This window comes from Winogradskyella immobilis, assembly GCF_021887715.1.
Lineage (GTDB): Bacteria > Bacteroidota > Bacteroidia > Flavobacteriales > Flavobacteriaceae > Winogradskyella > Winogradskyella immobilis.
This window is the reverse complement of record NZ_JAIQXX010000022.1, coordinates 1-43,170: the sequence shown is the minus strand read 5'-3', so window position 1 is coordinate 43,170 and position 43,170 is coordinate 1. Positions and strand designations below refer to the sequence as shown.

General features: G+C 31.3%; 40 protein-coding genes. 12 read left to right on the top strand and 28 right to left on the bottom strand.

The window, feature by feature from the left end; all coding sequences use genetic code 11:
• Together K8Z87_RS12590 and K8Z87_RS12585 are read left to right on the top strand one after the other, a co-directional pair.
• Positions 1-282 (top strand): hypothetical protein (locus K8Z87_RS12590; protein WP_227477930.1); only part of this gene is annotated, 282 nt, incomplete at its 5' end.
• Positions 283-551: 269 nt separating this feature from the next.
• On the top strand, positions 552-2,129 hold the full coding sequence (locus K8Z87_RS12585; protein WP_227477929.1) for a hypothetical protein: 1,578 nt from the start codon (positions 552-554) through the stop codon (positions 2,127-2,129).
• A gap of 58 nt (positions 2,130-2,187) precedes the next feature.
• Here K8Z87_RS12585 and K8Z87_RS12580 read toward each other — a convergent pair whose 3' ends face one another.
• Positions 2,188-2,880, bottom strand: coding sequence for a peptidoglycan DD-metalloendopeptidase family protein (locus tag K8Z87_RS12580; RefSeq protein ID WP_227477928.1), 693 nt, complete (start codon positions 2,878-2,880; stop codon positions 2,188-2,190).
• A gap of 272 nt (positions 2,881-3,152) precedes the next feature.
• On the opposite strand from K8Z87_RS12580, the gene K8Z87_RS12575 reads away from it, so the two are divergent.
• Positions 3,153-4,133: a helix-turn-helix domain-containing protein gene (locus tag K8Z87_RS12575; protein ID WP_227477927.1), complete on the top strand. Its 981-nt coding sequence runs from the start codon at positions 3,153-3,155 to the stop codon at positions 4,131-4,133.
• A gap of 79 nt (positions 4,134-4,212) precedes the next feature.
• Positions 4,213-5,640, top strand: a complete 1,428-nt coding sequence (locus K8Z87_RS12570) for an amidohydrolase family protein (RefSeq protein ID WP_227477926.1) — start codon at positions 4,213-4,215, stop codon at positions 5,638-5,640.
• A 10-nt stretch (positions 5,641-5,650) separates the two neighbouring features.
• Here the strand turns inward: K8Z87_RS12570 and K8Z87_RS12565 are convergent, their stop codons facing one another.
• The 3 genes from K8Z87_RS12565 to K8Z87_RS12555 form a co-directional block, all read right to left on the bottom strand.
• The gene (locus K8Z87_RS12565; RefSeq protein WP_227477925.1) at positions 5,651-7,192 is read right to left on the bottom strand and encodes a hypothetical protein; all 1,542 of its coding nucleotides are present in this window, start codon (positions 7,190-7,192) and stop codon (positions 5,651-5,653) included.
• Between the two features lie 88 nt (positions 7,193-7,280).
• Complete coding sequence (locus K8Z87_RS12560) at positions 7,281-7,832, bottom strand: hypothetical protein (RefSeq protein WP_227477924.1); 552 nt, start codon at positions 7,830-7,832, stop codon at positions 7,281-7,283.
• Entirely contained in the window at positions 7,816-8,367 is a 552-nt protein-coding gene (locus tag K8Z87_RS12555) for an RNA polymerase sigma factor (protein WP_227477923.1), read from the bottom strand. The genes K8Z87_RS12560 and K8Z87_RS12555 overlap by 17 nt, the downstream gene beginning before the upstream one ends.
• Before the next feature lie 180 nt (positions 8,368-8,547).
• On the opposite strand from K8Z87_RS12555, the gene K8Z87_RS12550 reads away from it, so the two are divergent.
• Positions 8,548-9,117, top strand: a complete 570-nt coding sequence (locus tag K8Z87_RS12550) for a DUF2911 domain-containing protein (RefSeq protein ID WP_227477922.1) — start codon at positions 8,548-8,550, stop codon at positions 9,115-9,117.
• 14 nt (positions 9,118-9,131) lie between these two features.
• A complete protein-coding gene (meaB, locus tag K8Z87_RS12545) occupies positions 9,132-10,211 on the top strand; it encodes a methylmalonyl Co-A mutase-associated GTPase MeaB (protein WP_227477921.1) in 1,080 nt (359 codons plus the stop codon).
• A gap of 66 nt (positions 10,212-10,277) precedes the next feature.
• On the opposite strand, the gene K8Z87_RS12540 is transcribed toward meaB, so the two are convergent.
• Positions 10,278-11,222, bottom strand: a complete 945-nt coding sequence (locus K8Z87_RS12540) for an NAD-dependent epimerase/dehydratase family protein (RefSeq protein WP_227477920.1) — start codon at positions 11,220-11,222, stop codon at positions 10,278-10,280.
• A 111-nt stretch (positions 11,223-11,333) separates the two neighbouring features.
• Between K8Z87_RS12540 and K8Z87_RS12535 the strand changes: the two genes are divergently transcribed.
• A complete protein-coding gene (locus K8Z87_RS12535) occupies positions 11,334-12,047 on the top strand; it encodes a glycosyltransferase family 2 protein (RefSeq protein WP_227477919.1) in 714 nt (237 codons plus the stop codon).
• Positions 12,048-12,070: 23 nt separating this feature from the next.
• On the opposite strand, the gene K8Z87_RS12530 is transcribed toward K8Z87_RS12535, so the two are convergent.
• The 19 genes from K8Z87_RS12530 to K8Z87_RS12440 all read right to left on the bottom strand — a co-directional run bounded on the left by K8Z87_RS12530 (position 12,071) and on the right by K8Z87_RS12440 (position 30,197).
• Positions 12,071-12,643, bottom strand: coding sequence for a phosphatase PAP2 family protein (locus K8Z87_RS12530; RefSeq protein WP_227477918.1), 573 nt, complete (start codon positions 12,641-12,643; stop codon positions 12,071-12,073).
• The gene (locus K8Z87_RS12525; protein WP_227477917.1) at positions 12,643-12,870 is read right to left on the bottom strand and encodes a hypothetical protein; all 228 of its coding nucleotides are present in this window, start codon (positions 12,868-12,870) and stop codon (positions 12,643-12,645) included. Before K8Z87_RS12525 ends, K8Z87_RS12530 begins: the two co-directional genes overlap by 1 nt.
• 76 nt (positions 12,871-12,946) lie before the next feature.
• Entirely contained in the window at positions 12,947-14,332 is a 1,386-nt protein-coding gene (locus tag K8Z87_RS12520; protein WP_227477916.1) for an MATE family efflux transporter, read from the bottom strand.
• 132 nt (positions 14,333-14,464) lie between these two features.
• On the bottom strand, positions 14,465-14,821 hold the full coding sequence (locus tag K8Z87_RS12515; protein ID WP_227477915.1) for a hypothetical protein: 357 nt from the start codon (positions 14,819-14,821) through the stop codon (positions 14,465-14,467).
• Between the two features lie 74 nt (positions 14,822-14,895).
• Positions 14,896-16,173 carry an NAD(P)/FAD-dependent oxidoreductase gene (locus K8Z87_RS12510; protein WP_227477914.1) on the bottom strand — a complete coding sequence of 426 codons (1,278 nt, stop codon included), beginning with the start codon at positions 16,171-16,173 and terminating at the stop codon, positions 14,896-14,898.
• A gap of 172 nt (positions 16,174-16,345) precedes the next feature.
• Positions 16,346-16,819: a YHS domain-containing (seleno)protein gene (locus tag K8Z87_RS12505; RefSeq protein ID WP_227477913.1), complete on the bottom strand. Its 474-nt coding sequence runs from the start codon at positions 16,817-16,819 to the stop codon at positions 16,346-16,348.
• A gap of 42 nt (positions 16,820-16,861) precedes the next feature.
• Positions 16,862-17,218, bottom strand: a complete 357-nt coding sequence (locus K8Z87_RS12500; RefSeq protein ID WP_227477912.1) for a nuclear transport factor 2-like protein — start codon at positions 17,216-17,218, stop codon at positions 16,862-16,864.
• A 78-nt stretch (positions 17,219-17,296) separates the two neighbouring features.
• Positions 17,297-18,346: a helix-turn-helix transcriptional regulator gene (locus K8Z87_RS12495; protein WP_227477911.1), complete on the bottom strand. Its 1,050-nt coding sequence runs from the start codon at positions 18,344-18,346 to the stop codon at positions 17,297-17,299.
• Between the two features lie 62 nt (positions 18,347-18,408).
• On the bottom strand, positions 18,409-19,506 hold the full coding sequence (locus K8Z87_RS12490; protein WP_227477910.1) for a DUF2652 domain-containing protein: 1,098 nt from the start codon (positions 19,504-19,506) through the stop codon (positions 18,409-18,411).
• A 113-nt stretch (positions 19,507-19,619) separates the two neighbouring features.
• Complete coding sequence (locus tag K8Z87_RS12485) at positions 19,620-20,189, bottom strand: uracil-DNA glycosylase family protein (RefSeq protein ID WP_227477909.1); 570 nt, start codon at positions 20,187-20,189, stop codon at positions 19,620-19,622.
• A gap of 14 nt (positions 20,190-20,203) precedes the next feature.
• Entirely contained in the window at positions 20,204-21,334 is a 1,131-nt protein-coding gene (locus K8Z87_RS12480) for an FAD-dependent monooxygenase (RefSeq protein ID WP_227477908.1), read from the bottom strand.
• Between the two features lie 40 nt (positions 21,335-21,374).
• On the bottom strand, positions 21,375-21,860 hold the full coding sequence (locus tag K8Z87_RS12475) for a nucleoside deaminase (protein WP_227477907.1): 486 nt from the start codon (positions 21,858-21,860) through the stop codon (positions 21,375-21,377).
• A gap of 17 nt (positions 21,861-21,877) precedes the next feature.
• Positions 21,878-22,234: a hypothetical protein gene (locus K8Z87_RS12470; protein ID WP_227477906.1), complete on the bottom strand. Its 357-nt coding sequence runs from the start codon at positions 22,232-22,234 to the stop codon at positions 21,878-21,880.
• A gap of 214 nt (positions 22,235-22,448) precedes the next feature.
• Entirely contained in the window at positions 22,449-22,928 is a 480-nt protein-coding gene (locus tag K8Z87_RS12465) for a YHS domain-containing (seleno)protein (RefSeq protein ID WP_227477905.1), read from the bottom strand.
• A gap of 312 nt (positions 22,929-23,240) precedes the next feature.
• Positions 23,241-24,182, bottom strand: a complete 942-nt coding sequence (locus tag K8Z87_RS12460) for an NAD(P)H-dependent flavin oxidoreductase (RefSeq protein WP_227477904.1) — start codon at positions 24,180-24,182, stop codon at positions 23,241-23,243.
• Between the two features lie 131 nt (positions 24,183-24,313).
• On the bottom strand, positions 24,314-25,507 hold the full coding sequence (mnmA, locus tag K8Z87_RS12455) for a tRNA 2-thiouridine(34) synthase MnmA (RefSeq protein WP_227477903.1): 1,194 nt from the start codon (positions 25,505-25,507) through the stop codon (positions 24,314-24,316).
• Between the two features lie 181 nt (positions 25,508-25,688).
• Positions 25,689-26,399, bottom strand: coding sequence for a toxin-antitoxin system YwqK family antitoxin (locus tag K8Z87_RS12450; protein WP_227477902.1), 711 nt, complete (start codon positions 26,397-26,399; stop codon positions 25,689-25,691).
• A gap of 115 nt (positions 26,400-26,514) precedes the next feature.
• On the bottom strand, positions 26,515-28,434 hold the full coding sequence (gene yidC, locus K8Z87_RS12445) for a membrane protein insertase YidC (protein ID WP_227477901.1): 1,920 nt from the start codon (positions 28,432-28,434) through the stop codon (positions 26,515-26,517).
• 149 nt (positions 28,435-28,583) lie between these two features.
• Positions 28,584-30,197 carry a CTP synthase gene (locus K8Z87_RS12440; RefSeq protein ID WP_227477900.1) on the bottom strand — a complete coding sequence of 538 codons (1,614 nt, stop codon included), beginning with the start codon at positions 30,195-30,197 and terminating at the stop codon, positions 28,584-28,586.
• A 452-nt stretch (positions 30,198-30,649) separates the two neighbouring features.
• Between K8Z87_RS12440 and K8Z87_RS12435 the strand changes: the two genes are divergently transcribed.
• Complete coding sequence (locus K8Z87_RS12435; protein WP_227477899.1) at positions 30,650-32,578, top strand: outer membrane protein assembly factor BamB family protein; 1,929 nt, start codon at positions 30,650-30,652, stop codon at positions 32,576-32,578.
• Between the two features lie 148 nt (positions 32,579-32,726).
• Positions 32,727-34,574, top strand: coding sequence for a PLP-dependent aminotransferase family protein (locus K8Z87_RS12430; RefSeq protein WP_227477898.1), 1,848 nt, complete (start codon positions 32,727-32,729; stop codon positions 34,572-34,574).
• Between the two features lie 55 nt (positions 34,575-34,629).
• On the opposite strand, the gene K8Z87_RS12425 is transcribed toward K8Z87_RS12430, so the two are convergent.
• The 4 genes from K8Z87_RS12425 to guaA are packed head-to-tail and all read right to left on the bottom strand — an operon-like array spanning position 34,630 to position 38,988.
• Positions 34,630-34,860 (bottom strand): DUF3820 family protein, encoded by a 231-nt coding sequence (locus K8Z87_RS12425; RefSeq protein ID WP_227477897.1) that lies wholly within the window; start codon positions 34,858-34,860, stop codon positions 34,630-34,632.
• Positions 34,861-35,406: a DUF922 domain-containing protein gene (locus K8Z87_RS12420; RefSeq protein WP_227477896.1), complete on the bottom strand. Its 546-nt coding sequence runs from the start codon at positions 35,404-35,406 to the stop codon at positions 34,861-34,863. It abuts the gene before it with no gap.
• Between the two features lie 58 nt (positions 35,407-35,464).
• A complete protein-coding gene (locus tag K8Z87_RS12415) occupies positions 35,465-37,396 on the bottom strand; it encodes a LysM peptidoglycan-binding domain-containing protein (RefSeq protein ID WP_227477895.1) in 1,932 nt (643 codons plus the stop codon).
• 56 nt (positions 37,397-37,452) lie between these two features.
• Positions 37,453-38,988 carry a glutamine-hydrolyzing GMP synthase gene (gene guaA / locus K8Z87_RS12410; RefSeq protein WP_227477894.1) on the bottom strand — a complete coding sequence of 512 codons (1,536 nt, stop codon included), beginning with the start codon at positions 38,986-38,988 and terminating at the stop codon, positions 37,453-37,455.
• 276 nt (positions 38,989-39,264) lie between these two features.
• Here guaA and K8Z87_RS12405 point away from each other — a divergent pair, with 276 nt between their 5' ends.
• The 3 genes from K8Z87_RS12405 to K8Z87_RS12395 all read left to right on the top strand — a co-directional run bounded on the left by K8Z87_RS12405 (position 39,265) and on the right by K8Z87_RS12395 (position 43,001).
• Positions 39,265-40,569, top strand: a complete 1,305-nt coding sequence (locus K8Z87_RS12405; protein WP_227477893.1) for a tetratricopeptide repeat protein — start codon at positions 39,265-39,267, stop codon at positions 40,567-40,569.
• A 207-nt stretch (positions 40,570-40,776) separates the two neighbouring features.
• Positions 40,777-41,130, top strand: a complete 354-nt coding sequence (locus tag K8Z87_RS12400) for a helix-turn-helix transcriptional regulator (RefSeq protein WP_227477892.1) — start codon at positions 40,777-40,779, stop codon at positions 41,128-41,130.
• A 233-nt stretch (positions 41,131-41,363) separates the two neighbouring features.
• Positions 41,364-43,001, top strand: a complete 1,638-nt coding sequence (locus K8Z87_RS12395; protein ID WP_227477891.1) for a hypothetical protein — start codon at positions 41,364-41,366, stop codon at positions 42,999-43,001.
• The last annotated feature ends 169 nt before the right edge of the window (positions 43,002-43,170 follow it).

Sequence of the window (43,170 nt, the reverse complement as noted above, 5' to 3'; positions counted from 1 at the left end):
AACCCACAATCAACAACAATGCTTTTACATACAGTTGGAAGCTTTGGGAGCTATACTTTCTTTTTGATTGGTGCTTTTACTTATCCAAAACTGATGAAAAAATCTACCTATTGGAAAACTGCTAAAACACCGACTTTACTGTTTACTTACGTAACAATTTTATTTGGTGCGTGGGTTTTTGCTTTCCCAAATATTCCAGCTCTTGGACAAAGAATAGTATTTTTATTTTACTTCTTATGGATAGTTTACACAGCCATAAAATTATATTTTAGTAAAAACTAATAAAACAATGAACTTACTATAATGACGAAATGATTTCATCATTTAATTGCTGTGTTTATCCTATTAATGAATTTATGCATTGAATATATTATAGATTTATTTTACATTTAAAAATTATGAAAAATAAAATTGGACTTTTATGTCTCTTACTTGTATTAACATTGATTTTAAATGCTTGTAATACTAAGAAAGAACAGACAAATGATAGTGATATACCTTCTATAAAAACCCCATATCTAGGACAAAAACCACCAGGGTCAACTCCTGAATTGTTTGCTCCTGGCATTGTTTCAACAAAAAATTTCGAAAGAATCCCTCTATTCGATCCTGTAACACAAGAATTCTATTTTTTGAGACAACAAAAAGGCGAAGCATCTAAAACATATGTTATTCGATTTAGAAATGGAGTATGGCAGAAACCCGTTTTAAAAGATGACATGAAGGACTATGGAATGAAAAACTTTATATCTCCGGATGGCAATACTCTTTATCTTGGCAATGAATTTCAAGAGCGCACTGCTTCTGGCTGGTCCGAGAAGATAAGTTTAGGTCCTCCATACGATCAAATTCCTATTATGAGTCTGACCACTTCTGATTTGGAAACCTATGTTTTTGATGAAAGAGATCCAGATGGCATTGGTACTATTCGATATTCTAGAGTGAAAGATGGCATACGTGAAAGGCCTAAAGCATTTGGCCAAGAAATAAATACAGGAAAATGGACTGCACATCCTTTTATTGCACCAGATGAATCGTATTTGATTTGGGATAGTGAGCGAGAAGGCGGTTATGGTGACTCGGATTTATATATAAGTTTCCGTCAGGAAGATGAATCTTGGGGTCCTGCCATTAATATGGGACCAGAAATAAATACGGAATATGAAGATAATCGTGGTATGGTTTCCCATGACGGAAAGTATTTCTTTTTTAACAGAATCATCCATGGTGAAACTTTTGAGGAATCTGAAATAAATATATTTTGGGTTGATGCTCAGATCATTGAAGATCTTAAAAAAGAAGGCGATTCTTTAGTCAAAGAAAGTTCCTACTTTGGACAAAAACCACCTGGCTTAACTCCTGAAGTCTTTGCACCTGGTATTGTTTCTGTAGAAGGGCGATATGAAGGCGGTATATCATTTTCGCCTCAGTTAGACGAACTATATTTCGGAGCAACTAATGAAAACGACAAAACGCATATCTACTCCTCAAAGCTTATAGGCTCCACATGGACACCTATTGAGGAAGTGAATTTTGCCAACGACCAAAAAGAAGAAGAAAGGCATCCATTCGTTAGTCCTGATGGCAAAAGAATTTATTTTGTAGCTCACGAATCGGACTCCCCAAATCCTCGCATTTGGTACGTCCATCGTACAGAGGATTCTTGGAGCAAAGCTGTACAACTTGATTCTCCGATTAATAGAGGCTCAGTATTTTACCCTAATCAATCTGATAATGGAGATCTCTATTATTTCAACCTATCGACCTTTAAAACGTATTTTGCACCTAACCAAGACGGTGAATTTCCTAAAGTACAGCAAATTGATCTTGAATTTGGTGATCACGTATTCATTTCCCCTTCTCAAGATTATATAGTGCTTACAGCTAAAAACAATGAAAATGAAAGTAGAGATTTATATGTCTGTTTTAAAGATCAAGATCGGGCATGGACCAATCCCATCAACCTCGGACCTACTATCAATTCTGATTTTAATGAAAAAACGCCTAGCATAACTCCAGATGGTAAGTATCTATTTTTTGGAAGAGATGAAAGAGATATACAGCCTGGACTAGCAAATATTTATTGGGTTAGCACGGATGTTATAGAAAAGCTAAGACCACAACAATAAAATCACAGCTATTTTACATTTACACAAAACAGAAAACGAAGCTTAACTAAAAATAAGTCTAATACAATTTCAACAATAAATTAGGATCAGGGCAATTGATTTTATAAAAATCTAAATCTAAACGATTGGTAACACCAGGATAATCACCTTTAAAATCTTGCATATCTTTTACCAATTGAAAATGTAAATGTGGCGCATAATCACCATTAACTTCAGCAGTCCCCAAAGTAGCAATTTGTTCACCTTGCTTTACTTCTGTTCCAACTTGTTTGCCCAACAAAGAAATTTCGCTTAAATGCCCATAAAGTGTATGGAATACAATGCCATTAATATTATGCTTTAATATAATGGTTGGTCCATAATCACCATAATTGGTATTATTATTAAAACTGTGTATAGTTCCGTCTAAAGGCGCATATATTGGTGTATTAGCTTTTATCCATAAATCAATCCCTAGATGAATATTACGCTCGGTTTCTGGATTTTCTTGATTAAAATAAGCACTGCGATTATAAATACCACGTTGCTCTAAATAGCCACCATAAGCGACTTTTGCATTACTTTCATTTATATGGTTCCAAATATGCTTTTCTAAAGCATCAGAAGAAGATACATCTACATTTTGTAATTGTTTATTAGAAACAGAAAGGTCTAAAGCACAAAAATCCTTCAACGGTATTGAAGGGTCTAAAACAGAAAGTGGTTTATCACTTATTGATTTAAGAAAATTTGAGAATGATTCTATTGTCATTTATAATAGTTATATCTATATTTTCAAAAATAACAAACTATAGCCTCTTAAAATATTATCTTATAGTCTTGCAATAATAAATTTAATTTGTGATTGAATATATATCAACTAATTTTATCATAATTATGTATGATATCTTTTATATCTCATCAAACTAAACAATGGATATTAGTTTTATAGCGCTTTTTAACCTCATTGGAATTATACACGGTTTCGTTCTAAGTTTTATTGTTTTATATTCTAAATTTTTTCGGAATACTACAAACTTTTATTTGGGAATAACATTATTGTTTATATCAATAGCTGGTATGAATAATTGGTTTTGGGATTTAGGTGAGAATCCATTTTTAGTTGCTGTTTTAGATATATTTCTATGGCAATTTTTATATCCTGTAACACTATTTATCTATTTATTAAAAGCTACAAAAAATGAAGCTCTTGTAAAAAAAGCACATTACTTTTTTATTCCTTTCATAATTTTAAGTCTCTTAAATCTTAGTATTGTTTTACAAAATATATATGGTATTTATAAGTTTTCCTTTTTAACTAAAGATATAATTGCAAGCTTTTATAAGTTAATTTATCTTCTCTCTGCTGTCTTCCCTATTCTAATACTAGGTCTTTCAATCAAATATGTTTTCTATAAAAACAAAGCCAACGATACGCTATGGATAAAGTCAATTTGGGTAGTTATGCTTGTGTTAACTTTATTCGGTTCTATTATAGAACTTATAAGATGGTTAACTGATACCCGAATGCCATTAACCTATTTATGGGTTCTAGTAACATTTTTCACGTATTGGTTAGTTTTTAAAGGATTTTACAAGTTTAAATTAACTAATGAATTGTATGAAATTAAAATACAAACGATAGCTTCTAAAAAATCGAAGAAAAAATATACGCACACAAAACATTCTAATAATTATATAGACAACCTATATGAGTTAATATCTGAGCACAAAATACATCAAGACCCAAACATTAACAGAGATATCGTAGCCGAAAAATTAGGAATAAGCAGTGGCTATTTATCTAACCTTATTCGTCAAACGCCTTATTTAAATTTTTCTGATTTTATAAATCATTATCGAATAGAAGATGCAAAGCATATGATTTTAAATCCTGATTTTGAAAAATACAGCTTGTTAGCTATTGGATTAGAGGCTGGTTTTAAATCTAAAACCACGTATTACAATGCATTTAAAAAGGAATTAAAAATGACACCTAACCAATTTAAAGAAGCACATCAATAAGTTTCAATATGTCATAATTATACAAAACGAAACTACTGTAACATTATCTTAATCTAGGTTTGCATAAAATTTAAACACTATGCAATTCCTTAAAAAAGCATTTATCACTCTTTTATCCTTAATAATTCTATTAATTATAACTTCTGCTATTGTATTAAAAGTTGAAGGTAAAAACACAGCATATCTTAAAATAAAAAATCAACCCAGTTTATCGTCTAATTCATATATTATAACAAATGTAAGCATCGTTCCTATGACAAGCGATACGGTTTTGATGAACAAATCTGTACGTATTGAAAATGGGATAATTAAAACTATAAATGATACTATTTTAACTACTAATGAAACTATAATAGACGGAAAAGGAAAATACCTTTCGCCTGGTTTAATAGATATGCATATCCATTTATGGGATAAATATGATTTAGGACTTTATTTAGCAAATGGTGTAACTACAATTCGGAATTTATTAGGAATGCCATTTCATTTAAATGTAAAAAAAGAAATTAATAGCGATAAACTCATCGGACCACTATTATATACTGCAAGTCCCCAATTTACTGGAATTGAACAAAAAGGTAGTCATAGAAAAAAAATTGCCACCCCAGAAAAAGCAAAACAATTGGTTAAAACATATAAAGCAAAAGGATACGATTACATTAAAACATATAATCAATTACCAAAAGACATCTTTGATGCCACTATTGAGCAGTCTATAATTTCTAAAATTCCTATTGCGGCGCATCCAAGTTTTAAAGTAGATTACGATTATCATTTCAATTCTAATATTTCAACCATAGAACATACAGAGGATATTTTTCAGCAACCACTTAATTACAAAATAGATTATGAGAAGTTGACTACTGTTGTTGAAGGCTATGCAAAATCAAATCAAACTCTTTGTCCCACTCTCACTGTGTTCTATAATCTTACAGAAATTTACAACAATGGTGAAGACTTTTTAACTTCTGAACACTCAAAATATATGAATCCGTTTATTCAAAGCATTGAAAAGAATGATTATAATTTTCATACAAGTGTAAAAGAAAGTAACTCAAATGCAACAAAAAAAATAAACGATCAGCATAATTTTCATATTGATATTATCAGAAAACTTCATAAAGCTGGTGTTAATATTGTTTGTGCCACAGATGCTGGTGTATTTAATACAGCTGCTGGGTTTTCAATTCACCAAGAACTGAGTTTTTATGTGGAAGCAGGAATGTCTAATTACGAAGCTTTAAAAACAGCGACTGTAAACCCAACAAAAGTTTATAACAACTACAAAATGTTTGGTACCATTGAAGAAGGAAAAATGGCAAACATAATTTTATCTAATGAAAATCCTTTACAAGATTTAAATACATTAAAAAACCCAGAATGGGTAATGATAAAAGGAAGGATGATAAATAAATCTTTGATGAAAGAATTTAAAGAGAACGCATATAAACGAAGTAATTATTTACCAAGTATGATTAGATCAGTTAAATATGCAATTTGGAAATGACGTATTTATATTATTGCATCACTACATTACTGTATTTTGCATTAACAACAATTGTTTTGTTGTTATCAGCATTTTTAGAAAATGAAGAATTACTTGTACCAGACTTCTTTTCAGGATGAGAGAATCTTGAACGATTACCTTGATACTCTAGATTGTAATTAGTTTTTGGCAATTTTACAATGGCATCTGTATTTTCTAGTACTAAGTTTAAGTTATTAAATGTATTGGCTATATTCTCAATTTCTAAATCCCCAAAACTCCCACTAATAATAGCATTCCCTGATAACTTCCCAACTATAATATCTGATGAGTTAGCGTTTAATCGTAACCGGTTTACGTTTTTTAATTGTGTGTACTCACCATATTTTAATTTTAACTCACCTTGATTCCAATCATCTATATTAATAATAGAATAAGCAGCATCGATGGAAGTCTCACTTCCATCGATGCGTGTTGCTAATAATTTTGAATGAGCTAAGTCTGCCTTTAAGTTATATACTGTAGATGCGAACTTAAGTTCGCCATGACGTACATTCATTTTAAGTTTAGTATCCTTTGGCATTTTAATTTTTATGGTTTTAATAACCTTGCTTTTATTTTTGCTGTTTTCTTCAAAATCATCTGCTTTTTTCTCAATCTCTCTTATCCGTTTTTGAAAATCTCCATTTTCATCATCGAACTGCTCTGCAAAATCTTCTGCCCAAGCTTCCATGTCTTTCCCAAAACTCTCACCAAATTTGTCAGCCCATTTTTCAATATCTTTTATCCAATCACTATTTTCAAGTTCTTCACCAAAGTTCTCTCCCCATTTTTCCATATCCTTAGCCCACTTACCTTCAAACTTTTTACCATATTCCTCTCCCCATTTCTCCATTTTTTTTGCCCATTCTTTATAATCGCTTTCAGAGAATTTTTTAGCCCAAGCTTCTACCTCATCACTGTATTTAGTACCATGTTTTTTCTCATACTCCTTTTTCCATTTTTTTAGGTAAGCATCACCATCTTTTTCATAAGCATCATAATCAAAACTAAAACTATGTATTCCTTCTGGTAGGTTTGGAAGTTCAGGAAATTCTGGGAACTCTGGAAGCTCAGGAAATTCTGGCATATTGACATTAAATTTAGAAAGATCAATATTTGGAATATTTATGTTTAAATCTGAAAGTCTAATTTTTAAATCTTTCATAGCTTCTTGTATTTCTGGATCAAAATCGAAATCGAAATCAAAATCTTCTCCGTAAAGAACGTGTACATCACCACCGGTAGAAATCGTAACATTATCTCCAGAACCTTCTACATTTAATTTCCAACGATCAAGTATTTTTTGAAGATCTTTTTTACTCAATTCATTACTCTCAATATAAGCTTCGATTTGTATTTCATTTTTATCCCAAGACTCAACTTCTATATTGGTATGATTCGTATTTAGCTTTAAAGTCACGTCATTATTTGCTTTGACAGACTTAGAAACTTTCTGTAATTTCTGTTGTGCGTTTACATTACATACCGCTATAAGACTGATAAATAATGCTATTAATTTTAACTGTTTCATTTTTTTATTGATTTTGTGTATTGTCATTCTATTAGGCTTTCGTTTTAATCATTATAATTAGAATAAGCTATAAATGACTTTTTAATGTTTATAATATACTTTCAGTGTTTCGCAATTCGCTTAACTTCTCTTTTAGACGATACATTAAATCTAATCGTAATTTTAAATTATTAATTATGGCATCTGCAGTTTGCTCATTTGGTGCATCTATAAATTCGTCCGAAAGCAATTTATATTCTTGGGTTAATTCCTTAATTCTAGATAAATAACCATCAAAAAGTTCTTTGTTTTCTGGTGCTATTTGCAACTTAGACAACTCTAAATTGATGCTCGCCAAATAATAATCTTCTACTTTTTTTAATTCTGGCGACACATCTCCAATAGATCTAGTAACCTCTTCTTCAGGAATAGTATTTCCACCAGTATTAGGGCTTGAAATAAACTGATATGCTCCATAACTTAATCCTAATAACACCACAACACTTGCTGCTATGTTTAAAAACCCAAAACGATTGGTTTTCTTTTGTTTTGGTAAAGCTTTATCTAGCTTTTGAAGAAATCGTGCTTCATGGCCTGTAGACATTTCTGCCGTTTGCTCTTTTGACTGGTCTTCAAATAAGTTTTTAAGATCTTGTGCCATTTTTCTCTATTTTTAATAGTGCTTGTAATTTTTGTTTACCTCTAGATAATTGTGTTCTTGAAGCCACTTCAGAAATATTCAAAATCTCAGATATTTCTTGATGATCATACCCTTCAATTAAATATAGTATTACCACATATTTATATTTTTCTGGTAATTGCTGTATCGCTTGTTTTACATTATCTACTGTAATACTATCGTCTACTAACCATTCGTTTTCATAATCAGCATCAACCACATTGAGGTGCACCTCTTCTAAATCTATAAGACGTTGCTTTTTAGATTTAAGTAAATCAATACTTTTATTAATAACGATACGTTTTAACCATGCTCCAAAAGTGACTTCCGCTTTATACTGTTCTAACTTTGTAAACGCCTTTATAAACGCTTCTTGTACAATATCTTCAGCTTCCATCGTATCTCTAACAAAACGTTGCGCTACGACTAGCATACCTTTGCAATACTGATTGTATAACTTCAGCTGTGCTTGTCGATCGTTTTGTTTGCATTTTTCAATAATGTCAGTCTGAAACATGCTTGGTTGTACTTTTGGTTTTTGATTAGTTCAATTTAAAGACGATACAAAAAAGTATGTGTTGCAAAAAAAGCGCTATTTATTCCTTTTTTTTGAAAATCATTAAAATTAAAGGCCTGTAGTCTATAAATTTAAGGAATTCAATTATCTTTATTTTTTAAAATAAAAATTGCTTTTTATATGTTTTTAAAACGATTACTTATTGTTTTAGCTATTGCTGCCTTAGGTTTATTAATTTACTCTGTTTTTATAGAAAATATTTTTGCTCCAAGGCTTAGTCCAAAAGATACTGCTGCAATTGAATTAAATGATTTAGAACTCGAAGTAAGATACAATAGGCCTTCTAAACGTGATCGTGAAATTTTTGGTGCTTTAGTTCCATTTAATAAAGTATGGAGAACTGGAGCAAATGAAGCAACTACATTTTCTAGCAATAAAAATTTAATAGTAAATGGTATGCTTTTGCCCAAAGGAGACTATACCTTGTGGACAGTACCTATGGATATTTCTTGGAAAGTAATGTTTAATAGTAGACAATACGAATGGGGAGTTAATGAAAAATTAGAACCACTTTGGGATCCAAATTATGATGTTATTGAGCTAGAAGTCCCTGTAGAAAAAATAAACACGTCTGTAGAGCAATTTACTATTGCTTTTGATAATACAACTGGCGAATTAAAATTAACTATGGCATGGGATCAAACTAAAATTTCGGTACCAATGGCATTATCAAAACCAAGAAACCCTTAATTTTAATTATTATTTTGGCGAAGTCTTCTAAATCATATCAATCTGCATTACACGAAAAAGATGGTATTAATCCGCCAGAAAGTTTTAGTTCTTCTTCTGCAAATTCAATTAAATCACATAGACGTAAACAACCATCTGCTGAGGATTTAGTTAAAGGTATTATATCTGGTAACGTTACGGCATTAAGTAGAGCTATTACTTTAGTAGAAAGCACAAATCCTAAACATTTAAAAAAAGCAAATGCAATTATAACTGCGTGCTTAGCGTATGCAAATAAATCTATACGTATAGGAATAACGGGAGTTCCTGGAGTTGGAAAAAGCACGTTTATTGAAGCTTTTGGACTACATCTTACCCATCTAAAAAAGAAAGTAGCGGTTTTAGCTGTTGATCCTAGTAGTACCTTAAGTCAAGGTAGTATTTTAGGTGATAAAACCCGTATGGAAGATTTGGTGAAAGACACTAATGCGTTTATTAGGCCTTCACCTTCTGGTGACTCACTTGGTGGTGTTGCTCGTAAAACTCGCGAGACGATTATATTATGTGAAGCTGCTGGTTATGATACCATATTAATAGAAACTGTTGGTGTTGGACAAAGTGAAACTGCTGTGCATAGTATGGTTGATTTCTTTCTCCTTTTAAAGTTAGCTGGTGCTGGTGATGAATTGCAAGGCATAAAACGAGGTATTATTGAGATGGCAGATGCTATAATTATAAACAAAGCCGATGGCGATAATATAAAAGCGGCTAAATCTGCAAAGCTAGAATTTAATCGTGCGTTACATCTTTATCCTGAGAAAGCTTCTGGATGGACTCCAAAAACGGCCTTATGCAGTGCTCTAAAGCAAGAAGGTATTTCTGAAATATGGGATATGATTACAGAGTATGTAAACCATACAAAAGCCAATCTGTATTTTGAAACCCATAGAACAGAACAAAATAAATTTTGGTTATTACAGACTATAGAAGATCGTTTAAAATCTAATTTTTATAATAGAGAAATAATAAAAACAGAGTTGCAATCTCAAATCGATTTAATAGAAGCCGGAAAAACAACTCCATTTGCTGCTGCTGAATATTTACTTTCGTTGTAGTTGTTAGTAAAACTAAATTTTTAACTTATCTCTACTTCCTTATCCCTTTTTTCTTACAACTCATCTCTATTCCAAAAAATTTGTCTTAAACCACTCGACTTGATATTTTACACTTTCAAATAACTTAGTTTTTGGATCGTAATTCAATAATCGTCTAGCCTTATCAATATTTGCTTTAGTTCGTAATTGATCACCTGCACGTTTGGGTATAATTTTTACTTCTATAGATTTTCCTATGACATTAGAAACAGCATCAATACCTTGTTGCGTCGTATATTCTACTTCAGTTCCTAAATTTATAATTTCTCCGTTGACTTGTTCTTCTTTACCAATAACACTAATAACACCATCAATAATATCTCCAACATAAGTAAAACTTCTTAAGTGTGTATCACTTCCTTCAAATAATGGAAATGCTTCCCCTTTTAATCCTAAATCTATAAGCTTGGTATACATTTTTTCTGGACGCTCTCTAGGGCCAATTACAGAATACAAACGCAAACTACAAGTGTTCATTTGAAAAGTTTTACTTTTCTCTAATACCAATTGCTCAGCAGCTAATTTTGTTATTCCGTAATCTGAAACAGGATTTGGTTCTGCATCTTCTGAAAATGTTGCCTGTAAACCATAAATTGAAGATGTTGCTATATTGACAAACAATTTTAAGTTTTGGCATTTTAAGGCAAAATCAATCAAGTTTTTTGTTCCCAGCACATTATTAGAAAAGTAATCATCATAAGTTGCTGTTTTTGATAAACCTGGTTGCGCTGCAAAATGAAAAATATAATCAAAGTTAAAATCTAAAACCTGGTGGATATCTTCCGATCTTAAATCGAGTGTTATCATTTTACCTCCATTAGCTTCAATGATTGAAGCATTCCTTTTCTTTAAATCTTCACTATAGTAATCTGAAAAATTATCAACACCAGTTACCGAATGCCCTAAACTTAAAAGTCGTTCTGCACAATGTGATCCTATAAAACCTGCAGCACCAGTAACTAATATTTTCATTTATTCTGTATAATAAGAAAAACAAAGAAACATCTTTTTTAACTTTAAATCAATGCAATTCATCCGTAACATAAAATAGCAATACTTTTACGGTATTAAATATAACTATCTATGGAGTATATTTTAACGATTGTTGTCCCTGTATATAACGAAGAAGGTAATTTAAAACGCGTAGAAAAAGAACTTTTAAACTATATAAAGATTGCCTCTGTAACAACATCTGTTTTATTTGTTAATGATGGATCTAAAGACCAAAGTCAAGATTTAATTGAAGTCATTTGCTCTAGAAACGACGCGTTTCATTTTATTACTTTTAAAGAAAACAAAGGGTTAAGTGCTGCTATAAAAGCTGGTTTTGATACTGTACAAAGTGAGTTAGTTGGTTATATTGACTCTGATTTACAAACCACACCAGAAGATTTTAATCTGTTATTAGAATATATAGATACTAACGATTTAGTAACTGGCGTAAGAATCAACAGAAAAGATTCCTTTATTAAAAGGATGTCCTCTAAACTAGCTAATGGCATCCGTAGAGCATTTACAAAAGATGGTATGGATGATACAGGTTGTCCGTTAAAAATTATACGAACAAGTTATGCAAAACAGATTCCTATGTTTAGGGGTTTGCATCGTTTTTTACCTGCAATGGTTATGCTTCAAAATGGTAAAGTCATTCAAATCCCAGTTCGGCATTTTCCTAGAATAGCTGGCACAGCAAAATTTGGACTTCGGAATCGCTTAATCAATCCTTTAATGGATTGTTTTGCTTATTTATGGATGAAGAAAAGATACATTAATTACAAAATAGATAAACAAGATTAATTTTATAAATCTATAGCATACGTCTAATCCGTAATAAATCGTTTTAACACTACTCTACTTAACTTATAAAATCCAAAGCCAGAAAGTGCGCCAAAAGCCATACCACAAATAATATCTATTGGAAAATGCACACCTACATAAATACGACTATAAGCAACTATAAAACTCCAAAGTACAAGAATAAAAATAAGATTTTTAAAATAGGGTCTAAGTACTAATCCGCCAAAAACCGCAGCTGCCATAGAGTTAGATGCATGGCCAGAGAAAAAACTACGATTAGAACTACATCTTTCAGCAATATATCTAATACTATCCATAATCTCTTCGCAAGCGCATGGTCGAAATCTAAGTACTGATCGCTTAACAATATTTGTAAATTGGTCTGTAAATGTTATCATAGCTGCAACAACGACAACCATCAGTAATAAAGATTTAAGTCCTAATTTTTTGTAAATTAGAAACAGTAGTAAAGCGTATAATGGTACAAACGTTTTTTTAGCAGTAATTAATAGCCATAACCAATCCCAAGTTTCTGTCCCTAGACTATTAAGGTATAGAAAAAGTTCTGTATCGTATTCTAAGAGTTGTTCTAACATTAATCGTCGTATCGTGCTACTTCTCTATCGTAAAATTCTGTAGCTAACTTAATATAGTTTTCGGTCTCTGTTTTTAGTTCTTTTTCATCATGCTCATCAAATTCTTCAAACCATTCTACCTCATCGTTTTCAAGGTTAATAATAAATCTAGGGAATTCTGTATGTATTATAAATATAGCATTGGGATAATCTGTATTATCTCCCAATATAAATTTTGGTAATTCCATTCGTTACATTATAATTAGCTAATACCTAAAAACAAATCTACAACTTATTTCTCATTACATATTTTAAATATTTTATTTAAGCTTGTTGATGCTTTTGAGCAATTAACTTACGTGTTAAATAATTAAATCTAAAATACAATAAAATGGCTGCCGAACTTAATCCAGCCAAGAGTCCTAACCAAATACCTAAACTACCGTATGCGTCTGCTTTACCTAAAAAATAACTCACAGGAAAACCAATTAACCAATAGGCGATAAATGTAATTAACGTTGGTATGTATACATCTTGTAAACCACGAAGCGCTCCTAATGTAATGACTTGAAGACTATCTGTAATTTGAAATATAGCTGCTGCTAATAACAAAGTTGCCGCTATTTTAACAACTTCAATTGTATCTACTGCATTTACGGGATCATCTAAATCTACATATAAATGCGGTAAGGTTTCATGGAATATAACAAATACTAAAGCAAATACTACAGCAAAAATAAAGCCCACTAGAAAAATAGATTCTGCAATACGTTTTAAGGCTTTGAAATCTTTTAATCCCTTTTGGTTACCAACTCTAATCATGGCTGCAACACTTAAACCCATAGCGACCATAAACGTCATTGAAGATAGATTTAATGCAATCTGGTTTGCCGCTTGTGCATTTTTACCTAAAGTACCACTTAACCATATTGCTGCGGTAAATATGGCAACCTCAAAAAACATTTGCATTGCGCTTGGCAAACCTAAATTAGTGAGTTTTTTTAGAGCTTGTGTTTTAAGTTTGAAAAACTTGATATGAGTTACAAATTTTCTAGATTTCTCACGTTTGGCTAATAACCACCACAAGTAAAATAACATTACAAAACGTGATACTAATGTACCAACGGCTGCACCAACAATTCCCATTTCTGGAAACCCAAACTTCCCAAAAATTAGCACATAATTAATCGCTACATTTAAAACATTAGCTACAATAGTAGCATACATAGGATATTTGGTTAGGGATAAGCCATCACTAAATTGCTTAAACGCTTGAAACACGATTAACGGCACTAAAGAAAACGCTACTAAATCTAAATACGGAATTGCCAATTCTACAACTTCTTCTGGTTGATTCATTACATACATTAGTGGTTTTGCCGCAACGGTCATTAAAAACAATAGAACACCTAAAACAGTACATAAAAAGAGCCCATGTTTAAACACCGATTTTCCTTTAGAAAAATCACCTTCTGCATCCGCTTCTGCAACTAAAGGTGTAATTGCTGTAGAAAAACCAATACCTAAAGACATTGCTATAAAAATAAAACTGTTCCCTAAAGACACAGCTGCAAGTTCTGCCGCACCCAATTGTCCTACCATTACATTATCTACAAAACTGACAAACGTATGCCCTAACATGCCTAAAATGACTGGAGAGGCAAGCTTAAGATTGTATTTAAATTCTTTAGTGTAGTTGGTTAAAACCATGGCACAAAAATAGTGCTTAGGTTTTTGTTGTACGAATTAATTTTAATCATGCATCCCCAATTTCTAAAAAGCAAAAACGATTTAAGTAAAAACTCAAACCGTTTTAATAAATATTTACTTATTTTTTTAGCGTTAAGAAACTACTTGTTCTGGTTTATGTAAACTAACTACAATAAATACCGCTGCTCCATTAACCCAATAGTAATAAGCATCAATACCTTCAAATGAAAAAATAAAAGGAGCTAAAATAAAAACTACTGCAACTAAAAAGTCAACAATTAAGTGAATCTTATAAGAGATTACACGAAGTACACCTAAATGATGATCTGTTAGTAATGTTAGTGCAAATGCAGCTATACCTATAGCTACCGAAAGGTTTAGGGCTAAAGAAGATGAATCTCCTAAGCCTAATACATATGGTAATACGATTAAAGCAATTGCTACAGGATAATCTAAAAATGCGTGAATTCTTTTAGTTACGAATTTCATAATTTAATGTTTTAATTATTATGACAACAAAATTCATAAATTATAAAACGATGAATACTATAAAAAAATCGTCTTTAATTATACTTTTCATACGCTTTAGCCTCACGTATTATCAATCTTAACCCTTTATCATATTTAAAATAGCTCCAGATCCAATTAACAAAGACAATAAGCCTATTCCTAAAATCGACCAATAACATTAAGTGAAGAAACATCCAAACCAACCAAGCAAAGATTCCTGAAAATTTAATAAAAGGTAGGTCAACTACTGCTTTATTTTTACCTATGGTCGCCATTGTTCCTCTATCTTTGTATACAAAAGGATAGGTTTTTTTCTTTTTGATGATAGCATTTAAATTCTTTCCTAAATGATGACCTTGTTGCCCAGCTACTGAAGCCAACATTGGATGTTCTTTTTCAATAGTATCTTTCTTAATACAACAAACATCTCCAATAGCAAATATATTATCGAAACCAAAAACCTTATTAAACTCATCAGTTATAATTCGATTACTTTTATTTAATTTAAAATCGATACTATTAATAGGTTCAGCTAACACACCCGCTGACCATATTAATGTTTTTGCATGAATATCTTTTTCATTGGTTTTAATTATATTACCATCATAATCTTTAACTATTGTATTTAAAAAAACATTTACTCCTAAATTTTCTAAAGCTTCTTTTGATTTATTAGATGAGTTTTGACTCATATTAGATAAAACCCTATCTGATGCTTCTATCAAATTAACTTGCATTTTGCTTATATCTAAATCCGGATAATCTTTGGGGAAAATATTTCTTTTTAATTCTGCTAATGCACCTGCTAATTCTACACCTGTGGCTCCACCTCCTACAATGACAAAATTCATATACGATTTTCTATCATCTGATTCATATGTATTGACTGCCTTCTCAAAATTTTGCAAAATTATACTTCTTAAATCTAGAGATTCTCTAAGACTCTTCATTGTATAACTATACCTTTTAATATTTTTCATACCAAAAAAATTAGTTATAGCTCCTGTGGCTACAACTAAATAATCGTATTTTAATATCCCTATGTTTGTCTCTACTTGATTTGACGTTGTATTTATAGAATTAACTTTGGCCATTCTAAAATGAAAGTTTTTTTTGCCTTTAAATGTTTTTCTGATTGGATAGACAATAGAGTCTGGTTCTAAACCAGAACTAGCTACTTGATATAACAGAGGTTGAAATGTATGGTAGTTATTTTTATCTAAAAGAACAATCTGAGCATTTTGGCTGTTGACTTTACGAACAAATTTAAGCCCTGCAAAACCAGAACCTACAACAACTATTCGTGGTAAATCTATATTTGGGATATTCATGTTTTTCAGTTTGTCAAAATTTTGTATGCTTCATTTAAATATAATATGTTTCTGGTTAAGTTTTATATAGTAACTATTAAATAAAAAAGTGCAAATCTTAAGGACTTGCACTTCCTAATTACTTAGTAAGTATCATTAACTAAATAAAACTAATTATATTAACTAAACCATACTAATTATGAGTCTTACTAAGTTTTTTCCAATTTTTATCAGCTACACCTTTTAATTTACTATGGTTGTTTTCAGCTAGCCATAATTGTTTAGCATCTAATTCAACATTGTTTAAATACAGGTAATACTTCCCATCTTCAACAATAAATTTAGTAGGGTCTACTCTAAACTTTGCACCTGCATAAGTTCCAAATGCACAGAAACCACCATATTGAGGCATATACTTCGTTGGGTTCTTATCAAATGTAGATTTCTGATCTGCTGATGTAAAATAGTATACCACTTTGTTATATTCAGATTTATAAGCTTTGTTTCCACGTTGTGCTAAGCCTAAGTCTAAATATGATACAGGACTATAACCTAATAAAGCTATATTACTATTATCAATATTATTTGCTTTATTATCTTGTGCAAATACTGTTGAACTTACTACTAATGCAAGTCCTAAAATTGTTGTTTTTATTAAATTTTTCATTTTGTTGTTATTAAATTATTTGATAGTTATTTTTCTAAATTATTATTCTGCGTTGAAGTATTCTTCCTGTATCACCTGACCTTGATCATTCCAAACTCTCCTAATGATTTCATGCCAGTACACTTTTCCGCCACCTTGCATGTCAAAATCAAAAGTGAATTCTGAAGCGGATACATTACCATCTACTATAGTATGATGATGTGTAATACCATTTACAGCTTCTATTGCACCAGTAAAGCCTTCCATCTTTGTAATCATTTCAGCTTTATTTGATGTTGTTCCTCCTTCGCCATGATCAGATGTTGTTGCATCATCTGCAAAGAATTGTTTTACTGCATCTACAACTGCTCCAGTTGAAACTACAGCGTCCATTTTTGTTGCTTGTTCTCTAATATTCATTTTTTTATCTTTTAAGTAAATTATTATACTGCAAAGATCAGTGAGAAATAAAAGAATGGCGCTACAAAAAAAAGACTACTAATTGTGTTTTTTAGTTTTGAATTCGGTAGGAGTTATACCAGAATAGTGTTTAAAAAAACTTGAAAAATGATTAGGCTCTTCAAAGCCAAGATTACGAGATATTTGTGTAATACTTTCACCTTCTATAAGCATTAATTTAGCTGTATTTATAAGTTCTAATCGAATAAGTTGACCTAGTGAAGTATTCATCTTAGCTTGGACCTTTTTTCCTAATGTTTTTATTGAAAGATTCATTTTATCAGCGTAAAACTCTAAAGACCTTTCTTGAGTATGATGCTCTTTAAGAAGTGCCACAATATCTTGTGTAAATAAGTCTCTATTTTTAAAATCAAAATTGTCACGAAATTGTTTTGGGGTTTGACCTGTTGTATTTTTAAATACGCGATTAAAATAAGCATCGTCTTTATAACCTAATTCATAAGAGATTTCTTGTACTGTTTTATCTGTAAAAGCAATTTCTCTTTTACTTTCTATAAGTCTTTTTGAGCTCATCAGATTTTTAACCGACAGACCTATTTTATCCTTAATTAGAGATTGTGCATTATAGCCTCTTTGATTAATGAGATCTACCAAATCTTTAGTAGTCAATGAATTTGAAAATTCTCTATCTATAATTTCTTTGGTGTCGAAAATGATTTGGTATTCTTCTTTATTTGCTTTAAACGGATTTTGCCAATACCATTGTTTTGAAGATACATCAATTATACTTTTAGGTTCTTCCGAAGTTTGCTCATATAAAAATGACTTACACTCATTACATTCTTCAAGATTGATATACCCTAATGAAATTAGATGTTTAAATAATACTCTTACTTCATTGTTATAAAATTGATCTTCATCATGAAATTCATACTTTCTTATTACAAAGTCATCTGATAAAAATTTAATATACTGTCCATACTCTAAGAAAATCCCTTTTTCTTGCCAATCAAAGTAATTTTTAAAATCGACCTGAATTCCTCCAGTACCTGACAATATATGAATAAGTGTATGTTTTTTAATTTGATACACTTTATTGATCTCTGGTTTAGTTTTTTTGACGTGCAATGTTAATAATGTATTGGTTGATTGTTGGCTTCTAAATATACAAATATCTTAAACTCTATTTTTTAATTTATCTTGAATTCATTTTCTATGGCTTCAATACGCATATGACTTATAAGTTTTGAAAGTCTTTCAAAGCTATCTTGCCAGGCATTCTTTATCATATTTTGAACTTGATTTTGTATTCTTATTTCTTCAGTTGAAAAATCAAAAAACACCTCTGCTTGCAAGTGTATTTCATTTGGGCTAATTGAATTTAACGACATATAATATGAATACGTTTTAAGATATTCAATATCTTCAGTTTTCTCTCCATATACTAGTTGCCCATTATCTTCTTTTGAACCTAAAGTATCAACTTTATATATACTTGAACCCGAAATACAATTATGTCTCATACCTATTCTATTAATCCTTAGTTCATCATATAATAGTTTATCTACTAGTTTATACCATAACGCCCGCATACTAAAATCTGTTATAATATTAAAAGCATTTACAATTTTGGCATTTAAGATTGTACTATACTCTAAATTTGGGGGAGTTTTTGGTTTTTGAGTAAGTTGATTAGCTAGTTTGGGTGTTTCAATTTTAGGTTTAATAAAATTTTTATAAAAATATTTGGCTAATCCTAAATCGTATTCCTCTTTTGATTCTTCAAATGCTAACTCTTCATCGAAATTAATTTTATAGAATTCAGCAAGTTCTGAAGAAATTAGTAAATATTGATTTGAAGGTATGCTATTTTTTAACAAGCGATGTGTTTTTATAACATCTGTACCATAAGGTTTTACTATATGTTTTACTCGCATAAATGCAATTTCTCCATAATGTACCACAAATTTTAATTTGAGATTTGATGCACTCATGCAAGCTCCGCATTGACAAATTCTTTGAGTTTCATACTTCTCTATTTCATAGGTAAATGCTTCTAGCATTTTTTGACTTTGCGCTATTATTGTACTGAAAGAAGGAATATTTAGAGTGTACATAAAAAGAGCATCACCTTCTATTTCTGCAATTTGTAAACCAATTATATCAGAATCTATTAGCTTTTCTAACAATTCCGACACTATATGTTTACTGTGTTCAATATCTGTAGATTGCACAAAATTGGTAAATCCACTAATATCAGGCATAAAATATAATGCACTCTTTTTCATTTTTGATGAATAATTAAAATATTCATTATAAAATTCAACTATACAAGATGAAACTATACTATAAAAAAATCACTATTTATTATGTGTACAATAGTTATTAATTAAAACTTCATCTAAAACGCTTGTTGTATTTTTTGTTTTAATGATGGTAATACATCTTTTGCAAACCACTCATTTTTAGCTTGCCAAATATTATTCCTTGGAGAAGGATGCGGTAACACGAAATATTTAGGAAGATAATCTTGATAATTTTTAACGTTCTCTGTTAATGTTTTCTTGGATTTATTATTTAAATAATAGTCTTGAGCATATTTACCAATCAGTAAAATAAGTTTAGGGCTTTCTATTTGATCAATTATTGGGTTGTGCCACTTTGGTGCACACTTTTTTGTTGGTGGATTATCTCCTGTTTTTCCTCTTCCTGGATAACAAAATCCCATTGGAATTAATGCTATTTTCTCAGCATCATAAAAAACAGAATCATCAATACCCATCCATTTTCTTAAATTATCACCACTCTTATCATCCCAAGGTATTCCCGTTTTATGTACAACTGATCCTGGTGCTTGTCCAATAATTAATATTTTACTCTTCGAGTGTGCAGCAACTATGGGTCTAGGTCCCAATGGTAAAACTTTTTCACATATGTTACATCGACTTATTTCTGATAGTAATTCATTCATATATGCATCATTATTTAGCCTAATTTATATACAGTTCTCCACCTCAGTTTAAATAATGATGAAGGAATTGCTTTTATAATAAAGCTTCTGAGTGATTCAAAATATTTTAGATGTCCTATTTTTCCCATCATTAAAGATTGTTTCACTATCTGGTTAACTTTATTAATTCTCTTTTTTTGAAAAACATTAAAAACATTATCAGGTTGCTCTCTTTTAATTGCATTTGCCAGAAAATACGCATCTTCAATAGTTTGAGCACCACCTTGTCCCATATTAGGAGTTGTGGCATGAGCAGCATCACCTATTAAACATATATTTCCTCTGTACCAATTAGGCATTGGATTTACATCATATAAATCGCTTCTTATAATATTTGTTATCGATGTTTTATCTATTAAATGATTAACTATTGGATGAAAATCATTAAAGGTATCGGATAATTCACTTTTAATAGTTAATAGATTATCTTTCAGGTTTGATTTACTTTTAATAACAGCAAACCAGTAAAATTTATCTTTCTCAATCTTAGTAATGCCAAACCTTAGTTCTTTTCCCCACATTTCTATACCTCTGTATTGATATTCATTAGAAATGTTCTTATAATCACATATGCCTCTCCAACACGTTTGTCCTGAATATCTAATTTTACTTTTAGGAAAAAGTTGTTTTCTAATTCTAGAATGAATACCATCTGCTCCAATTATATAATCGGTTTCTACCTTACTTCCATCATGAAAGAATAGCTCTACTTTTTTTTCAGATGTTTTATAACTTGCAAAAGATTTATTTAGATGTATTTTATGCTTTGGAATTTTTTGAAGTAATATGTTTTGTAGCTCCCAACGATGTATAGAAACAGAATAAAATCCGTATTTTTCTTTAATATCATCTTGAATATAATCGAACAAAGGTGACATATCCGACTTCGTCAAAGTAATACGTCTCATCTCACTCCCTTTTTGCTTTATATCCTCTAATATCTCCAACCAATCATATACTTGCAACGCGTTAGGCGGAAGTAAAATTCCTGCGCCAACAGGAATTAATTCTTCAGCTTTTTCATAAAGCTTATACTCAATTCCTAATTTTTCAAAAGCTAATGCTGTAGTTAAACCGCATATTCCACCTCCAATTATACTATACATAATTGTTTAATTATTTAAAGAGCTTATTTATTATTTAAATCTATACTGATACTTTTTTAGCCAACTTCCATTGTTTAAAAACTTCAACACCCTCAATACTCTTAAGTTGAATCATTTTTATTGTTTTTAAATTAACCGTTTTATCCAAGTTTTTTCTTTTTTCTATTAATTCAAACCTATCTGGAAACCCTAATTTAAATACATCTTCCCTAGAACATGCATAATAAACAGCATCAATATTAGACCAAAATAATGCCGATAAACACATTGAACATGGTTCACAACTTGTATAAACTATGCACCCTTTTAAGTTTGATGTATTAAGATTTTTACATGCATCTCTTATCGCTTCAATTTCTGAATGTGCAGTTGGATCATTCTTGACACGTGTAGCTTCTTTTCCTATACCAACTATTTTGTTGTCTTTGACAACTATAGTACCAAAAGGGTATCTTCCATCATCATTAATACAATCATATGCGATTGATAGAGCTATATCTATATACTCAATATTCGATATGGGCATCACATTAGTTATTTTAATCAAGTAGTAATAACTTCTGGTTTATGTAGACTTACTACTGTCAATACTGCCCCTCCATTAATCCAATAGTAATAGGCATCAATACCTTCAAATGAAAAAATAAAAGGTGCAAGTATAAATACTACTGCTACTAAAAAATCAACGATCAAATGCATTTTATATGAGACTACTCTAAAAATCCCTAAATGATGATCCGTTAATACAGTTAATAAAAATGCTGCTACACCTGTTCCTACAGATAATTGTAGTGCTAAAGGGTTTGAGCTACCTAAACCTAATACAAATGGTAGTACCATTAATGCCACTGCCACTGGATAATCCAAAAACGCATGTATTCTTTTTGTTACAAACTTCATAATTTTTTAAGTTTTAATTATTACGTAACAAAATTCTCAAATTACTATATCATACATGCTACAAAAAAATAATCTTTAATTGTACTTTTTACAATTGGTTTTATTCTATATTATTCTCTCTATATGAATCTTTTAAAATAAAAAGAGCAAACTATAAAGTTTACTCTTTTCTAACCCACTAGAAACAGGTTCTTTCACTACTACTAACCAACTATTAATTATAAGTCTTACTAAGCTTTTGCCAGTTCTTGTCAGCAACACCTTTTAATTTGTTATGGTTGTTTTCTGCTAACCATAATTGTTTAGCATCTAACTCTACATTGTTTAAAAACAGGTAATACTTCCCATCTTCTACAATAAATTTAGAAGGATCTACTCTAAACTTTGCACCTGCGTAAGTTCCAAATGCACAGAAACCGCCATATTGAGGCATATACTTCGTTGGGTTCTTATCAAATGTAGATTTCTGATCTGCTGATGTAAAATAGTATATCACTTTGTTATATTCAGATTTATAAGCTTTGTTTCCACGTTGTGCTAAGCCTAAGTCTAAATATGACACAGGACTATAACCTAATAAAGCTATATTACTATTATCAATGTTATTTGCTTTATTATCTTGTGCAAATACTGTTGAACTTACTACTAATGCAAGTCCTAAAATTGTTGTTTTTATTAAATTATTATGATGCAAAGATCTGTGAGAAATAAAAGAATAACGCTACAAAAAAAGACTACTAATTGTGTTTTAGTTTTAAATTCGGTTAATGTGAGGCTGGAGTAATATTTAAATAAGCTTAAGAAATGATTAGATTTTTCAAAGCCAAGGTTGCGAGAAATACATGTAATACTTTCAACATAAATCAGCCTTAATTTGGCAGTATTTATAAATTATAGTTGAATAAGTTGGCCAAGTGAAAGGTTCACTTTATCGGTATAAAAACCTAAAGACCTTTCTTATCCGTAATTAAAGATTGTGAATTATAATCTCTTTGATTGTTAAGGCCTACAAATCTATGATATTAGATTTAGCGTCTTCAAACTCAGAAATCATGTCTTCAACAATTTCTGAAACTGGTTTTATATCGTGAATCAATCCTGAAATTTGCCCAATCTCTAGTTCTCCATCTTCTAAATCTCCTTCAAACATACCACGTTTTGCTCTAGCTCTACCAAGTAACTCTTTTAGTTGCTCTGGTGTTGGTGAGGTTTTATAAAGCTTTTGTAAATCGTTGTAGAATTTGTTTTTAATGAGTCGTACTGGTGCCAATTCTTTTAATGTTAATTGTGTATCTCCTTCTTTGGCATCGACAACAATTTGTTTAAATGCTTGATGTGCCGAGGATTCTTCACTGGCTACAAAACGGCTACCAACTTGCACAGCATCTGCACCTAAAACCATACAAGCTAACATGGCCTTTCCTGTAGCTATACCTCCGGCAGCTATTAGCGGAATTTGCAACTGCTCTTTAACCATTGGTATTAATGTTAATGTTGTTGTTTCATCTCTACCATTATGTCCACCAGCTTCAAAGCCTTCAGCAACTACAGCATCAACTCCTGCCGCTTGTGCTTTTAATGCAAATTTCACACTACTTACAACATGAGCCACAGTAATACCTCGTTCTTGTAACCAAGAGGTCCATGTTTTAGGATTTCCTGCAGAAGTAAAAACAATCTTCACACCTTCTTCTACAATGATATCCATAATCTCTTCAATGTTTGGATATAACATCGGTACATTGACTCCAAACGGTTTATCCGTTGCTGCTTTGCATTTTTGAATATGTTCTCGCAACACATCTGGATACATAGAACCGGCACCTATAAGTCCTAAAATTCCTGAATTACTCGCTGCTGAAGCTAAACGCCATCCACTATTCCAAATCATTCCGGCTTGAATAATTGGATGTTTTATATTGAATAATTTGGTAATTCTATTCTCCATGCGCTATCTGCTTTTTTGAAAGGTATAAATGTAATGAATCCCTGATATAAAATAAACTTAATATCGATTTCTGACTTTACTTAAACAATCGCGATGGCTATCGAGACAGTATCACACACAATAATATTTTTTTATGAAATAACTCCCGAACCTAATAACTCATCATTAGAATACCAAGCCACAAATTGACCTTCAGTAATTGCAGATTGTGCAGTTGCAAATTCTACATATAATCCTGAAGATACTTTATGCAAAGTTGCATTTTCTAATGGTTGACGGTAACGAATTCGGGCTTTGACCGCTAATGTTTCTCCTTCATTTAATTCTAAGTCTTCACGAATCCAATGCAAATCTTCATTAGTTACAAATAAAACCGAACGGTACAATCCTGGATGACTTTTACCTTGTCCTGTATAAATAACATTTTCATTAACGTCTGTGTCAATAACAAAAAGAGGTTCTTTGGTTCCACCTACATTTAAGCCTTTACGTTGTCCTTTTGTAAAATAATGCGCACCTTGATGTTTACCAACAACTTTACCTTCAGAAATTGAATACTCTTGTTTTTTAGATTTAAATTCTAATTCGTTTTCTTTTGAATGAAATTTTGGTAGCGGATTAGAATAATACGCTTTATCTTCTGGCACCTCAACTATAACTCCTTCTTTTGGTTTTAATTTTTGTTGTAGAAATTCTGGTAATCTCACTTTGCCTATAAAACACAAGCCTTGAGAATCCTTCTTTTCTGCTGTTATTAAATTTTGTGCTTTAGCAATAGCTCTAACCTCAGGTTTTGTTAACTCACCAATAGGGAATAATGCTTTTGCGAGTTGTTTTTGAGATAACTGACACAAAAAATACGATTGATCTTTATTATTATCTACACCTGCCAAGAGTTGATGTACTTGTTCGCCATTTGTTTCTAATGTTCCCTTACGACAATAATGACCAGTAGCTACATAGTCTGCTCCTAACTCTAAAGCAATGTCCATAAAAACATCAAACTTAATCTCTCTATTACAAAGCACATCTGGGTTTGGTGTTCTACCGCTTTCGTATTCCTTAAACATATAGTCTACAATACGCTCTTTGTATTGCTCACTTAAATCTACAGTTTGAAAAGGAATACCTAATTTATCTGCCACTAACATAGCGTCATTACTGTCATCTAGCCAAGGACATTCATCAGAAATAGTTACTGAATCGTCATGCCAATTTTTCATAAAAAGGCCAATAACCTCATAGCCTTGCTTCTTTAATAAATAGGCTGCAACACTAGAGTCTACTCCTCCTGAAAGTCCTACAATGACCCGTTTTTTATTCATTTTCTTCTCATCTCAATAATTAGCGAGATGATTTTTTAGATTAAATTCATTTTAAAGCATTTCGACTGAACTCGATTTGACAGGCTGATTTGGTCGAAAAACTCCGGCAAATTTACAAAATAAAAAAGGCAATCTATATACGATTACCATTTCTAAACCCTATAGATTATATAGATAAAAGCTATTGTTTTTTGTAAATCACTTTATCTTCATCATGGTCTACTTTTCTTATTAAAACCCCATTTTCAAAATACTCCCAAATCCCAGATTTTAAATTTAGAGTGTATAATCCTTTTGCTCTCACCTTTTCATCTGCATCGTAATATATCGTAGCACCATCTAGTTTATCGTCTTTATAGATGGACTCTTGTAGTAACTTATTATTCTCTGAGAATGATTTATATAACCCGTTGCGTTTGCCATTATTATAGACTGTTTGTTCAGCCACTATACCGTTTTCATAATACACAGTACGAGTCCCATTAAGTTGACCTGAATCATCGTAATTTTCAACAATCATTTTAGCTGATGATCGTCTATGATAATACACCCATTTACCAATAAAGTTTTTCCCATCCATTTTGCCTTCACTTACCACTTTTTTATTTGATGCCATAAATGTAACCTCAGCAGTATTATCGGAATTATTAAATACTTTAATTGCACTTAAAACACTTTTACCATTGCTTAATTTGTAGTATTTAAAGGTGTCTATTTCTTTACCATGCAGAAATTGACCTTCGTACCTAAGCGCTTTTTTTCCTTCATAATATTTTGCCCATCTTCCATGGCGCTTTCCTTCATCGTCAACCTGATTAATATTGCTTTGCGTAAAACCAAGTGCAGTTGCAAATATTGAAATTATTATTAGTATGTTTTTTTGTTTAAACATTTTGATTGCCTTTTAACTTTTTAAAACTCAAAAGAATGAAATTTATTTCAGAAAAGTTAAAAAACCGTTTAGATATCTTCTAAACGGTTTTTATATGTTGGGCTTTTGAGAAAATTTATTTTTTATTTTTCTTTTGTTGAGCCTGTTTTTGTTGTTCAGCCTGTTCCATCATTTCTTTCATTTTACGTTGAAAACGATTTTCTTTCTTTGGCTTAGCTTTGCTTACTTGTATTTTTGCTAACACTTTTTCTTCATCAATAATATAGTTTTTAATCACTAACATAATACCAATACTAATAAGGTTAGAAATGAAGTAATACAAACTCAATCCTGAAGCATATTGGTTAAAGAAAAATAACATTAGTAATGGAGAGAAGTATATCATGTACTTCATCATTTTACCCATATCAGGCATACCTTCTTGTGTTGGTTGCGATGCCATTTGTTGACCTGTTGTCATTTTCATGTAAAAGAAAATAGCAATGGCTGCCAATATTGGAAATAAACTGATATGATCTCCATATAATGGTATGCTGAATCCTGGAGGAAATTCATATATAATATCGTATGAACTTAAATCATCAACCCATAAGAAGCTTTTCTGCCTTAAATCGAAAGCTGTTGGGAAGAACATAAATAACGCATAAAAAACCGGAATCTGCATTAAACCTGGCAAACAACCACTTAATGGACTTGCACCAGCTTTATTTTGTAATGCCATAGTTTCTTGCTGTGCTTTTAACTTATTGTCTTTATGCTTAGCACGAATAGCATCTAACTCAGGTTTTAAAATTTTCATCTTTGCTTGAGACAAAAACTGCTTGTATTGTACAAACGACAATAGCATTTTCACCAAAATCGTCATTACTATAATGGCTAAACCATAAGGTAAAAAGCTACTTAAAAAACCAAATAATGGAATAAATATTGCTTTGTTAATCCAACCAAAAATACCCCAACCAAAAGGAATACTTTCTTCTAAATTCTTCTCATAAGTTTTTAAAACTTTACTATCTGTTGGCCCATAGTACAGACCCATTGGTGCATTAATTTCACCTGCCTTAAACTCTAATGGTAACTTAGACGTGTATTGTTTAGTATATACGGTATCTACATCAGCATCTTCAATTAAATCCTTAGAAATTAAACTTGCGGTTTTAAATGGTGCATCTGGAACAAGAATAGAACTAAAAAAATGTTGTCTGTAAGATAACCAATCTACATTGGCCTCAATTTCTTCGTCATCACTTAATTGAGATAACTTGTCAATCTTATCACCTTCATGCTGATAGGTTAAACGTGTATATCGATTTTCATAAGTGATACTTTTATCGTGTCGATAACCTTTCTGTGTCCAATCTAAATTAATGTCTTGAGAACCATTAATAACGTTATCTAAACCTTGAGAACGGATTGTAAAATCAATCATATAATCATTAGGCTTTAACTCATAACGGTATTCTAAAAATTGAGTTTCTGATACTTTAAGTTTCATAGAAACTACAGTATTGTCTCCATTTTTAGTAACCTTAGATTGAAAAGGTTGATCCTTTGTATTTAACGTTCTGTTATCAGTTGTTCCGAAATTAATATTGAAACTAGAGTTACCATCTTTAACTAGGTAAATTGGATCTTTATCGTAATTAACAAATTGTTTTAATCTTACTTCGGAAAGGTGACCGCCTCTATTATTAAATTTTAATGCTAATACTTCATTTTCAACAACAGTTTCTCCTCCAGATGCAGATGGTAATGTCGATGCATAAGCAAATGAACCTAATTTGTTTTGTAATGCAATACGCTGTAATGAATCGTTTGCTGGGACATTAGAGAAATCTTTAGGTGTTGTTACTAAAGTTTCTTTTTGCTTTTCAGCTTCTGCTTTTTTATCAGCCTCTATTTTTGCAGCTTCTTCTTGTTTTTGTGATTCAAGTTCTTCTGGAGTTGGCTGTTGGCTGTACATAATCCATATCAGTATTCCAAAAATGAGGATAAAACCAATAATTGAATTAAGGTCTAATTTTTTTTCTTCCATATTAATTTGCCGCAACAGCGGTAATCTGTTTAATTCTTATATATCTTCAATCAGATGCTGAAACAAGTTCAGCATGACAATCTTATTCGACCAAGTTCGTTAGCTCAAAAAACTATCCAAAGTTATATTTATGCCATAGTGGCACATTATTATGTTGTTTTATACTTTAAAGCTGCACTAATAAAAGCTACAAAAAGCGGATGAGGATTGGCAACAGTACTCTTATATTCTGGATGATATTGTACTCCTACAAACCAATTATGATTTGGTATTTCTACAATTTCAACCAATCCTGTATCTGGATTTAACCCAGTAGCTTTCATGCCTGCAGATTCAATAGCTGCTTTAAAATCGTTATTAAACTCATAACGATGTCTGTGACGCTCTTGTATATTAAGCGTACCATAAGTTTGATGCGCAATGCTGCCTTCTACCAACTGACAATCCCATTTTCCTAAGCGCATGGTACCACCTTTATTAACCACATCTTTTTGTGATTCCATAAGGTCAATAACCGAATGTGCAGTAGCTTCATTCATTTCTGTAGAATTTGCTCCTTCAAGATTAAGAATATTACGAGCATATTCTATCACTGCCATTTGCATTCCTAAACAAATTCCTAAAAATGGAATATTTTGTTCGCGCACATAACGCACAGCTTCAATTTTACCTTCTATACCACGTTCACCAAAACCAGGTGCTACCAAAACACCATCTAAATGACTTAGTTTTTCTTCGACATTATTTTTAGATAAATATTCAGAATGTATCGACTCTACATTTACCTTAACTTCGTTTTCTGCTCCTGCATGTATAAAAGCTTCAAGTATTGATTTATACGAATCTTGAAGTTCTACATATTTACCGATTAAACCAATAGTTACTTCTCCTTTTGGGTTTTTATGACGAGTTAAAAATGCATTCCAACGGTCTAAATTAGGGACATCACTTTTTAAATTCAATTTTGCCAAAACTACCTTGTCTAATTCTTCGTCTAGCATTAAATTAGGGACATCGTAAATGGTAGATGCATCAATAGATTGTATAACAGCTTCCTTTTTTACATTGCAAAAACGTGCCAATTTAGTTTTAATACCATCACTAAGTTCATGTTCAGTACGACAAACCAAAATATCGGCCTGCACTCCACTTTCCATCAATGTTTTTACACTATGCTGCGTAGGTTTAGTCTTTAATTCTCCTGCTGCAGACAAATAAGGCACTAGAGTTAAATGAATAACTAAAGCATTATCTTCACCCAATTCCCATTGTAATTGGCGTACAGATTCTATATAAGGTAAAGATTCTATATCACCAACAGTTCCACCAATTTCAGTAATGACAATATCATAATCTCCAGAATTTCCTAAAATTTGGATGCGATGTTTTATCTCATCTGTAATATGTGGGATTACCTGTACTGTTTTTCCTAAAAACTCACCACGACGTTCTTTATCAATAACACTTTGATAAATTTTACCTGTAGTTACGTTATTTGCTTGTGAGGTTGGTACGTTTAAAAAACGCTCGTAATGCCCTAAATCTAAATCCGTTTCTGCTCCATCATCAGTAACATAACATTCTCCATGCTCGTAAGGGTTTAATGTCCCAGGATCTATATTAATATATGGGTCTAATTTTTGGATGGTAGTTCTGTAACCTTGTGCTTGTAAAAGTTTTGCTAAAGATGCTGCAATAATGCCTTTTCCGAGAGAAGAAGACACGCCGCCAGTTACAAAAATATACTTAGGGTTTGTTGTCATTGTTGCGTTGTTAAACGCAGGCAAATTTACGAAATTAAACGACTTATTTAAGATTTCTTTGGGGTTTGTTGACAGATTGTTTTTATAAACACTGAAAGTGTTGCATTTTAAGCTTTTAATTGAAAGCAACTAATTAAAAAGATTTAAGAAAAGCTATAAGTTTATTATTATGACTATAAACACAGACAAGTTGAGTTTATTATAAAACTACTTTAAGAACCATTAGACAATTTAAATGTCATAACAAGTAAATATTGGTCTATAAAGTCTTATGGGTTTTCTTCTAGTTCGTTTTCTTTTGCTAATTTTGCTCCAAACTAAGCAATTAATCACACACGCAAAGTTATCTACAAGTAAAAAGCCCTAATTTTCTAAAATAATGTTACAATGTTTAGTAAGTAATCTAGAAAGATAGGACTATATAATATTTAATAAAAAATGATGCAATATAAATGGCTCTTAAAAAATTAATTTTATTAATAATTATATGTAGTTCTCTACAAGTTTTCTCTCAGCAAAAAATTGAATTTCAGAATACTGTAAAAGAACAAATTCTAAACAATTATACAGGAACGTTATTAGTAAAGACAAAGAAAAGTCTTATTGCAATAGATCCTAAAACACAACAGGTTTTATGGAGAAATAACGATTTTGAAAAAGTTAGTTTTTCTGAGTATTCAGAAATTCCGTATACACCTATTATACTTTTTACACAAAAGCCATTAATTAACTCTAAGGTTATTTCTAATTCTTTTAATACTCAAGGAGCTTCTAAAAAATTATTAAATGTAGTTACAGGAAAAGTACTTTTTAATTCTGAAAAAGAAGGCTTTAAATCAGTAAACAATACTTTAATACTTCCGCAAAAAAAAGCAATATTAGTTGACGGTATAAAAAATAAAGAATTCATCATTTCACTATATAGTTATGAAACGGGTAAGCAAATTTGGGAAACTAAAGGTGTTGAATCTAATTTTTTTAAAACTGTAAAAGGAGCTTGGCTAGATGAGGAAAAAATTATACTAGATATTGAGAAAAACATCTATTGGCTTAAAAACAAGCACCTAATTAAAATTGATGGTAAAACTGGAGCAATTTTATATAAACAAGACGATATTAATTCCATAGCTACAAATGGTTCTAAAGATATTCTCTTTGTGTTTTCTAATACTTTTGAAATTGAAAAATTAGCTGAAGAAAACATAATTAATGCGTTAGACACAAGAACACTTCAAAACGTATGGAAAGCTCCTGTAAAAATATGGGGAAGTATTTCTAATACTGCTATAGATCAAGATAAAATAGTAGCCATAACCTCAAAAGGGTTTAACATTATAAATATAAAAACAGGTGCAAAAAAATGGAAGCGTTCTGAACCCTTACCATTAATAAAAAAAATTGTTCCTGTAAGTAATGGCTATTTAATTGTACAAGATAAATTCCTCGTTAGAATAGATAATAAAGGTAAGAAAGCTTGGGATGAGAAAATAAAAATAACCTTTTCTTCTAAAGAAAATCCTATTCATATTATTGAAAATCAAAATCAAGCGTTATACATCACTCCATCGAAGGCAAATATTGTAAACATAGAAAATGGGACCAAAGTCTGGAAAGAAGACGTCGTCTTAAATTCTGCCAGTTTTTTAGATCGAAACCTAAAAATAAGTGATCAACGTTTTAAAGTTTGGGATGATACGCGCAACAGTCGAGTTCCTTTATATAGTGAAAATAGCTTTTATATTTTTGACAAAACATTTACAAAAAAACCTGCTTTAGTAAATGGTTTTGATTTTAAACGCGGAGCTCCAAAACTAAGAATTATAGATAACGGATATTTTCTTTATAAAAACAATACGTATTTCTGTTACGATCTCTTAGGGCAACTACGTTACAGAAAAGAGTATCCTTATCTTGCAAATACTAATGTCTTTGATGATGCATTTTATTGGACAAAAAGAGGTTTTGGAACCTATACCTCTGCTTTAGGCTTTGTTGGCAATCAAGTAACACAAACTTTAAATACGGTTTTAGTCTCAAAAGATTTAGGGTTGTTAAGTACGGTATCTTCTGGTATTTATGGCACATACCAATCGTATCAAAATTCTTTAAGTAATCTAACAGAATTAAACAAATTAGATTTAGACTCTCATATGAGTACTATTTTTAATCGAATCAAAACAGGTCAAAAAAACAATAGAAGTCTAATAATTGTTTCAGCCAACAAAGTAGAAACTAAAATAATACGATTAGATATCGATTCTGGTACTGAAGAAGTTATAAAAACTATTAAAAAAACATATTCTAACTTTTTAGTAGATCAAATAGAACAACAAATTTATTTCTTTGAAAAGAAACATGTCTTAATTGAAGACTTAAAATAAGTAATACTTTAAAATCAACAAGCAACACGTTTTTAACCTTGATAAATTAATGCTACTAACTGTTAGAAATAGTAAAACAAATCGTCTCATATTACTTTAAAAAAAGTCTAATTAGTGTATATTAACAACTTCTATTAAGATGATAATAATGCAAGATCAAAACATACATAACTATATTAAAGATGTTATCAGAAATATGCCGTCAGATTGGCTAAATCTAACTACACATCGCCTCGATATTTACAATGAAGCATTCGCTAAAACTGAGTTTCTAGAACAGTTTGAAATCTTATATAACAGTAATAATACTGAAGCATCTGCATTAAATGATTTACCTACTGCTTTTGATTATATTCGGTTAGGCCATCCTTTATCTTGTGTGTTAGAATGGACTATTGCATGTTTACATAACATACATCCAGAAAATGTTATTAGTTTTTCATCTAAGACGGCTCCAATTTTAGCTGTTCTTAGAAAAAATCGTTTCGCTAATACAAATACTCAAATTGTATATACAGGACAACTCCCAGAAACTTTCGATGTAGAAATCATAAGAACAATTTATGGGTATCAGTTTAATTTAGTAAAAGTCGACAGCATTAATGAGGTTTCTCAGTTTAATGGCAGTACTATTTTTATTTCGCAAGATGAAACTATAACTAATATAGATCTTAATTCTAATATCGATTTCTATATCTCTATGCTTTCTAATCTTGGAAGTATCATTATAGTTAATGGAGAAATTAACAAGGATTACATTTCAGAAATTCAACATGTTCGTCGCAGAGAGACCATTGCAATGACTCCTGCTAATACTTTATCTGTTTTAAAAGCTATAACTAAGGAAACCGTATTTGAAACAAAAGATTCTATTATACAACAAGCAGACAAAACAAAGGTCTTAGACACTATTACAAATATCACTAATGCATATACAAAACCATTAGTAAGCTCTAGCGGATTATCTATACAGTATGCCATTTTAATGGGATTAGTCCATGATGCATTAGAGCAACATAAAGGTAAAGCCATTAAAATTATTGTGCCACCAAACTGTTACGGAGGTACTAATGACCAAGCAAGGCGTATTGCTGCTTGTATTGACAATGTCGATATTGTAGATTTACCTGTAGATGGTGGCAACGACATGGTTAAAAGTATCGATACTGTTTTAACCAAAATTGCAAGTGAAAATGCTGTGCCTTATATTATTGCTGAAATTCCTACAAACCCAAGAGTTGAAGTTCCTGATCTAATAAAACTAAGAGATGTTTTAAGCCAAGAACGCAAAACTGCAACTGGAGAAATAGCTATAGATCCTGTTTTTATTTTAGACCAAACCTTTTGTCCTAATGTTCATTTTTTAGGAGATAACGATATCCTTTCTACAGTGCGTACCATTTCTTTTGCTAGTGGTTCTAAATTCCCTAGTGGTGGAAAATGCACAGCAGGTTACTGTGTTGGTAATAAAAAGACAGAAACTTTAATGCATTCTATAGAATTACATCTAGGTCTTTGTGACAATGAAGCTACAGCGTTACAATATAAAATTCTGGCAGAACAATTACCATCTATGAATCAACGTATTGCAGATGCCTATAGAAATACGCGCGACTTTGTAAATTATATTACTGAGGTTTTACCAGAAGCTAAGATTAATTTTGTATCAGAAATATTAGCGGAAGAAGGTTTTACACCATCTGTATTTTCATTAGATCTGCCTACTAAAGGAAATACTGATGAAGAACGAGAAGTATACAAAAGAGCTTTAAACTTAAAGTTAATTAACTTAATGATAACCAAAATCCCTAATGAAAGTAAGTACTGTGTGAGTTATGGTCAATTAAAGGGTTGCTATTGGACAATACCTGCAACATCTACCCAAGGCACTACTAAAGAAGGTGATAAAGATTATATAGCTCGTGTGGCATTGTCACCAAATATGGATTTAGCATTACACAAAAAAGTATTTTTAGATTTTGTTAAAGGGATATAATCTATTTAGGTTAATTTTAATTAATTGTTAATAACAATTAGGGATTTTAAAGGTGCTATTTTTTATACTGTTTTTTTATCGTATAGATTAGTTCTTCAAGACCATTAATTTTTATATCGTGCATTTGCTGCATCATACCTCCTAATTTCCCTTTAGGAAATCCTTTTTGTTTAAACCATGTATAATAATATTCTGGTATATCTATAAGGTATTCACCTTGATATTTACCAAAGGGCATTTTGTAATGCGCTAGTTCAATTAATGCATCTCTATTACCTTGGAGCATTTATTGAGATTTAAATTCTTCTAACGCTTCTAATTCAGCAGCGATATATTTTTGCCAACGCAATTGCGCTTCTTTTATAATAGAATGGTTGCTTTCCCTATCGTATTTATTTTGCATTGCCGCAGAAGCTTTATTAATTGAAGTATGTAATCTATTTAATTTTGCTCTTATATTAGAGGATACTTTCAACTCATTAATTTGTTGTCTAAACTTACGTGCATGCAATTCTGTAATATCAAAATGCAATTGCTCATGCCCTAAAATATAACTATCAGCACGTTCTGTGATATACCAAGATTTATCAGGGTAAAATAAGGATTCAACAGTAGTATTAAAGCTTACTGGTTTTCCTCCACTTTTTTGAATAGAAAAACCAAATGTAATACCCGATGCTGTTAAAGCCACAGCTCCAGAATTTAGGTTTGGACGATCCTTAAAATCTGCCCAAGTAAGTTTACGGTTTTCATTCCAAGATATGGTATCATCTTCTGGTGAATTACCAATACATAGGAATGCTATAATACCTATAATTAATTTTAAACTCATTGATTGATGATGTTTTAATTAGACTTAAACACTAATGAAAACGGTATTTAATTTCAAATTATTGTCTCATAGAAGACTGGCTAACATTTACGATTTTAAGATTATCGTATTTAACAATGTATACCGCTTCGTTGACATAACCGCCAAATAAATTTTTAGAATATCTAAATTTATTTTCAATGTATTCGGTTTCTATCTCATCACCCGAAGCATCATACAAACTTCCATCAGAAGATGCCAAGCGTAATAAAATATCTAACGTAATGTCAAATCCTCTAGTAACATATTTGTTTGGCGACACTCCGTATTTTCTTTTATACTGCTTAACAAAACCGTTAGGCACATCACTATCATAACTTTTATTTGGTGATGCAAAATGAAACTTTAAATGTGACAAATGGTTATGGTCTACATCATTTTCAAACGCTCTATTTTTATCTGTAGTTGTTAATACAATTTCTATATCTTCAACAGATAAACCGTTAAGAAGGCTAATAACACTCGATGTAAAAGCCTTGCTTTCAGTTTCTAAAAACACAATATTTTTACCTGGCACAAAAACTCCTTCTTGCAAGGTTGTTGGAAAAATAAAATATCCATCTTTACCATCTTTATTCAATTCTGAATAAAACTGTCTTGCTTTAGGAAATGAACGTTTTAAAGAATTACTTATAATTTTATGACTTCGATCTGCTATAATTACAATATTGGCATCTTCGCTATTAGCTTCAAAGTAGCTAATAATCTTTTTAGACATTACCTCTTTATTAGGAATGGTTTGAAACACATTGTCATAAACTTTAGCAGGTTTAGATAGTGGAGCTATTAACGGAACATTATTGTTTTTCGTAGCTTCAGAAAAACGATTAAACGTTTGCGTTAACATTGGACCTATAACAGCGTCATAATCTGAAAAATTATTTTCTCTAACTATCTTTGCGATTTCAGAATTTCTACCTTCAGTATCAACCACCTTTAATTGTGTAGAAATACCTATTTGCTTTGCCGAATCTAGCGCCATTAGCACACCAGTATGAAAATCTAGTGCTGTAGCTATAACACGATCCTTGCGCATAAGCTCTTTGGTTTCTTGTATGGAGTCTAAATCAATTCTGTTTAAACGAAATGGCAATAATAAACCAATTCGTTTTGTTGAGCGGTTAATAATTTTACTATAAAGTTCTGTTTTATCGGTAGCTTCTAACTCTGAAGCTCCTCCATGGTTTATCTCACTCGGAAGTTTTAAAACCATGCCTAATTTTAACCTAGTTGTTTTTAACTCAGGGTTTAAAGCTTCTAATTCGTTTTGAGATAGTCCTAACTTACGTTCTAAAGCTAAAAAACCTTCACTCTTCTCTACTTGATAATAATTAAACGTAGTTTCATCAACTTTTTTCTCTTCATTACCTGCTATATTAGGTACATTTACCAAATCTCCTGGTTGCAATACTTCTTTAAGATTTGGGTTTAAAGCTTCTAATTCTGGTACCGTAATACCAAATTTATAAGCTATTCGCCATTTACCTTCTTTAGGTCTTACAGCGTACATTTTTATAGTATTACTCAACGTTTGTTTTGATACTATAGTTTTAAAGCGTGGAATTCTAATTCGATCTCCTTTTTTAAGGTTTTCAGAATACAGCCTAGGGTTCTCTTTTTTAATCTCATCTATAGATACTCTATACTTCTGCGATAAGCTAAACAAGGTTTCTTTACGTTTTACCTTATGGCTTTTGTAATCGATAACCTCTTTGGTTACAGACGGAGCAACTGTATGTTTAACTCTAGATTTAGGAATAATCAACGTTGTATTAACACCAAAACTTGTTTTAGCATCTGGGTTAAGCGCAAAAATATCAAAAGGAGTTACTAAATATTGTTTGGCTATACTCTCTATAGTTTCGCCAGACTTTACCTTATGAGTCCTATAATTTTGTGCATTAATACCAATCGAAAAAACAATGAATACAATAGCTAAAAAATTCTTCATTTATAGTTTTAATGTTTATATAATTATGAAACAAATTTGCGTAATTGGTCACAAATTTATTCCCATTCAATAGTTGCAGGTGGTTTAGAACTAATATCGTACACTACTCTATTAACGCCTTTTACCTTATTTATTATTTCATTTGAGGTTTTTTGCAAAAACTCATACGGTAAATTTACCCAATCTGCCGTCATTCCGTCTGTACTTTCCACAGCTCTCAATGCCACACATTTTTCGTAAGTACGTTCATCTCCCATAACACCTACACTATTTACTGGCAATAACATTGCTCCTGCTTGCCATACCTTATCGTATAAACTCCAAGAACGTAGATTATCAATAAAAATAGCATCGACCTCTTGTAATATACGTACTTTCTCTTCAGTTAGATCTCCAAGTATACGAATTGCCAATCCTGGTCCAGGAAAAGGATGGCGGCCAAGCAATTGTGGATCCATATCCATAGAAGCACCAACACGTCTTACCTCATCTTTAAACAATGCTTTTAGAGGTTCTACAATTTTCAGTTTCATAAAATCTGGCAAACCACCGACATTATGATGACTTTTTATTGTTGCACTAGGACCTCCTGTTGCCGAAACACTTTCTATAACATCTGGATATATTGTACCTTGTGCTAACCATTTTACATCATTAATTAAATGTGCTTCATCATCAAACACCTCAATAAATACTCGACCTATAGCTTTTCGTTTTAATTCTGGGTCACTCTCACCTGCTAAAGCATCCAAAAAACGTGCCGAAGCATCTACTCCTTTAACGTTGAGTCCCATGCCTTCGTATTGTTTTAGAACGTCTGTAAATTCATTTTTTCTAAGCAATCCGTTATTTACAAAGATGCAATACAAATTTTTATCAATGGCTTTATGCAATAACATTGCAGCTACAGAAGAGTCTACTCCACCAGATAAACCTAATACCACTTTGTCATCTCCTAATTGTGTTTTAAGTGCTTCAACCGTTTCTTCAACAAATGCATTTGGTGTCCAATCTGGAGTTACATCAGCTATCTTAACCAAAAAGTTTTCTAATAGTTGCTTTCCATCTGTAGAATGGTAGACTTCTGGGTGAAACTGAATCGCATAAGTTTGTTCGCCTTCAATTTTATATGCTGCATTTTCCACATCTTGTGTACTTGCAATAAGTTGTCCGCCTGTTGGTAATTGCTTAATGGTATCACTATGGCTCATCCAAACTTGACTACCTTCAGAAATATGTTCTAAAAACAATTCATTATCTTTAACATAAGCCAAATTGGCTCTTCCATATTCTCTAGTATTAGATTCTGCTACTTTACCTCCAGAAAAATGCGCTAAGTATTGTGCTCCATAACACACTCCTAACAATGGCTTTTTACCACGAATTTGAGATAAATCTGGATGCAATGCATCTTCAGAACGTACAGACATTGGGCTACCAGATAATATAACAGCTTTATAACTCTCTATTTCTGTTGGAATTTTATTGAATGGGTGAATTTCGCAATAGATGTTGAGTTCCCTAACTCTACGCGCAATAAGTTGCGTGTATTGCGATCCGAAATCTAAGATTAATACCTTGTTGTGTTGCATGTGCAAAAATAACAATTGATTTCAGATTTTAGATTGATGATTTTAGATTTTTTGAATAGTTTTTAACAGATACTAATTAATAGTAAAATCATTTGTTTTTATTAAATTTTAAACTTTGTAAAGAATTAATTTCATGTTAGTTGTAAAAAAAGTAAACCTTTCTGTTTGCTTTTTTTGAAATTTATTACCAAAATTAAAATGTACCCCTTTTGTCTTACTTCTAAATTCTATACTCATTTAAATATTAATATCTTTATTCATCTATATATTATAGTCATGAAAAAACTTAAAATCACTTTAGCACTTATTATTGTAGTATGTCATTTAGGTTATGCTCAAAATTTTGTTAAAAATCCCAAAAAAGTAGATAGCATTTTAAATATACTTAAAAATCAACCTAATGACTCATCAAAAGTCGCAAATCTTCATTATCTCTTTGATTACTTTGTTTATAAAGATCTGAAGAAAGGAAAGTATTATGCTGATGAAGAGATTAGAGTTTCAAAACTATTAAATTATGAAGTTGGTATTGCAAATGGCTTGTATAATTATGGTGTATACTATAATAATATAGGTCAACTAGATTCTGCCATAGTATATTATAAGCAAGCTTATGAGCTATTCGAAAAGAAACAAAACTATGGAGGCATGAGCAAGTCTAACCATGGTATTGCTATAATTGAGCAATACAGAGGCAACCATGATATCGCATTAGAACTCACTTACAAAGATATTGACCTATACCGAAACAAACTCCCAGATTCAGTAAGATTAGGTGCTGCTTACGATTTTATTTCAATGATTTATGACGCTAAGGGTAACTATAAGTTGGCTATCATTAACAGTCTAAAAGCGATTAGCATATTAGAAAAGACCGATACACCCATTCGATTGGCAGATGCGTTTTCACATCTTGGCAGTAACGAATTTAGTTTAGGAAATTTTGAAAAATCCTTAGAGTATAAAAAAAAGGTTCTTAACATATATAAAGAGAATGACGATAATTTTTATACCACTGAAGCTCATAACGATATTGGTATTATATACTATCATCTTAAAGATTATGACAAATCTATTAAATCCCTTAAACAAGGGCTTGCCTTAGCTAATGAATTTAAATTCATCAATATAAAAAGGACGATATCAGATAATTTAGGAAAAGTTTTTACTGCAACTGGAGATTATAGCGAAGCACAGAAATATTTAAATGAAGCACTAAAAAATGCGGATGAAAACAATCAGGACTATTGGAAACCTATCATTTTAAATAACTTAGGCGATCTTTACAACAAAACCAACAGACATGAGAAGGCAATTACCTTCCTTACTAAAGCTGAAGAAATAGGGAATAATTTTAATAGTTTAAGTACACTAAAAGACAGTTATTTTATTAGACATGAAAGTTATTTAAAACTAGGACAAACAGAACGAGCTCTTATCGACTATAAAACTTATACAACATTAAAAGACTCGCTTTATAACCTAGAAAAAATAAAGGAAATTGAAGAGTTACGCACAATCTATGACACAGAAAAAAAGAACAACAAATTAAGATTCAAGAAAATGAGATTGAGCTTTTAAACACCAAAAATAAAGTTAGTCGTTTACAGCTTATTTTATTAGCTCTAAGCTTAATTGCTGCTCTAATTTACAGCTTATCCCTATTATCAAAGAAACAGGCGTAATAAAATCGCTAAAGAAAAGGCAGAAGTTGATTTAGAATATAAAACTAAAGAGCTCACTACGCATGCCCTCCATCTAGCTAAAAAGAATGAAGTTTTAAATGATTTGAAACAAAAAGCCAAAGTCTTAAAACAAGATGCAGATGCAGATCCAGGTTATCAAATGCTCATCCAAACTATTAATTTTGACTTGCAGGATGACAATAACTGGGAAAATTTTTCACGCTATTTTGAAGAAGTACACAAAAAATTTAACACTAAAGCACAAGAACAATTTCCTAATATTACCAAAAACGATTTACGCTTAATGGCTCTCTTAAAAATGAATCTATCCTCAAAAGAAATTGCCAATATTTTAAATATTTCTAGCGATGGCATCAAAAAAGCCAGACAACGCCTTCGTAAAAAAATGGGATTAGACTCTAATCAATCTTTAGAAGCTACTGTTATTAATATTTAAATTACAATATTTTAAAGCAGTATCTCTAAAAACGCTTTTGTTTACAGGTTTTTTACCTTTTGTACCCATTTTGTACCCAGTACTTTTTTTGAATTTGAAAATCGGGTGTTTACGTTTGCATAGTCATGGAATTTAAAGCAATGCATCATTATGTTTTTGCACTATTAGGCGCTAAAAAAAATTAAAGCGCAACCATGATCTCTAAAAAAATTTAACTCAAAAATTAAATAAATATGAACCGTATTAACACTTTACTTAGCTACATAGTTTTATTAACTTTATTGTTATTTGCTACAAATTGCAGTAAAGAAGAAGATATTACTGAAAATACTCTTCAAGAACAGACCGATTTAATTGAAACCGCTGGAGTATCTGCTGATGATTTCGAAACTTTCGATGGCGAAATTGGTTTTGTTTTAAACGCAAGAAACATTGCCAAAAAAGGACATCGACCATCCAAAGCTGTCATAAATGTTACCGCTAATACAGGAAACTATTCGCAAACCCTAGACCTTAATACCTTCTCTTTTTTAGGTCAAATTAAATTGTCTAACAAAGATTTATCTGAAGCAGCTAAAGCTGAGTTAACCGAAGGTGTGCCCATTGCAGTAAGTATTCTCAACGAAAATGATGATGAAATTATTTCGCAGGAATTCTCGGGTGTTGTTTTTAACAGTCAAAATTCACCAATGGAACTTAATGTTGCCAACTTAGAAGAGACGGAGCTAAATAAAACCATTAGTTTATCAGAAAACAGACCTTACTATGTTCAAGAAGTTAATCAGAATGCCGTTCCGTTAGCCAATTCCATGCGTGTAAATAGAAACTCTGGATTTGATGATATTTTAACAATATCTTCTGGAACAACTTTTCAGGGTATTTCTAGCGAGCCTGATATGATTTTTAACTTTTTCAAATTCCCAAACGAATTTAACACCTATGGTATAAGACTGGAAGCCTATGGACAATTTGTTGCTGTAAGCAATGCATCTGATAGGTTAGTAAAAATGTTTGGCTTCAATAATTTTGATGATGTATTAAATGCATCAACTGTAGAAAACTATAAATTTATAATCGAAAAAGTATCAGAAGGTCGATATATTTTTAAATCAAAACTAACAGGTCAAAGTTTTAAAACCATAAGCGGTGTTGGAATTGCCGCGGGTACTTCTGGAGTAGAACGTTATTTCAGAATAATCTCCAATACATGGGATTGGAATGTACAAGATTTAGGTATTACTAGTTTGCAACCTATTTTGGCGGAACCTACCACATCTTTCGGTGCCAATAGTACGCTAACTAACTGCGGAAATGGTACATTATCACAAACTATTGGCACTAATGAAACAGAAACAGTCACCAACATTTTGGGATGGGAAGAAAGCTTTTCATTTACAGGCAGTGTAAGTTCGAGTTTTACTGCAACAGTAGGAACCGAATTTGAAGCTGGTTTTTTTGGTACCAGTGCAACTTATAATGCTGAAGTAAGTACAACTCAGGAAATAGGGTTTAGTGCTACAACACAATCATCAACGTTTAACGAAGAAATCAATGAGGTAGAAGAAGCCTTATTTTTTCAACGTACAGTAACCGTTCCATCTGGTAGTGCTTCACTCGTATATGATGTTGCTCAAACTTATAATAATACCATTGTACAGTTTGTACAGCGCGTACGACTTTCAGCTACAGATGAAAATGGTTCTGTCTCTGGAGAACTATTACAGTCTCAAATTCAATTTAGCGGTTTTAACGGTGTGGTAACAGATGTACAACAAGGTCATATCGATATCTCCGTAAAAGGGTTTTTAGAACTTGGTAAATTTTTCGAGTCACAAAGCAGCGTGCAAGATTCACCTGTTAATTGCAATTAAAGGAATTTGAATTCACAATTTTAAAAAAGGTAGTATTTCTTGTACTGCCTTTTTTTATGTTTAACCTTATGAATAATGAACTTTCCTGAAATAGGTTGACTAAAAATTAATCATTTAATTATAGTCAATTATGAAACCACAAAAACAGCACTGGCGAAAAAAAAGCTAC

Bases quoted from the DNA above. Each gene is read 5' to 3' on its own strand.
- K8Z87_RS12505 (WP_227477913.1), bottom strand. From the start codon at position 16,819: ATGAAAAATTTAATAAAAACAACAATTTTAGGACTTGCATTAGTAGTA.
- K8Z87_RS12565 (WP_227477925.1), bottom strand. From the start codon at position 7,192: ATGAAACAGTTAAAATTAATAGCATTATTTATCAGTCTTATAGCGGTA.
- K8Z87_RS12490 (WP_227477910.1), bottom strand. From the start codon at position 19,506: ATGAAAAAGAGTGCATTATATTTTATGCCTGATATTAGTGGATTTACC.
- K8Z87_RS12475 (WP_227477907.1), bottom strand. From the start codon at position 21,860: ATGCCCATATCGAATATTGAGTATATAGATATAGCTCTATCAATCGCA.
- K8Z87_RS12540 (WP_227477920.1), bottom strand. From the start codon at position 11,222: ATGAAAATATTAGTTACTGGTGCTGCAGGTTTTATAGGATCACATTGT.
- K8Z87_RS12395 (WP_227477891.1), top strand. From the start codon at position 41,364: ATGAACCGTATTAACACTTTACTTAGCTACATAGTTTTATTAACTTTA.
- K8Z87_RS12515 (WP_227477915.1), bottom strand. From the start codon at position 14,821: ATGAAATTCGTAACTAAAAGAATTCACGCATTTTTAGATTATCCTGTA.
- K8Z87_RS12510 (WP_227477914.1), bottom strand. From the start codon at position 16,173: ATGAATATCCCAAATATAGATTTACCACGAATAGTTGTTGTAGGTTCT.
- K8Z87_RS12420 (WP_227477896.1), bottom strand. From the start codon at position 35,406: ATGAGTTTAAAATTAATTATAGGTATTATAGCATTCCTATGTATTGGT.
- K8Z87_RS12470 (WP_227477906.1), bottom strand. From the start codon at position 22,234: ATGAAGTTTGTAACAAAAAGAATACATGCGTTTTTGGATTATCCAGTG.
- K8Z87_RS12485 (WP_227477909.1), bottom strand. From the start codon at position 20,189: ATGAATGAATTACTATCAGAAATAAGTCGATGTAACATATGTGAAAAA.
- mnmA (WP_227477903.1), bottom strand. From the start codon at position 25,507: ATGAATAAAAAACGGGTCATTGTAGGACTTTCAGGAGGAGTAGACTCT.
- yidC (WP_227477901.1), bottom strand. From the start codon at position 28,434: ATGGAAGAAAAAAAATTAGACCTTAATTCAATTATTGGTTTTATCCTC.
- K8Z87_RS12530 (WP_227477918.1), bottom strand. From the start codon at position 12,643: ATGTTAGAACAACTCTTAGAATACGATACAGAACTTTTTCTATACCTT.
- K8Z87_RS12525 (WP_227477917.1), bottom strand. From the start codon at position 12,870: ATGGAATTACCAAAATTTATATTGGGAGATAATACAGATTATCCCAAT.
- K8Z87_RS12580 (WP_227477928.1), bottom strand. From the start codon at position 2,880: ATGACAATAGAATCATTCTCAAATTTTCTTAAATCAATAAGTGATAAA.
- K8Z87_RS12535 (WP_227477919.1), top strand. From the start codon at position 11,334: ATGGAGTATATTTTAACGATTGTTGTCCCTGTATATAACGAAGAAGGT.
- K8Z87_RS12480 (WP_227477908.1), bottom strand. From the start codon at position 21,334: ATGTATAGTATAATTGGAGGTGGAATATGCGGTTTAACTACAGCATTA.
- K8Z87_RS12560 (WP_227477924.1), bottom strand. From the start codon at position 7,832: ATGGCACAAGATCTTAAAAACTTATTTGAAGACCAGTCAAAAGAGCAA.
- K8Z87_RS12520 (WP_227477916.1), bottom strand. From the start codon at position 14,332: ATGGTTTTAACCAACTACACTAAAGAATTTAAATACAATCTTAAGCTT.
- K8Z87_RS12435 (WP_227477899.1), top strand. From the start codon at position 30,650: ATGGCTCTTAAAAAATTAATTTTATTAATAATTATATGTAGTTCTCTA.
- K8Z87_RS12460 (WP_227477904.1), bottom strand. From the start codon at position 24,182: ATGGAGAATAGAATTACCAAATTATTCAATATAAAACATCCAATTATT.
- K8Z87_RS12430 (WP_227477898.1), top strand. From the start codon at position 32,727: ATGCAAGATCAAAACATACATAACTATATTAAAGATGTTATCAGAAAT.
- K8Z87_RS12405 (WP_227477893.1), top strand. From the start codon at position 39,265: ATGAAAAAACTTAAAATCACTTTAGCACTTATTATTGTAGTATGTCAT.
- K8Z87_RS12555 (WP_227477923.1), bottom strand. From the start codon at position 8,367: ATGTTTCAGACTGACATTATTGAAAAATGCAAACAAAACGATCGACAA.
- K8Z87_RS12550 (WP_227477922.1), top strand. From the start codon at position 8,548: ATGTTTTTAAAACGATTACTTATTGTTTTAGCTATTGCTGCCTTAGGT.
- K8Z87_RS12425 (WP_227477897.1), bottom strand. From the start codon at position 34,860: ATGCTCCAAGGTAATAGAGATGCATTAATTGAACTAGCGCATTACAAA.
- K8Z87_RS12500 (WP_227477912.1), bottom strand. From the start codon at position 17,218: ATGAATATTAGAGAACAAGCAACAAAAATGGACGCTGTAGTTTCAACT.
- K8Z87_RS12450 (WP_227477902.1), bottom strand. From the start codon at position 26,399: ATGTTTAAACAAAAAAACATACTAATAATAATTTCAATATTTGCAACT.
- K8Z87_RS12415 (WP_227477895.1), bottom strand. From the start codon at position 37,396: ATGAAGAATTTTTTAGCTATTGTATTCATTGTTTTTTCGATTGGTATT.
- guaA (WP_227477894.1), bottom strand. From the start codon at position 38,988: ATGCAACACAACAAGGTATTAATCTTAGATTTCGGATCGCAATACACG.
- K8Z87_RS12440 (WP_227477900.1), bottom strand. From the start codon at position 30,197: ATGACAACAAACCCTAAGTATATTTTTGTAACTGGCGGCGTGTCTTCT.
- K8Z87_RS12570 (WP_227477926.1), top strand. From the start codon at position 4,213: ATGCAATTCCTTAAAAAAGCATTTATCACTCTTTTATCCTTAATAATT.